40 protein-coding genes and 21 tRNA genes (1 of these 61 running past the window's edge) are annotated in these 57,671 nt (G+C 72.0%); 21 read left to right on the top strand and 40 right to left on the bottom strand.

Features of this window, described 5'->3' with window-relative positions; all coding sequences use genetic code 11:
* On the top strand, window positions 1-786 hold the 3' portion of the coding sequence (locus tag QOZ89_RS11795) for a hotdog family protein (protein WP_312623756.1). Its footprint begins 252 nt before the window's first position; the window shows 786 of its 1,038 coding nt (coding positions 253-1,038); the start codon falls outside the window, past its left edge; the stop codon is at window positions 784-786.
* Window positions 787-1,245: 459 nt separating this feature from the next.
* Here QOZ89_RS11795 and QOZ89_RS11790 read toward each other — a convergent pair whose 3' ends face one another.
* Complete coding sequence (locus tag QOZ89_RS11790) at window positions 1,246-2,214, bottom strand: NAD-dependent epimerase/dehydratase family protein (RefSeq protein WP_312623755.1); 969 nt, start codon at window positions 2,212-2,214, stop codon at window positions 1,246-1,248.
* Window positions 2,215-2,992: 778 nt separating this feature from the next.
* Here QOZ89_RS11790 and QOZ89_RS11785 point away from each other — a divergent pair.
* The gene (locus QOZ89_RS11785; protein WP_083418077.1) at window positions 2,993-3,499 is read left to right on the top strand and encodes a nuclear transport factor 2 family protein; all 507 of its coding nucleotides are present in this window, start codon (window positions 2,993-2,995) and stop codon (window positions 3,497-3,499) included.
* 180 nt (window positions 3,500-3,679) lie between these two features.
* Here the strand turns inward: QOZ89_RS11785 and QOZ89_RS11780 are convergent, their stop codons facing one another.
* The 4 genes from QOZ89_RS11780 to QOZ89_RS11765 all read right to left on the bottom strand — a co-directional run bounded on the left by QOZ89_RS11780 (window position 3,680) and on the right by QOZ89_RS11765 (window position 9,066).
* The gene (locus QOZ89_RS11780) at window positions 3,680-4,390 is read right to left on the bottom strand and encodes an ABC transporter ATP-binding protein (protein ID WP_071046629.1); all 711 of its coding nucleotides are present in this window, start codon (window positions 4,388-4,390) and stop codon (window positions 3,680-3,682) included.
* On the bottom strand, window positions 4,377-6,623 hold the full coding sequence (locus QOZ89_RS11775) for a branched-chain amino acid ABC transporter ATP-binding protein/permease (RefSeq protein ID WP_312623754.1): 2,247 nt from the start codon (window positions 6,621-6,623) through the stop codon (window positions 4,377-4,379). The genes QOZ89_RS11780 and QOZ89_RS11775 overlap by 14 nt, the downstream gene beginning before the upstream one ends.
* Window positions 6,616-7,491 (bottom strand): branched-chain amino acid ABC transporter permease, encoded by an 876-nt coding sequence (locus tag QOZ89_RS11770; RefSeq protein ID WP_071046627.1) that lies wholly within the window; start codon window positions 7,489-7,491, stop codon window positions 6,616-6,618. The genes QOZ89_RS11775 and QOZ89_RS11770 overlap by 8 nt, the downstream gene beginning before the upstream one ends.
* 228 nt (window positions 7,492-7,719) lie before the next feature.
* Window positions 7,720-9,066, bottom strand: a complete 1,347-nt coding sequence (locus QOZ89_RS11765; protein ID WP_157910421.1) for an ABC transporter substrate-binding protein — start codon at window positions 9,064-9,066, stop codon at window positions 7,720-7,722.
* Window positions 9,067-9,575: 509 nt separating this feature from the next.
* Between QOZ89_RS11765 and kstD the strand changes: the two genes are divergently transcribed.
* Window positions 9,576-11,390: a 3-oxosteroid 1-dehydrogenase gene (gene kstD / locus QOZ89_RS11760; RefSeq protein ID WP_312623753.1), complete on the top strand. Its 1,815-nt coding sequence runs from the start codon at window positions 9,576-9,578 to the stop codon at window positions 11,388-11,390.
* Window positions 11,391-11,562: 172 nt separating this feature from the next.
* The gene (locus QOZ89_RS11755; protein WP_312623751.1) at window positions 11,563-13,581 is read left to right on the top strand and encodes a phosphocholine-specific phospholipase C; all 2,019 of its coding nucleotides are present in this window, start codon (window positions 11,563-11,565) and stop codon (window positions 13,579-13,581) included.
* Between the two features lie 186 nt (window positions 13,582-13,767).
* Here QOZ89_RS11755 and QOZ89_RS11750 read toward each other — a convergent pair whose 3' ends face one another.
* Both QOZ89_RS11750 and QOZ89_RS11745 read right to left on the bottom strand, forming a co-directional pair.
* Window positions 13,768-14,469 (bottom strand): response regulator transcription factor, encoded by a 702-nt coding sequence (locus tag QOZ89_RS11750; protein ID WP_071046624.1) that lies wholly within the window; start codon window positions 14,467-14,469, stop codon window positions 13,768-13,770.
* Window positions 14,466-15,731, bottom strand: a complete 1,266-nt coding sequence (locus QOZ89_RS11745; protein ID WP_071046623.1) for a sensor histidine kinase — start codon at window positions 15,729-15,731, stop codon at window positions 14,466-14,468. Before QOZ89_RS11745 ends, QOZ89_RS11750 begins: the two co-directional genes overlap by 4 nt.
* A 420-nt stretch (window positions 15,732-16,151) precedes the next feature.
* On the opposite strand from QOZ89_RS11745, the gene QOZ89_RS11740 reads away from it, so the two are divergent.
* Genes QOZ89_RS11740 through QOZ89_RS11725 form a run of 4 tightly spaced genes read left to right on the top strand, consistent with a single transcriptional unit; the run spans window position 16,152 to window position 19,168 of the window.
* A complete protein-coding gene (locus QOZ89_RS11740; protein WP_312623750.1) occupies window positions 16,152-16,631 on the top strand; it encodes a DUF6220 domain-containing protein in 480 nt (159 codons plus the stop codon).
* Window positions 16,628-18,619, top strand: coding sequence for a multicopper oxidase family protein (locus QOZ89_RS11735; protein ID WP_071046621.1), 1,992 nt, complete (start codon window positions 16,628-16,630; stop codon window positions 18,617-18,619). The genes QOZ89_RS11740 and QOZ89_RS11735 overlap by 4 nt, the downstream gene beginning before the upstream one ends.
* The gene (locus QOZ89_RS11730; protein ID WP_071046620.1) at window positions 18,609-18,902 is read left to right on the top strand and encodes a hypothetical protein; all 294 of its coding nucleotides are present in this window, start codon (window positions 18,609-18,611) and stop codon (window positions 18,900-18,902) included. Before QOZ89_RS11735 ends, QOZ89_RS11730 begins: the two co-directional genes overlap by 11 nt.
* Before the next feature lie 53 nt (window positions 18,903-18,955).
* A complete protein-coding gene (locus QOZ89_RS11725; protein ID WP_071046619.1) occupies window positions 18,956-19,168 on the top strand; it encodes a phospholipase domain-containing protein in 213 nt (70 codons plus the stop codon).
* Between the two features lie 451 nt (window positions 19,169-19,619).
* Here the strand turns inward: QOZ89_RS11725 and QOZ89_RS11720 are convergent.
* The 22 genes from QOZ89_RS11720 to QOZ89_RS11615 all read right to left on the bottom strand — a co-directional run bounded on the left by QOZ89_RS11720 (window position 19,620) and on the right by QOZ89_RS11615 (window position 23,541).
* A tRNA-Ser gene (locus tag QOZ89_RS11720) sits at window positions 19,620-19,705 on the bottom strand.
* 13 nt (window positions 19,706-19,718) lie between these two features.
* A tRNA-Leu gene (locus QOZ89_RS11715) sits at window positions 19,719-19,795 on the bottom strand.
* 60 nt (window positions 19,796-19,855) lie between these two features.
* A tRNA-Tyr gene (locus tag QOZ89_RS11710) sits at window positions 19,856-19,935 on the bottom strand.
* A 68-nt stretch (window positions 19,936-20,003) separates the two neighbouring features.
* Window positions 20,004-20,076: transfer RNA gene (locus tag QOZ89_RS11705), tRNA-Arg, on the bottom strand.
* Between the two features lie 33 nt (window positions 20,077-20,109).
* Window positions 20,110-20,182, bottom strand: a tRNA-Val gene (locus tag QOZ89_RS11700).
* Between the two features lie 4 nt (window positions 20,183-20,186).
* Window positions 20,187-20,259: transfer RNA gene (locus QOZ89_RS11695), tRNA-Asp, on the bottom strand.
* A gap of 12 nt (window positions 20,260-20,271) precedes the next feature.
* Window positions 20,272-20,343 (bottom strand) — tRNA-Ala (locus QOZ89_RS11690).
* A 6-nt stretch (window positions 20,344-20,349) separates the two neighbouring features.
* Window positions 20,350-20,427: transfer RNA gene (locus QOZ89_RS11685), tRNA-His, on the bottom strand.
* Window positions 20,428-20,438: 11 nt separating this feature from the next.
* A tRNA-Ala gene (locus QOZ89_RS11680) sits at window positions 20,439-20,511 on the bottom strand.
* A gap of 144 nt (window positions 20,512-20,655) precedes the next feature.
* Window positions 20,656-20,734: transfer RNA gene (locus QOZ89_RS11675), tRNA-Met, on the bottom strand.
* A gap of 1 nt (window position 20,735) precedes the next feature.
* Window positions 20,736-20,808 (bottom strand) — tRNA-Lys (locus QOZ89_RS11670).
* A 182-nt stretch (window positions 20,809-20,990) separates the two neighbouring features.
* Window positions 20,991-21,065: transfer RNA gene (locus QOZ89_RS11665), tRNA-Glu, on the bottom strand.
* A gap of 239 nt (window positions 21,066-21,304) precedes the next feature.
* Window positions 21,305-21,378, bottom strand: a tRNA-Ile gene (locus tag QOZ89_RS11660).
* A gap of 22 nt (window positions 21,379-21,400) precedes the next feature.
* Window positions 21,401-21,471 (bottom strand) — tRNA-Gln (locus tag QOZ89_RS11655).
* A 14-nt stretch (window positions 21,472-21,485) separates the two neighbouring features.
* Window positions 21,486-21,557 (bottom strand) — tRNA-Phe (locus tag QOZ89_RS11650).
* 1 nt (window position 21,558) lies between these two features.
* A tRNA-Gly gene (locus QOZ89_RS11645) sits at window positions 21,559-21,634 on the bottom strand.
* An 11-nt stretch (window positions 21,635-21,645) separates the two neighbouring features.
* Window positions 21,646-21,717, bottom strand: a tRNA-Thr gene (locus QOZ89_RS11640).
* A gap of 68 nt (window positions 21,718-21,785) precedes the next feature.
* Window positions 21,786-21,858, bottom strand: a tRNA-Thr gene (locus QOZ89_RS11635).
* 314 nt (window positions 21,859-22,172) lie between these two features.
* Window positions 22,173-22,248: transfer RNA gene (locus QOZ89_RS11630), tRNA-Arg, on the bottom strand.
* Window positions 22,249-22,302: 54 nt separating this feature from the next.
* Window positions 22,303-22,374, bottom strand: a tRNA-Pro gene (locus QOZ89_RS11625).
* Between the two features lie 120 nt (window positions 22,375-22,494).
* Window positions 22,495-22,566: transfer RNA gene (locus QOZ89_RS11620), tRNA-Trp, on the bottom strand.
* A 414-nt stretch (window positions 22,567-22,980) separates the two neighbouring features.
* A complete protein-coding gene (locus QOZ89_RS11615) occupies window positions 22,981-23,541 on the bottom strand; it encodes a MarR family winged helix-turn-helix transcriptional regulator (RefSeq protein WP_083418075.1) in 561 nt (186 codons plus the stop codon).
* A 648-nt stretch (window positions 23,542-24,189) separates the two neighbouring features.
* Here QOZ89_RS11615 and QOZ89_RS11610 point away from each other — a divergent pair.
* Both QOZ89_RS11610 and QOZ89_RS11605 read left to right on the top strand, forming a co-directional pair.
* A complete protein-coding gene (locus QOZ89_RS11610; protein ID WP_157910420.1) occupies window positions 24,190-24,351 on the top strand; it encodes a hypothetical protein in 162 nt (53 codons plus the stop codon).
* Window positions 24,348-25,238: an undecaprenyl-diphosphate phosphatase gene (locus QOZ89_RS11605; protein WP_312623748.1), complete on the top strand. Its 891-nt coding sequence runs from the start codon at window positions 24,348-24,350 to the stop codon at window positions 25,236-25,238. The genes QOZ89_RS11610 and QOZ89_RS11605 overlap by 4 nt, the downstream gene beginning before the upstream one ends.
* 204 nt (window positions 25,239-25,442) lie before the next feature.
* On the opposite strand, the gene QOZ89_RS11600 is transcribed toward QOZ89_RS11605, so the two are convergent.
* From QOZ89_RS11600 to QOZ89_RS11580, 5 genes are all read right to left on the bottom strand, one after another.
* Window positions 25,443-26,630 (bottom strand): 4-hydroxybenzoate 3-monooxygenase, encoded by a 1,188-nt coding sequence (locus QOZ89_RS11600; RefSeq protein WP_071046618.1) that lies wholly within the window; start codon window positions 26,628-26,630, stop codon window positions 25,443-25,445.
* 175 nt (window positions 26,631-26,805) lie between these two features.
* The gene (locus QOZ89_RS11595) at window positions 26,806-29,001 is read right to left on the bottom strand and encodes a WD40 repeat domain-containing serine/threonine protein kinase (protein ID WP_071046617.1); all 2,196 of its coding nucleotides are present in this window, start codon (window positions 28,999-29,001) and stop codon (window positions 26,806-26,808) included.
* A gap of 192 nt (window positions 29,002-29,193) precedes the next feature.
* On the bottom strand, window positions 29,194-30,345 hold the full coding sequence (locus QOZ89_RS11590) for a serine/threonine-protein kinase (protein ID WP_083418074.1): 1,152 nt from the start codon (window positions 30,343-30,345) through the stop codon (window positions 29,194-29,196).
* A gap of 178 nt (window positions 30,346-30,523) precedes the next feature.
* Window positions 30,524-31,579, bottom strand: coding sequence for a helix-turn-helix transcriptional regulator (locus tag QOZ89_RS11585; RefSeq protein ID WP_312623812.1), 1,056 nt, complete (start codon window positions 31,577-31,579; stop codon window positions 30,524-30,526).
* Window positions 31,580-31,880: 301 nt separating this feature from the next.
* Window positions 31,881-32,558, bottom strand: a complete 678-nt coding sequence (locus QOZ89_RS11580; RefSeq protein WP_071046615.1) for a TetR/AcrR family transcriptional regulator — start codon at window positions 32,556-32,558, stop codon at window positions 31,881-31,883.
* Between the two features lie 491 nt (window positions 32,559-33,049).
* Here QOZ89_RS11580 and QOZ89_RS11575 point away from each other — a divergent pair, with 491 nt between their 5' ends.
* Window positions 33,050-37,972, top strand: a complete 4,923-nt coding sequence (locus QOZ89_RS11575; protein ID WP_312623747.1) for a diguanylate cyclase — start codon at window positions 33,050-33,052, stop codon at window positions 37,970-37,972.
* A 346-nt stretch (window positions 37,973-38,318) separates the two neighbouring features.
* Here the strand turns inward: QOZ89_RS11575 and QOZ89_RS11570 are convergent, their stop codons facing one another.
* Window positions 38,319-39,131, bottom strand: a complete 813-nt coding sequence (locus QOZ89_RS11570) for a TauD/TfdA family dioxygenase (protein WP_071046613.1) — start codon at window positions 39,129-39,131, stop codon at window positions 38,319-38,321.
* A 289-nt stretch (window positions 39,132-39,420) separates the two neighbouring features.
* On the opposite strand from QOZ89_RS11570, the gene QOZ89_RS11565 reads away from it, so the two are divergent.
* Window positions 39,421-39,666, top strand: coding sequence for a hypothetical protein (locus QOZ89_RS11565; RefSeq protein ID WP_071046612.1), 246 nt, complete (start codon window positions 39,421-39,423; stop codon window positions 39,664-39,666).
* 80 nt (window positions 39,667-39,746) lie between these two features.
* Here QOZ89_RS11565 and QOZ89_RS11560 read toward each other — a convergent pair whose 3' ends face one another.
* The 5 genes from QOZ89_RS11560 to QOZ89_RS11540 form a co-directional block, all read right to left on the bottom strand.
* On the bottom strand, window positions 39,747-40,523 hold the full coding sequence (locus QOZ89_RS11560; RefSeq protein ID WP_071048948.1) for a pirin family protein: 777 nt from the start codon (window positions 40,521-40,523) through the stop codon (window positions 39,747-39,749).
* A gap of 542 nt (window positions 40,524-41,065) precedes the next feature.
* Window positions 41,066-42,163, bottom strand: a complete 1,098-nt coding sequence (locus QOZ89_RS11555; RefSeq protein WP_071048947.1) for a hypothetical protein — start codon at window positions 42,161-42,163, stop codon at window positions 41,066-41,068.
* Window positions 42,160-42,957, bottom strand: coding sequence for a DUF6084 family protein (locus tag QOZ89_RS11550; protein ID WP_083418653.1), 798 nt, complete (start codon window positions 42,955-42,957; stop codon window positions 42,160-42,162). The genes QOZ89_RS11555 and QOZ89_RS11550 overlap by 4 nt, the downstream gene beginning before the upstream one ends.
* 103 nt (window positions 42,958-43,060) lie before the next feature.
* The gene (locus QOZ89_RS11545; protein ID WP_071048946.1) at window positions 43,061-43,744 is read right to left on the bottom strand and encodes a GNAT family N-acetyltransferase; all 684 of its coding nucleotides are present in this window, start codon (window positions 43,742-43,744) and stop codon (window positions 43,061-43,063) included.
* A gap of 87 nt (window positions 43,745-43,831) precedes the next feature.
* Window positions 43,832-44,950, bottom strand: coding sequence for a Sir2 family NAD-dependent protein deacetylase (locus tag QOZ89_RS11540; RefSeq protein ID WP_083418652.1), 1,119 nt, complete (start codon window positions 44,948-44,950; stop codon window positions 43,832-43,834).
* Between the two features lie 508 nt (window positions 44,951-45,458).
* Here QOZ89_RS11540 and QOZ89_RS11535 point away from each other — a divergent pair.
* The 9 genes from QOZ89_RS11535 (at window position 45,459) to QOZ89_RS11495 (ending at window position 57,627) form a co-directional block, all read left to right on the top strand.
* Entirely contained in the window at window positions 45,459-48,239 is a 2,781-nt protein-coding gene (locus QOZ89_RS11535; RefSeq protein ID WP_241841733.1) for an HAD-IC family P-type ATPase, read from the top strand.
* Window positions 48,240-48,402: 163 nt separating this feature from the next.
* Window positions 48,403-48,756, top strand: coding sequence for a hypothetical protein (locus tag QOZ89_RS11530; protein ID WP_071048945.1), 354 nt, complete (start codon window positions 48,403-48,405; stop codon window positions 48,754-48,756).
* 113 nt (window positions 48,757-48,869) lie between these two features.
* Window positions 48,870-49,391, top strand: a complete 522-nt coding sequence (locus tag QOZ89_RS11525) for a hypothetical protein (protein ID WP_071048944.1) — start codon at window positions 48,870-48,872, stop codon at window positions 49,389-49,391.
* 242 nt (window positions 49,392-49,633) lie between these two features.
* On the top strand, window positions 49,634-50,551 hold the full coding sequence (locus QOZ89_RS11520; protein ID WP_312623744.1) for a fumarylacetoacetate hydrolase family protein: 918 nt from the start codon (window positions 49,634-49,636) through the stop codon (window positions 50,549-50,551).
* A gap of 574 nt (window positions 50,552-51,125) precedes the next feature.
* Window positions 51,126-51,389: a hypothetical protein gene (locus tag QOZ89_RS11515; RefSeq protein ID WP_071048942.1), complete on the top strand. Its 264-nt coding sequence runs from the start codon at window positions 51,126-51,128 to the stop codon at window positions 51,387-51,389.
* Between the two features lie 503 nt (window positions 51,390-51,892).
* Entirely contained in the window at window positions 51,893-53,014 is a 1,122-nt protein-coding gene (locus tag QOZ89_RS11510) for a thiamine pyrophosphate-dependent enzyme (RefSeq protein ID WP_312623743.1), read from the top strand.
* Window positions 53,011-54,060 (top strand): alpha-ketoacid dehydrogenase subunit beta, encoded by a 1,050-nt coding sequence (locus tag QOZ89_RS11505; RefSeq protein ID WP_312623742.1) that lies wholly within the window; start codon window positions 53,011-53,013, stop codon window positions 54,058-54,060. Before QOZ89_RS11510 ends, QOZ89_RS11505 begins: the two co-directional genes overlap by 4 nt.
* A 213-nt stretch (window positions 54,061-54,273) precedes the next feature.
* The gene (locus tag QOZ89_RS11500) at window positions 54,274-55,752 is read left to right on the top strand and encodes a dihydrolipoamide acetyltransferase family protein (RefSeq protein ID WP_071048941.1); all 1,479 of its coding nucleotides are present in this window, start codon (window positions 54,274-54,276) and stop codon (window positions 55,750-55,752) included.
* 147 nt (window positions 55,753-55,899) lie between these two features.
* On the top strand, window positions 55,900-57,627 hold the full coding sequence (locus tag QOZ89_RS11495; RefSeq protein ID WP_312623741.1) for an IS1634 family transposase: 1,728 nt from the start codon (window positions 55,900-55,902) through the stop codon (window positions 57,625-57,627).
* The last annotated feature ends 44 nt before the right edge of the window (window positions 57,628-57,671 follow it).

Here is a 57,671-nt window from a genome sequence, read left to right as displayed (position 1 = left end):
CAGTCCACGGTGGTCACCCACCACGTCAAGGCCAACCTGTTCTACCGGGGGCTGGTGTTCCGGCGCACGCCCCGGATCGGCGACACCCTGCGCACCGCCACCGAGGTCGTGGCGCTGCGGCAGAACAAGTCGCGTCCCGGCCGTCGTCCGACGGGTCTCGCGGTCCTGCGGATCACGACCGTCGACCAGCACGGCCGCGGCGTGCTCGACTTCTGGCGCTGCGCGATGCTGCCGCTGCGCGACCCGGACCGGGTCACCGGCCATTGCGACGATACCGACACCGTCGGTGCCCAGCCGACCTCGGCCGAGCTCGCCGCGGTCGTCAACGGCTGGGACCTCGGGCCCTTCGCCGGGCAGGTCGCCGGCCCGCGGTTCGCGGACCTCGCCGTCGGGCAGGGCTGGCGCATCGGCGGCGGCGACGTCGTCTCCAGCGCCCCGGAGCTGGCCCGGCTCACCCTCAACGTCGCCCAGGTGCACCACGACAGCGCCGCCGCCGGCGGTCGCCGCCTCGTCTACGGCGGCCACACCATCGGCATCGCGTTCGCCCAGGTGACCCGTGCCCTGCCGTCCCTGGTCACAGTCGCCGGCTGGGAGGGCTGCGACCACACCGGGCCGGTCCACGAGGGCGACACGCTGCGCGGCGAGGTCACCGTCGAGGCCGTCACCCCGCTCGCGGCCGGCGGCGGGCTGGCCCGGCTGCGATGCCTCGTCCGTGCCGACGCCGACACCCCGGGTGTCCCCGCCCGCGACGTCCTCGACTGGCGTTTCTTCGCGGTCTTCCCCTGATACCGGCTGATACCAGTCGCCGGAGAAGCGGCGTGGCCGCCGTTCCCTGCACCTTGTTCGGCGGACCAGGGCTGGACGATTCCGTGGGCCTGAGGTGGTGGTCATGGCGGAAGGCGGATAACCTGCCGGAAGAAGATGTCCGCTCGTGCTTCAGGCTGGTCTGGAGGAACGGTGGGAAAATCCGTTCGACGGGCGATCCGCGGAGCTTGTGAATATCTTGCCGCCGTTGTGTCGACCGTGCTTTATCACGGCCGACCCGGGTCGTATTCCGGAATGCATGCGCGATACGGGCGGGACAGGCAGGTGCTGCCGTCGGCGCGAGTTCCCGCTGGCGGCCCGGTGGATTTGGTGATGCCGCGTCCTGAAACGGACGAGCTGACCCACACCTGAGCAAGGCGACCTCGAGAAATGCGGGAACGGGGGAGCGCGGGAGCGGGGGGTGCCTCCGCGGTGGTGAACTCAGAGGCCGGTCTCGACGATGGTCCGGCGAATGCCCTCCGCCAGCGGGGTGGGAAGCCAGCCGAGCTCCTTCTGCGCCTTGGACGAGTCGGGCGTGGCGTTCCACAGCAGGTACTGGAGCTGGCAGTGGGCGATCGGCGGCGGCCTGCGGGTGATCCTGGCGACAGCCTCACCCGCCGCGGCCATCACCGTCATGACCGGTGCGGGGATGGTGGCGACCGGTGCTCGGCCCCGGCCGGCGACCTCGACCACGGTCCGCGTGAGGCGCGCGACGGTCGCGTGCTCATCGCAGAAGATATACCGTTCACCGGGCCGTCCGTATTCGGCGGCAAGAAGGTGCCCTTGCGCCAGTCCTTCGGTGAACACCACTCCGAACCCACCAGGGGGGACGGCGGGGAGCAACCCGCGGAGTACCGGGCGGAACATCTGGGTCTCCAAGGAGGCGTACCCGGTCGGGCCCAGCCCGTAGACCGTCGCAGAATTGGCGAAGACGACCTCCATGTGGCCGGATGCCGCGAGCACCGCCTTTTCGGCCCGCTGCTTCGAACGCTGATAGGGCGTTCCCTTGTCCTTGACCGCGAGGTTCGTCTCGTCGAAGAGGCCATCCCGCGGCGCGTCGAACACGTTGATCGTGCTGGTGTGCACCATGCGGGCCACCTTGGCCGCGGCGGCCGCCTGGGCGAGGTTCGCCGATCCCTGGACGTTGACCCGGTCGAACAGCGCGGGATCCGCCAGCCACTGTTCGGGCACGCCCATGGCGTTGTACACGAGCTCGCGGTCGGCGCAGGCCTCCGCCAGCGCGGGCGGGTCCAGGACGTCCCCGGAAACCAGCTCGATCCCGGGAGGAAACGCCGTGCTGGCCCGGGCGACATCCCGGACGAGCGCGCGCACCTCGTGACCGGCCGCCAACGCGGCCCTTGCCACGGCGCCGCCGACCTTGCCCGTGGCTCCGGTTACCAATACTCGCACCCCGACGACTCTATAGCGGGATCAGTCGAACGCGCTCAGCAGAGGCGACGCCCCGCTCGTTCCTGCCACGGTTTCGGATTCCGACCGGTCTCTGTCGCGACGTCTGCCGCACCATAGGAGCGGAATAGCGCATGTTTGTGGTCTCCGGCCAGTGTGTGACACCGTGCCCGTGTCCGTGCCGATGCCCGCGGCCGTGGTCGGATGATGGGTGACTTGGCGGGCAGGAATTCGGCGCCCGCCGACGGGATGCCGCCTGATATGGGGCTGCCCGCGTGCGGCCGAACGCCTCTGTATACCTGCCCGACAGCCACCGGCGACCGAACGACACGCTTCTTCGAGCAATGCACCGGCCGGTCTGGCGAGCGCCTACGGCAACGGCTACCGTGGCTGCCGAGCAGCTCCAGCGAGATCGGTTCGCGATAAGAGCGCGGGACGCCGTCGGGTAACGGTGTCCCGTTCTCACTACCGGTCGTCACGCCGTGGTTCCGGTCGCCTGACGGAGATCGGGACCTCTTCCGGTAGTCGCTTCGACCGGTCGCCCTGGCGCGCTCGGCGCCGGCCACCCCGACGAGCGGGCCGGCGAGGGTCTTTGCGGCCGGTACCTGATCACAGCCGGCCCGGGCGGGCAGCCGTGGCAAATGCGGCCCGGCTGTATGACTGTTCACAGTCGACCCGCGCGACCGCCGTGCCGGCCCGTGCCCCGGGCGAGCCGACCGTCGACGAGGCCGTGCCGTATGGTCCCGACCATCAATCGTTACCGATTACAGCGGGAGAAACCATGGACATCCATACACTCGGCGAGATCGAGCAGATCAAGCAGCTCAAGGCCCGTTACCTGAGACTCGCGGACGAGAAGAAATGGGACGAGTGGGCCGACGTCTTCACCGATGACTTCTGTGGATGGCTCGGCGACGTCCCCGAGGAGGAGTTCAACAGCCGCGACGAATTCATCGCCTTCATCCGCCGGGCGATCGGGGCCGCGGTCACTGTTCACCACGGCCATATGCCGGAGATCGAGGTCGTAGGTCCCGGCAAGGCCCGCGGGATCTGGGCGATGTACGACTACGTGAAGTTCGTCAGCCCGGAGGGGGATCTCGAGCTGGACGGCTACGGGCACTACCACGAGGAGTACCGGAAGTGCGATGACGGTCAGTGGCGGATCTCCTCGCTGCGTCTCACCCGCGTCCTGGGGATGGTCGAGCAGTTGCAGAGGAAGCTGCCGGGACCGGTCATCCCGGCCACCCGGGACGCGGCCAGCAGGCAGGAGGGACTCGTCCGCTCCTGAGGACGGAACCCGGCAGGCCCGGCAGGCCCGGCAGGTCCTCGCCGGTCGGAGCGGAGGTCCGATCCGCATACCCAGTCAGCGATCTTCGGGCGCCTGGCGACCGGGAAGCCGTACTGATCGCGGACTGGGTATGCACAAAGCGGAAAGGAGGGGCCTGAGGCGTCGGCCCGGTGGGTTCGCTCAGGTGAGGTAGGCGGCGACGAGCTTGGGGGTGCCGCGCAGGCCGGCGGCGGTGCCGGCGAGCGCGAGCCGGCCGGAACGCAGGACGTAGGCCCGGTCGCACAGCTCGAAGGCCCGGGCGGAGTCCTGCTCGACGAGCAGCAGCGGCACGCGCTCCCGGATCCGGGCGAGCGCCGCGTAGACCGCGTCGACGACCGTGGGGGCCAGGCCCAGCGACGGCTCGTCGAGCAGCAGCACCCGGGGCATGCCCATCAGCGCCCGGCCGATCGCGACCATCTGCGCCTCGCCGCCGGACAGCGCCCAGCCGGGCCGGTCGCGCAGCGCGGCGAGCATCGGGAACAGGTCGTAGACCTCGTCGAGCAGCGCCCGCCCGGCCCGCCGCCCGCCGCCGCGGCGGCCCCTGGCGCTGCCCGCGACCAGCAGGTTCTCGTGCACGGTCAGCGTCGAGAACACCCGCCGCCCCTCGGGGACGTGCAGCAGGCCGAGGCGGGCGACCTGGTCGGCGCCGCGGCGGCCGAGCGGCCGGCCGTCGAGGCGGACCGTCCCGCTGGTCGCCGCCACCAGCCGGGAGATCGCGGCCAGCGTCGAGGTCTTGCCGGCGCCGTTCGCGCCCAGCAGTGCCACGGCCTCACCGGGACGGACCTCGAGATCAAGGCCGACGACGGCGGCGACCGGGCCGTGGTGGACGGTGAGCCCCTCAACTCGCAGCATGGGCGCTCCCTGTTCCCGGTGTGGCCGGGCCGGCCCGCCGGACGGGCGCCGCGCGGCCGAGATATGCCTCGACGACCCGGTCGTCCGCCCAGACGGTGGCGGGGTCGCCGTCGGCGACGACCTCGCCGAGCCGCAGGACGACGAGGCGGTCGCAGACCTCGCCGAGCAGGGCGAGCTTGTGCTCGACGACGACCAGCGCGACCCCGGCGGCGCGCAGCTCCCGCAGCAGGCCGGCCAGCCACGCCGTCTCCGCCTCGTTCAGCCCGGCGGCCGGCTCGTCCAGCAGCACCACCCGGGGCTCGGCCACGAGCACCCGGGCGAGCTCCAGTCGCCGTCGCCAGCCGTAGGCGAGCTGGTCGGCCGGCGTGTCCGCGAGTGCCGCGAGGCCCACCCGGGCCAGGGCCGCCCTGGCCTGTCCGGCGCGGGCCCGCTCGGCCCGCAGCATCGCGAGGCGGCGGGTGAGCGCGCTCCCGAGGCCGCACAGGCGCCGGTCCGCGACCGCGAGCATAACGTTCTCCACGCAGGTCAGGCCGTCGACGACCTGCGGGGTCTGGAAGGTGCGCCCGACCCCGGCCGCGCGGACCCGGTCCGGGCTTCGCCAGGCGACCGGCTCGCCGCCGACCGACAGTCCGCCGGCCGCCGGGACGAGCCCGGTCAGGGCGTTGAGCAGGGTCGACTTGCCGGAGCCGTTCGGCCCGACGAGCCCGACGATCTCCCCCGGCCGCACCTCGAGCCCGGCCCCGGCGACGGCCCGCACCCCGCCGAACCGGACATCGACGTCCCGGGCCGCCAGCGCGGCCGCGACCGGTGCCTGATCCCGGGCGGCGGCGGTGGGAGCCGGGACCGGTGGCGGCCCGGACGGCTGGGCAGGTCCCGTCAGGTCCGCCGGGTCGGCTGGGTCCGTCGAGTTCGCCGGGCCCGCCGGGCCCACCGGGCCCACCGAGTCCGCCGGGCCCACCGAGTCCGCCGGGTCCATCGAGTCCGCCGGGTCTGGCGGGTCCGCCGGGCCGTCCGTCGCCACGTCGAGAGCGCGGGTCGTGGCGCCGCCGCGGCCGCGGCGGCGGGCATGGGCGCGCGCCGCCTGGGTGAGCCGGCCGGCCACCCCGATGAGACCGTCGGGCACGGCGATGATGATGACGACGAGCAGCGCGCCGTAGACGAGGTCCTGGTAACGGCCGACGAAGCGGAGCCGCTCCGGGACCTGGACGACGAACAGGGCACCGACCAGCGGCCCCCACATCGACCCCATCCCGCCGAACAGCAGCGCCAGGAAGAGGTTGATCGCCAGCTGCAGCGAGAACGTCTCCGGGAAGATCGCCGCCGACCGGTGCGCGAGCAGCGCGCCGGCCGCTCCGGCGAACGCGGAGCCGGCGGTGAACAGCAGCACCCGTCGCCGCGCGACCGACACCCCGGACATCGTCGCGACGACCGGGTTGTCCCGTACCGCGATCGCCTCGCGCCGCAGCGGCGAGCGTTCCACCAGCGCGACGATGACGAGCGCGATCGCGAGCGCCGCGACCAGCAGCGGCAGGAGCTGCCCGTCGGTCGCGAACGTGTGGCCGAAGACCTTCGGCCGGGCGATGTTGAGCCGCTCACCGCCCTGGCCGCCGACCGCCGACCACTGACGGAAGACGACGGTGACCAGGTAGCCGATGGCGAGCGTCGCGATCGCGTAGGCGAACTTCTCCGTGCGGCTGATCAGCAGCGCCAGCGCGGCGGCGACCAGAGCGGACACGACGACGGCGGCGCCGAGGCCCGCGAGGAACCCGGCGTGGATCGCCACGGCCACCGACGTGTACCCGCCGATCGCCATGAACGCGGCCTGCGAGAACGCGAACTGGCCGGACAGGCCGAAGACCAGGTAGAAGCCGAGCGTCGAGACGGCCAGCACGCACCAGGCGCCGAGCAGGCCGTAGCCGTACTGCCCACGGGTCAGCGCCCCGGCGAGGGTGGTCGCGGCGATGACCGCGGCGACGATGGCCAGCTGGTGCTGTCGGTACGGCACCGGCAGCCCGCCGCCGGCCCCGGCGGAGCCGGCACCCCCAGAGGCGATGGCCTCGGCCGTGGTACCGGCGACCCCGGTGAAGCCGGCACCCCCGGACGCGGCACCCCCGGACGCGGCACCCCCGGACGCGGCGGCCTCGGCCGTGGTGGCGGCGTCCGGGGCGGCGGCCCCGGATACGGCGGCGGTGGCCGGGCTCGCGGCCGCGGACGCGGTGGTCGGCTCAGACACGGCGGCCCACCTGCTCTCCGAACAGGCCGCGAGGCCGGATCGCCAGCACCGCGAGCATCAGGACGAAGGGGTAGGCCTCCCGGTAGTCGGGGGCGACGTAACGGCCGACGACGTACTGGGCGAACCCGATCGCGACCGCGCCGAGCAGCACCGCCCCGATCCGGCCGAGCCCGACGAGCACGGCCGCGGCGAACGCGAACAGCATCGGGCCGAAGCCGAGATCGACGGTCAGCGCCTGCGTCGGGGCGACGAGCACCCCGGCAAGGCCCGCGAGCGCGGCCGACAGGCCGAAGGCGAGCATCGAGGTGCGCGTGACCCGCACGCCGACGAGCGAGGCCGCCGCCCGGTCGGCGGCCAGCGCCCGCACCGAACGGCCGAACGGCGTGTGGCCGACGAGCAGCAGGATCGCCGTGACGACCACGACCGTCGTCGCGATGACCAGCAGGTTCTGGTACGGGACGCGGGCACCGGCGAGCTGCCAGACGTCGCCGTGGAACGGGTCTGGGGCGAACTTGGGACTGGTGTCCTGCCAGATCGCGATCGTCGCGCGGATGACCAGCGCGGCGCCGAGGGTCGCGATGACCACCGTGTGCTCCGAGCGGTGCCGGATCGGCGCGTAGGCGAACCGTTCCAGGACGATGCCGATCACGAACATGGCCACGACGGCGATCAGCCAACTGGACAGCAGCGTCAGCTCCAGGTCGTGGTACGCCCAGTAGGAGATGTAGGCGCCCAGGGTGACCAGGTCACCCTGGGCGAAGTTGACGACCCCGGTTGCCCGGTAGATCAACAGGAAGCCGAGCGCGATCAGCGCGATGACGGACCCCTGCGTCAGCGCACTCGCGACAGCCGTGACGAACCCGCTCACCGTCGCCGCCTCTCCCTTTCTCCCTCGGCGTTCTTCTCCGCCTCGTCCTGCTTCGGTCACGTTCGCCCCGGGGCGGCTCACTACCCGCCGATGGCCGGCCGGCCGCGATCGCGCCTGGTCGGGGGTGGGGCGCCGGCCGGCGGCGTCGCCCCGCTGGCGGGCCGGGCGCGCCGCCGGCCGGCGAGGACACAAACAGGGCAGTGCCCGCCCGTGCCCGCGGGCGCCGGATCAGTCCGCGTAGACCTTCTGGGTCTTGAAGACGCCGTTCTGGTAACGGCCCATCACGACCTGGCTGATCAGGAAGCCGTCCTTGTTGGCGTAGCTCGCGCTACAGATGCCGGCGAAGCCGGACAGCGACTTCAGGCCGTCACGGATCGCCGCCGGGTCGGCGGAGCCGGCCTTCTCGATCACCTCGCGCAGGATGAGCACCGAATCGTAGAGCTCGGCGGACCCGTACGACGGCGTGTAGCCGTACTTCGCCTTGAAACGGTCGAACCAGGCGCCCACCTGCGGCCGGCTCGGGTCGTCCTGCGGATTGCAGTCGACGGCGCCGTAGACGTTGTCCAGCAGCGCCGGGTCGCCCACACCCGTCGCGAACGACGAGAAGCCGACGCTGCCAGGACCGATGTGCGGGACGTCGCGCAGGCCCTGCTGGGCGAACGTCTTCACGGTCAGCGCCAGCGTGTTCGGTGTGCCCCAGTCGATGACGGCCTGCGCACCGGCCTGCGCCATCGAGGACACCTCGCCGGTGAGGTCGGTGGCGTTGTAGGCGAAGCTCTTGTCCGACACCAGCGGGGTGCCGGCGAGGCCCGCCTTCACCCCGGTCTCGCCCTGCTGGCCGAACGCGGTGTCGACCCGCAGCAGGCCGAGCTTCTTCGCGCCCAGCACCGAGGTCGCGAACTCGGTGGCCCGCTGGGCGGAGGTGTCGTTGCGGGGCCGGGTGCCGAACATCCACGGGCTGCCGCTCGGCCCGTCGGTGGCCAGGCGCCCGTCGGTGGAGTTCTGCAGGATCGGGACGCCGGCCTGGTTGATCCGGGCGAGCAGCGCCAGCGCCGTCGTCGACGACACCGGGCCGAGCAGCGCGGTCGGCTTCTGCTCCAGCGCCAGGTTGAACGAGTTGTCGACGTCCTGCCCGGTGGGGGAGGTGTCGACCGCGGCGAACTCGACCGGGTGCCCGCCGATCCCGCCAACCGCGTTGATGTCCTCGACGGCCAGCCGGGCGCCGTCGTTGAAGTCGTTGATCGCGTTCGGGTCCTTGGAGTTCGTCTTGTCGCCGATCAGCGCGACCAGCTTCACCGGTGCCGGGAGCGTGAACTTCTTCGACGGCGCGATCGCCGCCGCGGTGCTCGCGGGGGAGGCGGACGACGCCGGGGCCAAGTCATCGCCCGCGGTGTCGCGCGAGCAGCCGACGGCGACGAGCAGCGTGGCCGCGGTCGCCAGCGAGACCGCCGCCAGGCGGCGTGCCCGTGGCGTGGGCCGTAAGGACGGCTCGGATCTGGTCGTGGACGGGCGTAACAGCCGCCCAGCCCAGCCCGCGGGCTGGGTTCGGCCGGTCGAGCGGCGGAGTTCTGACATGTCGCCTCCGAGCATCGGCGGTGAACCGAATATCCGGTTAGGCGGCGAATCTAGCGCCAATCTGATGCATCGTCAGGTTTTTCGCTCGGTGGCGGGTCCTGACCTGCGGTGACGTCGTCACGATGGCGCAGTTCGACGGGTCTCGGCCGACCACCGGTCCTCGCGGTGGCCCGTCGCCCGCCGTCGCCCGCGCCGACAGCGCGTCGGCACCGCCTGCCCCGATGTCGGTCGACGGGCGCCGAGCTGGTCATCGGGGTGGTCCTGTCGGTGGGGAAACGGCGATCGCGGTGAGCGACACTTCGAACGCTATCCGGCGTTGACAACGTAAACAAGCAAGCGCATGCTTGGTTTCCGCGATCGGAAGTCAGGGTCCTTCCACTCTCCGCATGGCGGTTCCGCTCGCTCCCCACGTCCTGTGCGCAGCTGTCATTTCTGCTTGCTCACCCGCGCGAAGCCGTGCCCACACCAGGTACCGGCGCAGACTTCGCCGACGCCGAAGGGACCTGTCGATGGACGCCGTTTCGGATCCCGACTTACCGTCGCCCCAGAACGCTCGCCGCCCCGCCCAGCACGCCGGCCTCAGCCGCCGCACGGCGCTGCGCGGCGCGGCCCTGGCCGGCGGCCTGCTAAGCACCGGCCTGTTCAGTGGCCTCGCGACTCCCGCGTTCGCCGCCACCGAGTACGACGTCGTGGTCGTCGGCTGCGGCGCCGCCGGGATGACGGCGGCGCTGCGGGCCGCGAAGCGCGGCCTCAGTACTGTCGTCATCGAGAAGGCGCCGACCTTCGGTGGTTCGGCGGCCCGGTCGGGCGCCGGGATCTGGATCCCGAACAACCAGGTGATTCTGGCGGCCGGGGTGCCCGACACTCCGGCGAAGGCGGCGGCCTATCTGGCGGCGGTGGTCGGCGGCGACGTACCCGCCGCCCGGCAGAGCGCCTTCCTCGGTAACGGCCCGGCGATGATCTCGTTCGTCCTCAACAACAGCCCGCTGCGTTTCCGCTGGATGGAAGGGTATTCCGACTACTACCCGGAGCTGTCCGGCGGGATGCCGAACGGCCGGTCCCTTGAACCGGCCATGTTCGACGGCAAGGTGCTGGGCGCGGAGCTCGCCCGGCTCAGTCCGTCGTACATTCCGGTGCCGGCCGGCCTGGTTATCTACAGTGCCGACTACAAGTGGCTCAACATCGCGGCCGTGAACGCGCGTGGAGCCGCGGTCGCGGCCGAGGCCGCCGCCAGGGGAGTCGCCGCGTTACTGGCCGGCCAGGTGCCGCTCACCATGGGCCAGGCGCTGGCCGGCGGGCTGCGGGCGGGTCTGGCGGCGGCGAACGTCCCGGTGCTGCTGAACACCCCGCTCGTGGACCTGGCCGTGGAAGGCGGGCGGGTGGTCGGTGCGGTCGCCACGCTGAGCGGGACCAACACCACGATCCGTGCACACCGTGGCGTGGTCGTCGCGGCCGGCGGCTTCGAGCACAACGCCAGCATGCGCGGCGAGTTCCAGGCGCAGCCGATAGGCACGAGCTGGACGGTCGGCGCCCGGGAGAACACCGGTGACGGCATCGAGGCAGGGGAGGAGATCGGCGCCGCGCTGGCGCTGATGGACGACTCCTGGTGGGGGCCGGCGATCCCCCTGCCCGACCAGGCCTACTTCTGCCTGGCCGAGCGGACGCTGCCAGGTTCGATCATCGTCAACCAGGCCGGGCAGCGGTTCGTCAACGAGGCGGCGCCGTACGGCGACGTCGTCCACGTGATGTACGAACGCAACGCGGCCTCGCCGTGTATCCCGGCCTGGATGATCGTCGACCAGAACTACCGGAACCGCTACCTGTTCAGAGACGTGGCGCCGCTGCTGCCGTTCCCGGACTCCTGGTACAACAGCGGCGCGGTGTTCAAGGCCTCGACGATCCAGGGCCTCGCCGCCAAGATCGGCGTCCCTGGTTCCGCGCTGGCGAGCACGGTCAGCCGGTTCAACGGCTTCGCGCTGCGGGGACGGGACACCGACTTCGGCCGCGGCAACAGCGCCTACGATCACTACTACACCGATCCCGGCGTGGTCCCGAACTCCTGCCTGGCCGCGCTGTGGCTGCCGCCGTTCTACGCATTCAAGATCGTGCCAGGTGACCTCGGCACCAAGGGCGGCATTGTGACCGACGCGTCGGCCCGGGTGCTCCGGACGAACGGGTCGGTCATACCGGGCCTCTATGCCGCGGGCAACTCCAGCGCCGCCGTGATGGGCCACAGCTACACCGGCTCGGGGGCGACGATCGGCCCGGCGATGACCTTCGGCTACGTCGCCGCCAACCATATCGCCGACAATCCGCCCGCCTGACCAGGCGGACACCTGGTCGTTGGTGCCAGGACCAGCGCGGACCGGGGCTGTCAGCGCACCCCGGTCCACGGCGGATGCACCTCAGCTCTTCGTTTGTTCGTCATCTCTCGGATGCCGGTTGTGGAGGGGGGCGCGCCAGTCTGGGGCCCCCAAACCTCGACAAGGAGCATCCGTGGTCGACATCGATCGCCGCAGGTTCCTGAGCCTGGCCGGCGGAGCGGCCGCTCTGGTCACGCTCGACCAGAGCATCGCGCGCGCCGCCGCGATCCCCGCGAACCGCCGGACCGGAACCATCAAGGACGTCGAGCACATCGTCGTCCTGATGCAGGAGAACCGGTCCTTCGATCACTACTTCGGCGCGCTGCGCGGCGTCCGCGGCTTCGGCGAGCCGCACCCCGCGGTCCTCCCGAGCGGCAAGCCGGTCTGGAACCAGCCGGGCGGCACGGGCGAGCTGCTCCCGTTCCATCCGGACGCCGCCGACCTCGGCGCGGCCTTCCTCACCGGTCTCCCGCACGCCTGGAGTGACGGTCACCAGGCGCTCAACAACGGCGTGTACGACCAGTGGGTGCCCGCCAAGGGCACGGCCACCATGGCCTACCTGCAGCGCCAGGACGCGGCCTTCCACTACGCGCTCGCGGACGCCTTCACCGTCTGCGACGCCTACTACTGCTCGTTCGTCGGCAACACCGACCCGAACCGCTACTACATGTGGACCGGCTGGACCGGCAACGATGGCAAGGGCGGCGGCCCGGTCCTCTACAACGACGAGCTCGGCTACGACTGGAAGACCTACCCGGAGCGCCTCGAGGCCGCCCACGTCAGCTGGAAGGTCTACCAGGACGAGGGGACCGGCCTCGACGCCGCGGGTTCCTGGGGCTGGACCAGCGACCCCTACATCGGCAACTACGGCGACACCTCGCTGCTCTACTTCAACACCTACCGCAACGCACAGCCCGGCAGCCCGCTCTACGAGAAGGCGCGCCGCGGCACCAAGGCCTCGGCGGGCCAGGGCTACTTCGAGTTGCTGCGCGCCGACGTCAAGGCCAACCGGCTCCCCAGCATCAGCTATGTCACCGCGCCCGAGGCCTTCAGCGAGCACTCGAACTGGCCGTCCAACTACGGCGCCTGGTACATCGCCAAGGTCCTCGACGCGCTCACCAGCAACCCCGACGTGTGGAGCAAGACGATCCTGCTCATCACGTACGACGAGAACGACGGCTTCTTCGACCACCTCGTCCCGCCGCACGTGAACAGCGAGCTGATCCCGGGCGCGAGCACCGTGCCGACGACGAACGAGGTCTACCGCGGCCCGCTCGGCAACGGCCACTTCGGCCTCGGGCCACGGGTCCCGATGTACGCCGTCTCACCCTGGAGCACCGGCGGCTGGGTGGCCTCGGAGACATTCGACCACACGTCGATCATCCGGCTCATGGAGCGGCGGTTCGGCGTCAAGGAGCCAAACATCACGCCGTGGCGCCGCGCGATCTGCGGCGACCTCACCTCGGCCTTCGACTTCTCGAAGGAGAAGGCGAACCCGCCGAAGCTCCCCGACACCAGCTCGTGGGCCCCGCGTGACCACGACCGGCACCCCACCTACTACCCGGCCGTGCCTGCGACCGGCGCGATGCCGCGGCAGGAGCGCGGCCAGCGGCCGGCCCGGCCGACGCCGTACGAACTCTCCGCCGAGGAGACGTCGAAGGCGGGCGCCGCCACGATCGCCGTCGAGTTCGACAACGACGGCGCGCTCGGCGCCCACTTCCAGGCCCGCCTGCTCGCCCCCGCCGGGGCGCCGTACAGCTACACCGTCGGCGCGGGCGACAAGCTCACGGCGAAGTGGCTGGTCAGCGGGAACTACGACATCCACGTCCACGGCCCCAACGGCTTCTTCCGGCGTTACGCCGGCAAGGCCGGCGCGGACAAGGCCTCCGTCTCGGTGCGCCGCTCGGGCAAGTCGTCTTCCCTGCAGGTGTCGATCGACGCGCCGAAGGGCGTCACCGTCGACGTGCGCAGTGCGTACGACAAGCAGGGCACGCACGGAACCGGCTCGAAGAAGGTCACGATCGACACCAGGGGCAGCGGTGGCTGGTATGACATCACCGTGTCCGTTCCCGGCACGCCGTGGGTGCGTGTCTTCGCCGGGCACCTCGAGGACGGCAAGCCGTCGGTGAGCGACCCGCAGCTGGGCGGCTGACGCGACGTCGCGGGGGGGGGGGGCCCCCCCCCCGCCCCCCCCCCCCCCCCCCCCCCCGACGGGGGAGGCCCGCAGCCGAACCCGACCGGCGCTCACCGAGATGCGCGCAAGCCTGGACGGTTTCCCACGGAGGCATGAACGGCCGGAGCGGCAGGACGGAGTCCCGCGAGGATCACCCACGCGCTGCTAACCGTGTTGCTGGGGGCTCACCAATCCCGTCTGGTAGGCGATGACAACCAGTTGCGCACGGTCGCGGGCGCCCAGCTTTCCCATCGCGTGACTGACGTGGGTGCGGGCGGTGGCAGGGCTGAGGAAGAGCACGGTACCGATCTCGTCGTTGTTCAGGCCCTGACCCACCAGAGCCAGTACTTCACGCTCACGTGGCGTCAGCACCGCCAGTCGGTCCTCGCTGGCCTTGTAGGCGGTCCGTGCCACGGTGAACTGGGCAATGAGGCGGCGGGTGATCCGCGGCGCCAGCAACGCCTCTCCAGCGGCGACGACACGGATGGCATGCAGGAGCTCGGCCGGCCCGGCGTCCTTGAGCAGGAAGCCGGACGCGCCGGCTTGTAGTGCCTCGAAGACGTACTCATCGGTTTCGTAGGTGGTCAGGATCAGCACGCGGACCCGCTGCAGCCCGACGGTCCGGGCGATCTGGCTGGTGGCCTGGATCCCGTCCACCTTGGGCATCCGGATGTCCATGAGTACGACGTCCGGTCGTGTGGCACGGGCCCGTTCCACGGCTTCGGCCCCGGTGGTGGCCTCTCCCACCACCTCGATATCGTCCTCGACGTCGAGCAGAACCTTGAACCCGGAGCGCACCAGCCACTCATCATCGGCGAGCAGCACCTTGATCGGAGCACTGCCGGGTGACGCGTTTGCTGTGCTCATAGATGCGCCGTTCCAGTAGGTGCTAGGGGCAGCCGTGCCTTGACCTCGAATCCGCCGTCAGGCAGGGCCGCGGCGGCCAGGTCGCCGCCGAGGAGCTGACAGCGTTCGCGCATTCCGAGGATGCCGCGGCCGGGCTCGGCCGGGTTGGCGGTGCCGTTGCTGGCCGCGGTTGTCGCGTGCAGGCCCGCGTGCAGGCCTATGCGGCCGTCAGCTGCATCGTGACGACCAGCCCCATTGGTCACGCGGACCTCCAAGGTATCGATCCCGTAGTCCAGCGCCACCGTCACCCGGGTCGGGCCGACGTGGCGGATCACGTTGGTGATCGACTCCTGCAGGATGCGGTAGGCGGCGCCGCTCACCGCGCTCGACGGTGGCGACGGTGGCGACGTCGCCTCGAGGCTGATATCGAGTCCGGCATCGCGCGCCTTCGCGGTGAGTTCGTCGATCTGCCCGAGACCGGGGTGCGGCGCCCGTCCCTCGTTGGAATCCCGCAGCACCCCGAGGATGGCCCGCATCTCCCACAACGCCCGGGAGCTCGTCTGCTCGATGGCTTCCAGCGTCTCGCGTGCCCGTTCCGGCCGCTTGTCGAGCACGTGCGCGGTGACACCGGCCTGGACGTTGATGATTGCGATGGCGTGAGCGACGGTGTCGTGGACTTCTCGGGCGATCCGGAGTCTCTCGGCGTCGACTCGGGCACGCGCTTCTTCCTCCCGGGTCCGTTCGGCCAATTCAGCTCGCTCCAATGCTTCGGCCGCGATGACCCGTCGGGATCGGACCGACTCGCCCAGGGCAGCGCTCATAATGCTCGCCCCGATCCTGAAGAACACCCATCCCATCGCGGCACGAGGTTCGATATCGGCTGCGGCAATCAGCCAACAGGCGGCCAACGCCGTGATCCCCACGCTGGCCGTCAACAGAGACCGGCGCCCGTCGCCGAGGGCGGTGAGCGTGTAGATGGCGACGAAGAGCCCGATCCAACCCGGACCGTCGGGAAAGTCGAGGGTGTAGTACGCCAGGCTGGCGAGCGCGACCGTGACGAACACCGCTACCGGCCAGCGGCGGCGCACGGCCACGACGGTGCCGCTGACGATCAACAGAACATAACCCAGGTGTCCGAGGTCGGTAAGTGGGCGCAGCACCGATTCAGGTTCCGTCGCTACCCGGCGGAGGGTTCCCTGGACCTGCATCACAGTGATGAAGAGCGCGAGGATCAGGTCCTGTGCCAGCGCGGGCAGACGGAACGACACGGCGCGGTCATGCATATCGCAATCATAGATACCCAGGCGACGACGGACGCGACTCCCCGTCAGACCCGCGGGCATCTACGACGAGGAGCGCGGTCAGGGCGAGATATCTACGTCGGAGCGCGTAGACGTCGCCATCCGTTGACGGAGGACTCCCCAACATCGTCGGTGCGACGATCGCTTCCGTGCAACCACCGACGGAGGCATCCACGATCGACGTGTCGTCGCTCAACGATCGCCGCGTCACGCGTTCCGCGTCACGGCCGGACCACTGTGCAGGCTGGCGAGCGTCGCATTTCGCCGACGGGGCTTCGTGCTACTCGCCTGGGTGCTGGCCCTCGGCATCGCCATCGGGCTCTCGTCGGCGTTCGGCGGCGACTTCGCCACCACCGTCTCGTTGCCGAGGCCGGATGCGTACCAACCTGAAGGGGCTCTCCCATGCGTAAAGTTTTCGCCGGACTGGCGGCGTTGTTGCTGCTCGCCGTCGTAGCGCAGTTCTTCCTGGCCGCCAGCGGCGCGTTCGACACCGCACCCAACGATGAGTCATTCCAACCCCACCGTGCCCTGGGGTACGGGATCGTTCTCTTCGCCGCGGTGTTGACGGTGTTCGCCGCGCTGGTCCGGATGCCCGGCCGGCTCATCGGCCTGTCCGGTCTGGTCGCGGGACTTGGGATCTTGCAGCCCGTGATCGCGGCCATCGCCAAGGCGTTCGGGGACACGGGAGACACCACGGCCGCTGGTCAGCTCGTGTTCGGCCTGCACGCGGTCAACGGGCTGGTCATCATCGCCGTGGTCGGCACCATCCTCCGGCAGGCGCGAGGGCTGTCGACGCCCGCGGCGCCCACCACCCGGGCCGGTGCGGGCGACGACGCTCCGGCTGCCGGGCCAGCGGCAGGCTCGACTCGCACAGCGTCATGACCACGGTCCAGTGGATCCTTCTGGACCATGTCGTAGCACTGCTGGGTGTCACCACTTGGTTCGGGACCGGTGTCACGGTGGCGCTTAGGCGCTATCGGCTCGCGTTCGGCCTCCTCATCGGGGCTGTCCTGGCGACGCTTGCCCGACTGGCCACCGTGGCGACGCTGTCCGGTCGGGGCTGGTGGTTCGTGCAGGAGAAGGTACTGCTGGGGCTTCCCATGCTCGGAGCCGCGGGACTGGCCGCCGTGCTCATCGCCGGGCCCCGGTTGCTCGCGGCGAGACGGACGCCGGGCGAGGGCCTGCCGGCAAGCAGCCTTGTCTCGCTGCTCACCGTCGGATACGCCGCGCTGGCCGGCCTGGTGGTGACCTTCCTCGCCGGATACCCCCTGACCTGGAGCGCCGCGCTGATCGCCGTCTCGCCCGTCTGCGCCGGCGCTCTACTGACCGCGCAAGTGGTCGCGACACCGGCCGTGGAGCGCACCGATGCCGATTCCTCGGACAGCACGCGAGCACCGGCAGCGCGACGTCGCTCGGGACTCTCCCGCCGTGGGTTCATTGGCGTGGCCAGTGGAGTGGCCGTGGTAGGAGCAGGGACGGCCGGTGTCGGCCTGCTGTTCAGGGCTCCCGAGGCCGCGGTCACCGGAGGTGGGCCGGGACGTGCCTCCGGGTCCCGGGCAACGGTCTCGGTGGCGGACCTGCGAGGCCCCGACGTACCGGCCCCGGGCGGCACCAGACGGCGACACACACTCACCGCCAAGACCGCCACGGTAGGCCTCGCGTCTGGACGCGACATCGACGCGTGGACCTACAGCGGCCAGGTGCCCGGTCCGGCAATCACCGCGACAGAAGGTGACCTGATCGAGGTAACGCTTCGCAACACCGACATCGAGGACGGCGTCACCCTGCATTGGCACGGCTACGACGTGCCATGTGGTGAGGACGGCGCGCCGGGCGCCACACAGCACGCGGTGACACCGGGCGACGACTTCATCTACCGGTTCCGTGCCGACCAGGTGGGGACCTACTGGTACCACACACACCAGGCATCGCACCCCAGCGTGCGCAAGGGGCTGTACGGGTCCCTCGTCGTGAGACCGCGAGAGGGACGGCAGGGGGAGGAACGGGAGCTGGACCTGACCCTGCCCGTGCACACCTTCGACGACACCGTGGTGATCGGGGACCAGGACAGGCGCACCGACCACACGGCCCGCCCCGGTGCGCCAGTGCGGCTGCGACTGATCAACACCGACTCGGATCCCCACTGGTTCGCGCTGGCCGGCACAACGTTTCGGGTGGCGGCCGCCGACGGCCGCGATCTCAATCAACCAGACGAGGTGCGTGAGGTCGGGCTACGCCTACCCGCGGGCGGACGGTACGACGTGGTCTTCGACATGCCGGACACACCGGTGGCGCTCGTACTCGACCACGACCACGACGTCGGCGTACTGCTGCGCCCGGCTGACCACGCAGGGGACGACCCCGCCGTGCCGGACACCTCCGGCTGGCCGGAGCTCGACCTGCTGCACTACGGCGCCCCCGCGGCCGTGCCGTTCGACGCCGACAAAGCCGACCGGCACTTCACGATCGTCCTGGACCGAGGTGTGGCCATGATCGACGGCCACCCGACCTATGCCCACACCGTCAACGGCCGCGGACATCCGTCGATCCCCGACCAGCTCGTCCGCGAGGGAGACCTCGTCCGGTTCACCGTGGTCAACCGGAGCCTCGAGACTCACCCCTGGCACCTGCACGGCCACACCGTGCTGATCCTCTCCAGGGACGGGACCCCCTCCTCCGGCAGCCCGGTGTGGGCGGACACCTTTGACGTCAGGCCGGGTGAGGTCTGGGAGGTGGCGTTCCAGGCCACCAACCCCGGGATCTGGATGAACCACTGCCACAACCTGCCCCATGCGAACCAGGGCATGATGCTGCGGCTCGTCTACGACGGCGTCAGCACACCCTTCGAAGACGCGAGCCATGCCCACTGACCCGCAGGTCGTTGCTCTCCGGTCCGAGGAGCCCTCGTCGGGTCTCGTCGACCGAGTGCAATATCGCAGCCGTAGCGTCGTCGATGCCGAACTGCGACGGCTGGCCCGCAAAGTCCCCACGTTGGATCGCGCAGACCTCGACGTCATCGATGCCGCCCTGGAGGAGCTGGCCGATTCCCTTGTCATAGCCCGGCTTCGCAGCGCGAACCCAGACACGGAGACGTTGCTGACGGAACTCTTCGGCTTTAACCCATTGCGCGTTCGGCTTGTCTCCTCCCCGTAACGAGGTGACCTGGACATCGTCTGCGGCTGCTGGTACCCACGGAGGGAGTCGACGTGCCGAAGGGTGTCACCGTCGACGTGCGCAACGCGTACGACAGCCACGCCGCGCGCGGCGCCGGCTCGAAGAACGTCACCGTCGACACCAAGGGCACCGGTGGCTGGTACGACATCACGGTGTCCGCGCCCGGCACGACCTGGGTGCGCGGCTTCGCCGGGCACCTCGAGGACGGCAAGCCATCGGTGAGTGACCCGCAGCTGGGCGGCTGAGAGATCTGGGCAGCTGAGAGAACGATCGCGGGGTCCTCGCGCGCACCATGCGAGGACCCCGCGACACGTCGTGACGGGGGAGGACCGAGACCGGAGCCGAGCCGACCGATCCGGCGTTTGGGCGCGATCGGGCCAAGCGTGCCGTCCAGGCGGACACCGGCGGGCACGGCTCCGGGGTCTCCGTTGTCCGTCAAGGCCGGGTCCGTTCGTACCGCGACCAGCCCGGCATCGGCGACCGGAGACCGGACCAGCCGCCGCCCGAAAACGCTCACCGACCGGCTCCGAGAGCTCGAAGGCAACGGCCTGGTGACACGCACCATCCACAGCGGACACGAGGCCGGCGGTCCGGCGCGTCAGGTGACGGCGTCGGGTGACGATGGAAACCGCGAGCGCCGGAGCGCCGGAGCGTCGGCGGCGTCGTCGGTTCCGTCGAGCCAGGGGACGGATGCGGCGGAGGGTGGAGGATTCGAACCTCCGCGGGCAGAACCCGACCTGCGCTTAGCGGGCGCGTCCCTTACCGGACTCGGGCAACCCTCCATTGTTCGGTGACTGGTACCCACGGAGGGAATCGAACCCCCAACATTCCGGCTCTGAACCGGACGCCTCTTCCAGTTGGGCTACGTGGGCATGGATCCGGCGCGCGCCGCCGATGGTGGTGACGGCGGCGGTATGTGTCCGAGTGTTCGGTGCTGGCGGAGAGATTTGAACTCCCACAGCCGAAGCGGCGGCTTTACAGGCCGTTGGGCTCACCAGTGCCCAGCGCCAGCGAGATGCCACAGAGACATCTGCGTCCCGCGTGGCCACCGGGGGAATGCCCCGGTTGTCGTCCGTGCAGTCCGCGCAGTAGGAATCGAACCTACAACCTCAGCCGTCGGAGGGCTGCGTTCTCTCCTTTGAACTATGCGCGGTCGGTCGCGCCTGGCCGTCCTGGCCGGCGCGCGTGCCCAGGGAGGGGTTCGAACCCCCGACCTTCTGCTTGTAAGGCAGCCGCTCTCCCTGCTGAGCTACCCGGGCGTCGCGCTGGTGAGGGGACTCGAACCCCCGATGTCCTCCCTGACAAGGAGGTGCCCTGGCCGCTAGGCGACACCAGCATCGTGGAACCGTGGAACTGGGGAGACTCGAACTCCCGACCTACGGTCTGCCAGACCGCCGCTCTCCCGCTGAGCTACAGCCCCGAGAAATGGTGTGACCGGAGGGACTCGAACCCTCTCGTGGCCAGGATCACAACCTGGTGCCTCGACCGCTTCGGCATCGGTCACCATGCGCCGAGTGGAGCCTCGGGGATTCGAACCCCGCACCTTCTCCGTGCGAAGGAGACGCTCTGCCTAATGAGCTAAGACCCCTTGATATCCGAACAGTTGGCGTGGCGGGAGCCCCGAGTGCCGTCGGACGGCCTCCGGAGACGCGACGGACGAACACCGTCGTGCCTCCTTTGATCGGACCTCCTCTCAGCGGGGAGATGTGCCGCCGACTGAACCGCATGCCACTGGTAGCGGGGGTGGGATTCGAACCCACGATTCCGGGATTATGAGCCCCGTGAGGACGGCCGAACTCCTCTACCCCGCCGTGCCCGTGGAAGGCCTCGAACCTCCGCCATGCCGCTTAAGAGGCGGCCGCTCTGCCGACTGAGCTACACGGGCGGCACAGCCTTTCTTGATGCCGCGTGCCCGGTCCGTGGCCGCCATCAGGCGGGCTACCCGGCCGGGTAGCGCGGAAGACGGAGGACTCGAACCCCAACGGCTTGCGCCGCCCATCCGTTTTCGGGACGGTGGCCACCCCAACGGTGACTTCATCTTCCAGAAGGGCCGCGGGCGCGGCCCAGTGCTCCGTGCGGGACTTGAACCCGCAGTCTCCGGATTGAGAGTCCGGCGAGTTGACCTTCTTACTCCAACGGAGCATGGTGCCGCTCGGACGAGTCGAACCTGCCCTTTCGCATCGAGGCCTCCGGAGGCGCGAAGAAAGGACATTGTCGCGTCTCGTCCGGCCGATGGCCGCGATCGCGGCGCGGTGCTTCTGCCCGCTGGGCTGGAGCGGCATGGTGGCCCGTGGGCTGGTACCTAGCCCTTAACCCTGCCTGCCGGTAGCGAGCGGATGCAGGGGCGCCGCGGGCCGCGACGCGTCGGAAAGTAGTTCCAGTGGTCGCCCGAGGACTTGAACCTCGCGCCTTCCGCGTATCAGGCGGATGCTCTGACCTGATGAGCTAGACGACCGTGCGGAGCGGATGTGAAAAGGCTGAGGTGAGAGGACTCGAACCTATATTTCCGGGTCCAGAGCCCGGCGGCCTGCCATTGGCCGACACCTCATCGTGTGTACCGCGTGGGCCCGGAAGGTATCGAGCCTTCCTCTCCCGCTCTTCAGGCGGGCGCTGATCCCTCTCAGCTACAGACCCCTGGAGTGGACGGCCGGGTTCGAACCGGCGACCTTCACCATGGCAAGGTGATGTGCTGCCAACTGCACCACGCCCACACGAAAAACCGAGCCCAAGGGCGGATTCGAACCGCCGGCCTTCCCCGTACCAGGGGGACGCACTACCGCTGTGCCACAAGGGCGCGCCATGCCACCGCGAGGTCCGTGGGAGACGCGAAAAAGAGTACTTTTGCGTCTCGTCCGGGCCGGGAGCCGCCGGGCGGATTCGAACCGCCGACCTGCCGCTTACGAGGCGGCCGCTCTGCCAGCTGAGCTACGGAGGCACTGTGGGGGTCCCGGATATCGGCCTCCGGCCCTGACCGGCCGATTGCCCTGGGTCCCCGACAAATCAGGGGAGCCGGTCCTGTTACCAGGCCCTGCCCCTCGAGCGGTCACGGAGAATCGAACTCCGGTCTCGGGGTTCCTGCCGGATCGGCGACAGGGTCCCTGCTCGATCGGCGGACGGGGTCCCTGCCGGATCGGCGAAGCCGATCTGGGAGGTCGTGATCGGGGAGGTAAGCGATCTGGGAGGTCGACTTGGAAGGCACTTGCTCTGCCACTGAGCTACGACCGCGTGCCACGGGGCAGGTGGCCCCGCTGGTACCCCTCACAGGAGTCGAACCTGTGGCCTCCCGGGTCGCGACCGGGCGCTCTCTCCTCTGAGCTAGAGGGGTGTGTCGCCGGGCGCCCGGATAACCGCGATAGCAGCCTCGGGCGTGACGGCGTCGTCGGGACGGCCGGATTCGAACCGACGTGGGCCTGATCCCAAATCAGGTGGGCAACCTCTACCCCACGTCCCGTTCCGGTGGCCCGAGGCGAGGCGCCTCGGGCCACCGGTGTGCCAGGGATGGCGCCCTGGCATGTCGTGTCCGCTGTGGAGTTTTCAATCGTGCGAGCGCTTCCCGAAAAGGGCGCGCGAGCAGGGACGGAGGGACTCGAACCCCCAACGAACGGTTTTGGAGACCGCCGCTCTACCTTTGAGCTACATCCCTAGGGAATGGCCAAGAATGGCTGTCTGGCTGGAAAAGAGAAGACCGCCTCGCGGGCGGCTGCCCGGGGCGGTCGGAGTCCAGTGACCTGTCAGGTCAGGACGTCCGCCCCGGGCTTTCGCCGCCGCGCCACATGGGCGTGGCCACATATGAGCGATGACCTCGGAGAATATCGGCCTGGGAGAGCTGGGACGTGGATGTCGGTCGCATGCCGCAGGCCTCCTCTGCTCGTCGCTCGCCGCGGTGATGTTGAGTGTCGCGCTGTCTGGTGCTCTGGTGCTCCGTTCGAGCGCCTGGAACAAGGATGCCTTGGAGCCGGCGTGACCTCAAGGGGTTTTCCGAGGAGGCTCGATGGACGGGAGTGCGGGTACACGCCGGGCCCGGTTGTGTCCGGCTGCCCCTCGCTATGGGCAGGGGTCAGCGGGCGCCTGTGAGTGGCGCCGGGTTTTCGAGGCTGGTCACGAGGCGCGCGAGCGCCGGGAGGGCGGCGCGGATGCGGCCCTGGTCGACGTCGGTGAGGCGCGCGAGCACCTCGACGACGGCGGTGTGCAGGTCGCGCTCGACGCCCTCGACCTCGGCGCGGGCCGTCTCGGACAGATAGAGGCGGGCGACGCGGCGGTCGTGCGGGTCCCCGCGCCGCTCCACCAGGCCGGCGCCGACCAGGTCCGTGATCAGGGTGCTCAGGTTGTGCGGGCGCATCGACAGCGCCTCGGCGGCCTGCCGCACCGACATGCCCGGCTGGCTGGCGAGCAGACGCAGCAGCTGGATGTGGCGCGGCCGCAGCTTCTCGAACACCGCCGGGGCCGCGGTCGGCTTCTCGGCGCCGACGACCCGCCACAGCTGCCGCGCGGCCTCGACGACCTCGCCGGCGAGTTCCTCGGTGCGTCCGTCCCGGGCCGCCGTGACCGACAGGACGGTCTCGCGGGCGACCCGGTACCGACCGTTCGACGTGGCCCCGCGCGCGGTCGAGGCGGTCATGTCGGCCGCCCGTGGTCGGGCCGGCTCGGGGCTACGGGGCGCGGGGACCCGGACGAGTGGCGCCAGCGGGACAGACGGCGCCGCGTGTGGCCGCGCCGGTTCGCTGTCGGCCGCGTGGGAGCCGGGCCTGCGGGCGGTGGCGTCGGGGCCGGGACGAGGTGCGGGCGTGGGAGGGTGGGACGGCTGGGGGTGGCGACGGGCGGGAAGGTGGACCGCTCGCCCCGGAGGGGTTCCTTGAGGAGTCCGCACATCACGAAGCCTGTTCTACCGGAGTTTCCTCGCCGTTCAGTCCAAGTTTCCTGAACGTACCGAGAGTCATAGGTCCCTCCGATGAGGCACCCGACACCAGCCGTCACTGCCCGTCGGCGGCGGCGAGGCCCGGTACCGCGCCCGAAGGCCCGGTTCCGACGGTAGCCGCCAGCGCCGCCAGGCGCGATGCCGGGGCGGCCGGCCCCTCCGGGGGCGACCTCGACGGCGCGCGCGGACGGGCGCACCTGGGTGATTTGTCGAGGCTCAGACTAGCTCTGCCAGAGCAACAGGTCCGGAAGTAGACCCATCTCCGGCATAGCGGACCGGCCGGGGTGCCCGCCGTGGGCGGGCGTGGGCTGGCTGCCGGCCGGTCGGTGACGTCGGCTACTGTGAGGCGTCGTGACCAGGTACGGAACTCCTCCGGGCGGCCTGCCCGAGGGCCGCGGCGCCCTTGCCACAGACGCCGTCCATGTCGGCATCCTCGGCGACGGCCCCACCCCGCCCGCCCGCGAGGCCGGCCGGCCGGGCGCGGCGCGCCACTCCCGCGTGGCGGCCGCGTGAACTGGTTCCAGGGTGGCGTCCTCGGCGTGGTCCAGGGGCTCACCGAGTTCCTGCCCGTCTCGTCCAGCGCGCACCTGCGCATCCTGCCGGCGCTGGTGGGCTGGCCGGACCCGGGCGCGGCGTTCACGGCCGTGAGCCAGATCGGCACCGAGACCGCGGTCCTGCTCTACTTCCGCAAGGACATCGCGAAGATCGTCTCCAGCTGGGCGCGGTCCCTGAGGAACCCGAAGTACCGCGGCACCCAGGAAACCCGGATGGGTTGGCTGATCATCATCGGGTCGATCCCGATCTCCGTCCTCGGCGTGACGCTGAAGGACTCGATCGAAGGCCCCTTCCGGGACCTGCGGCTGATCGCGACGACGCTCATCGTGCTCGGCCTCGTCCTCGGCGCCGCCGACTGGTACGCGGCGCAGGCGGGCAGACAGGGCCGGCACGCCTTCCCCCGCCGGCGCAAGACCGTCGACGACCTGACCACCCGGGACGGCCTGATCTACGGGCTGGCCCAGTCGCTCGCGTTGATACCCGGCGTGTCCCGCTCGGGCGCGACGGTCAGCGGCGGCCTGTTCCTCGGCTACACCCGGGAGGCGGCCGCCCGCTACTCCTTCCTGCTCGCGATCCCGGCGGTGCTCGCCTCCGGGCTGTTCGAGCTGAAGTCGGTCGCGGACGGCTCCGACGGCGACGTGGCCTGGGGGCCGACGATCCTTGCCACCGTGATCGCCTTCGTCGTCGGCTACTCGGCGATCGCCTGGTTCCTGCGTTACATCTCGACGAAGAGCTTCGCCCCGTTCGTCGTCTACCGCATCGCCCTCGGCGTGCTCCTGATCGCCCTGATCGCCTCCGGCCATCTCGACGCCCACGCCGGCGCCGACACGGCGACATCGGGCTGACCCACCCCTCCGGCCCGCACCCCTCCGGCCCGCTCGCGTCCACGCGAGTGGGCCCGAGGCACGCTCGGCCGCCGGTGGGGAGCGCTGTCGTCTGAAGGACCGCGGAACCCCCTCGCCAGCCCCGGTCACGACTTCATGCCGCGGCTGTGGAAGGCGCACCCGGACCGGTCAGGCGGGACCCGGTCAGGACAGGCTTGGTCGGGCTCAGACGACGCTGAGCCCGACGTAGTTCTCCGCGACGGTCGCAGCCGCGGCGGCGGAGCTGACGATGTAGCGCAGCTGGGACAGGGCGAGTTGATGGTCGAACGGGTCGGCCGCCGGGTCGACGTGCAGCATCGTCGTCATCAGATGGGAGAAGTGCTCGGCGCGCCATACCCGCCGCAGCGCCGTGTCCGAGTAGCCGTCGATGCCGGTCTCGTCGCCGTCGCGTAGCCAGCGGGCGAGCGCGGAGGCGAGCAGCGTGACGTCGGCGACGGCCAGGTTCAGCCCCTTCGCGCCGGTGGGCGGGACGATGTGCGCGGCGTCGCCGGCGAGGAAGAGCCGGCCGTGGCGCATCGGGGCGGCGACGAAGCTACGCATCGGCGTGATGCCCTTCTCTGTCACCGGGCCGTGGGTGAGCTCCCAGCCGCCGCCGTCCTCGAAGCGGGCCGCCAGCTCGTCCCAGATCCTGTCGTCCGGCCAGTCGGCGAGGCCAGCGTCCGGCGGGACCTGCAGGTAGAGGCGGCTGACGGTGGCCGAGCGCATGCTGTGCAGCGCGAAGCCGCGCTCGTGCCGGGCGTAGATCAGCTCGTCGCAGCTGGGGGCGACGTCGGCGAGGATGCCGAGCCAGGCGAACGGGTACTCCCGCTCGAACCGGTGCGTCCCGGCCTCGGGCAGGGCTTCGAGCGTCGCCCGGCCCAGGCCGTGGAAGCCGTCGCAGGCGGCGATGACGTCACAGGCCAGCGTGTGCTCGCGGCCCTCGTGTCGGTACCGGATCGTCGGCGTGCCCGTGGTGAGGCCGTCGAGCACAAGCGCCTCGGCCTCGAAGAGGACCTGGCCGGCGTCGGCGAGCCGGCGGGCGACCAGGTCCTTCACGATCTCGGTCTGGGCGTAGATCATGACGGCGCGGCCGCCCGCGAGCGACGGGAAGTCGATCCGGTGGCGCTCCCCGGCGAAGCGCAGCTCGATGCCGTGGTGAACCAGGCCCACCCGGTCCATCCGGTCACCGACGCCGGCGGCCCGCAGCACGTCGACGGTGCCCTGCTCGAGCATGCCCGCCCGCTGGCGGTGCTCGACGTGGCCGCGGGGCCGGGACTCCAGCACCACCGACTCGATGCCGCGCAGGTGCAGCAGGTGCGAGAGCAGCAGCCCGGCCGGCCCGGCGCCGACGATGCCGACCTGGGTGCGCGTCACCCGGCCGCTCCCCGGCGGCCTTCGCCCGCGTCTCCTCCCTCGTCGCCCTCGGCGTCGAGCGCGCCGCGGGCGATGGCGAACGGTGGCGGGGTGTGGGCGGCGAGGAAGACGGTGATCGCCGCGCCGGCCGCGGCGTCGAGGACCAGCGCCGACGAGCCAGACCTCGGCCCGTGACTCAGTGCAGGTTCCAGAGGCGGACAGCGCTGCTGTCGCCGGCTGTGACGAGGGCGGCGAGGACGTGGCCGTCGGGGGAGAACGCCACGCCGGCGCTGCCGGTGGCACCTCCGGTCAGCGGCCAGCCGAGCGCCGCGGCTTTGGAGGGGTCGGTCACATCCCAGAAATGGACACCGCCGTCGGCGCCGTCGGCGCTGACCAGCGTGCTGCCGTCGGGGGAGAACACGATGTCGAATCCCCCGTTGCTCGGGACATCGAAGATCGGCTGGCCCAGGGGCGTGGGACCAGTCGGGTCGGTGAGGTCCCAGAAACGAATGGCGGCGCCAACGGCCGCCAGCGTCCCGCCATCGGGGGAGAACGCCACCAGCCAGGCACCGCCGGAGTCGAAGGCCCCACCGACGGGGGCGGCGCTCGAAGAGTCGGTGATGTCCCAGAGGCGGATCGTGCCGTCGCCGGCGCCCACGGCGAGGCGGTGGCCGTCCGCGGAGAAGGCCAGGGCGACGATCCCTTCCGCGCGGCCGATCGGCTTGCCCACCGCTTCGGGGTTGGCGGGGGAGGTGACATCCCAGAGCTGGACGGCGCCGTCCTCGTTGCTGACGGCGAGGGTGTGGCCGTCGGCGGTGACCGCGGTGGAGCCGTTCTCGGAGGGTAGCGGTTTGCCGACTGCCGTGGGGCTCGTGGGGTCGGTGACGTCCCAGAAACGGACACTCTGGCCGGCGGTGGCCAGTGTGTGGCCGTCCAGGAAGTAGGGCACCGCCCAGGACTCGTGGATGCCGAACGGCTTGCCGAGGAGCGCCGGGGCGTCGGGCTGGTTGACGTCCCAGAGGCTGACGGCGCCGTTGCCGATGGTCGCGAGGGTGCGGCCGTCAGGGGAGAACGCCATGGTGAACGCCCTGCCGGTGAGCGGCTCGCCGAAGGGGCTGGGTGGGACACGGGCCAGGGTCTCGGCCGTGGTGACGCGGGGCGGCGACGTCGGGGTCGAGGGGCTGACCGGCGCGGAGGTCGACGCCGTCGCGGCGTCCGCGGCGTCGTTCCGGTCGGCGGTCGCGAGGATGATCGCGGGTACGGCGGCGCCGATCAGGACGGCCGCGGCGATGGCGACAACCAGCCGGCGGCGCGAAGCCCGCCGCCGCGCGCTGCCCGGCGCGCCTGCCGCGGCCGGCGGCCGCGGCGACCAGCCGGCCGCGGCGGTACCGGAGGCGGGCGGCGCTACCCGGCCGGCGGCGGCCGGTCCGCGCCGGATCGGTGGGAGCGGGGTGGTGACCATGCTGACCACGTCGGTGGCATCGTCGGACCCGGGCGGGGGAGGCGCGCCGCGCGCGGTTCTGGGGGCCGTGTGGACGCGGTGCAGGAGCAGGAGCAGCTCATCGGCGGTGGGGCGTTCGGCGGGGCTTTTCGCCATCGCGCGGGCGACGGTGGACCGCAGGGCGCCGGCGATGCTGGCGAAGTTGGGGGTCTCCGTGACGACGCGGTGCAGCACGGCCGGGGTCGGGCCCTCGCCGAAGGGAGGCCGTCCGGTGGCGGCGAAGAGGATGACCGCGCCCCAGGCGTAGATGTCGGCGGCGGCGGTCACGGGCCGGCCGAGCGCCTGTTCGGGGGCCATGAAACCGGGGGTGCCGATGCTGCCGTGGGTCAGCATGGTGGTGGCGTCGAGCGCGCGGGCGATCCCGAAGTCGATGACCCGGGCACCCGACGACGAGAGCAGGATGTTGCCGGGTTTGAGGTCGCGGTGGACGACACCGGCGGCGTGGATCGCCGTCAGCGCGGAGGCGACCGCGACGGCGAGCCGCTCGAGCGCCGTGGCCGGCATGGGGCCGCGCTCACGGACCGCCTCGCCCAACGTGGGCCCGTCGATGTACTCGGTGACCAGGTAGGGGCGTGAGCCCTCGGTGCTCACGTCGAGGACCTCTGCGGTGCAGAACTGGGCGACTTTGCGCGCGGCCTGCGCCTCCCGCAGGAACCGTTCCCGGAACTGCGGGATCCGGGCCAGGTCGGGCCGGATCACCTTCAGCGCGACCTGCGGCCCCTCAGGGCCGGGTCTGGTGCCGCCGCCGGGCCCAGGCCCGGTGGAACCCCGGCGGCGGGCGAGATAGACGCTGCCCATGCCACCGTCACCGAGCCGCCCCAGCAGCCGGTAGGGCCCTACCGTGGCCGGGTCGGTCTCGTCGAGCGGCGCCACCCCCGGCACCACGGCCACCGCATCCTCCGGCCCGAACGACTGGCCGTGTCCGTTTTCCCCGACAGGCCTTTGGAGATCTTCTCCGCGGACCTTATATCCCGTTTCGTCGGCACCGGTGGGTGAGTAGTCATTCTGACAGAAGTGCGCCCGTCGCGGTGGGCCGCCGGCACCGGTGGTGGTGCCGGCGGGGCCGGCCCGGCGGAGACAGGCTCAGGCCCTGGGCGGCCACAGGCCGCGCAGCAGCCGGGTCCAGGGCCGAGCGCCAGGCTCGGGCGGTGGGGGCGTGCGCGGCACGCGAGCCGGCGGGCCGGGCGGCGGCGGGTAGCCGTTGGGCGGCGCCGGGTACCTGTTGGCCGGTGCCGGTGCCGGTGCCGGTGGCACTGTCGGTGTCGGTGTCGGGAAGGGCGTCGGGGGAAGCGGGAGGAGCGCGGAGCCGGCGGGCAGGCGCAGCGTGGCCTCGCCGGTCGGGTCGGGCGCGGTGGCGTCGGTCAGCCAGAGGAGGAGCTCGCGGGCGGTGGGGCGGTCGGCCGGGTTCTTCGCCATCGCGCGGGCGACGACCTGGCGCAACGCGGGGGGCAGGCCAGCCAGGTCGGGCGCCTCGCACACGACCCGGCGCAGCAGCTCGGTGATGCCCGGCTCCCCGAACGGGAGGCGGCCGGAGGCGGCGTAGACGACGTTGCCGCCCCAGGCGTGCACGTCTGTGGCGGTGGTGGACGGCTGGTCGAGGGCCTGCTCGGGCGACATGAACACCGGCGTGCCCAGCTTGCCGACGGTGATGGCGGTGGCGTCCGTCAGGGGGCGGCAGACCCCGAAGTCGATGACCCGTGCCCCGGACGAGGAGAGCATGATGTTGCCGGGCTTGAGGTCGCGGTGGATGACACCGGCGGCGTGGATCGCCGTCAGCGCGGAGGCGACCGCGACGGCGAACCGCTCCAGCTCCGCCGGCGGCAGCGGCCCCCACCCGGTCACCGCGGTGGCGAGCGTCGGGCCGTCGATGAATTCCGTCACCAGGTAGGGCCGCGGGCCCGAGACGTCGACGTCGAGCACCTCGGCGGTGCAGAACCGGGCGACCTTGCGCGCGGCGTGCGCCTCTCGCCGGAACCGTTCCCGGAACGCCGGCACCCGCGCCAGGTCCTCGTCGATGACCTTCACGGCGACCAGTGGCGCGGCGTCCCAGCCGGCGCCGCCGCCCCGGCTGTGGGTGTGGGCCGTGCCGCTCGCGCCCGGTTCGGCGCGGCCGGCACGACGAGCGAGGTAGACCGTGCCCATGCCGCCCTTGCCGAGCACGCCGAGCACCCGGTACGGCCCGACCAGGTCCGGATCGTCCGGGCCTGGCGGCGCCACGTCCGGCAGGCCCACCACGCACACTCCTACCCGAGGGCGCGGCGCCGTCTCATCCCGCCGCGACCCGCGTCGCGAATCTCCCGTAGGGCAGGCTATCCCGCGGACCATCCCGAGGCCGGTCCAGCCCGCCCGCCGCTCGCCACGGTCCCGCCCGCCGAGCCCCGACGGTTCCCGTCCGCCCAGGTCCTCGCGCCGGTCAACGCGGCGGCGGCGCGGAGGTGAAGAGGCGGCCGACGGCGCGGACGCGCTCGGCGAGCTCCGGCGGGCCGAGCACCTCGAACGGCGCGCCGACTCGGGCGAGCAGCAACATCGCCCAGGCGGGGTCGTCGGCGCTCATCCGCAGCCGGCATGGGCCCGCGTCACCCCGCTGCTCGCCGGCGTCCTCTCCGCCGCTCCCTTGCTCGGAGGGGTCGTCCCGCTCGGCGCCGTCCCGCCCGGAGGTGCCTGCCCGCCTCGCGGCCTCCCCCCGCTCCGCGGGGTCCCAGGGCTCGACGGTGGCCCAGCGACCGACCACCTGGGCCACCTCGCCCGCGGGCGCCCAGACCAGCACGTCGGCCTGCTGGCGCGCCGGGACCGAGCGGACCGCGGCGCGGACGAACGCGCCGGCGTCGCCGCCGGGCAGCGGGCGCGGGCGGAACCGGGCGCCGGTGGTCAGCGGCTGGGCGATCCGGTCGAGCCGGAACGTCCGCCAGTCGGACCGGTCGACGTCGAAGCCGACGAGGTACCAGCGCCCGGAAAGCGAGACCAGCCGGTGCGGCTCGACGTGGCGGTGGGTCGCGGCGCCCTCGCGGTCGGTGTAGCCGAAGCGCAGCCGCTCCTCCGCCCGCGCCGCCAGCGCGATGGCGGTCAGCATCCCGGCGTCGACGGGCGGCCCGCCGACCGGCACCGGCACGGTGTACGCGCCGAGCGCGTCGGCCCGGTGCCGCAGCCGGCGCGGGATCACCTGCGCGACCTTGGCCAGCGCCCGCACGGCCGGCTCCTCGATCCCCGCGACCGGCCCGGCGACGGCGGCCCGCAGCCCGACGACGATCGCGACCGCCTCGTCGTCGTCGAGCAGCAGCGGCGGCACCGCGGCGCCGGCCCTCAGCTGGTAGCCTCCGGCGACGCCCCGGCTGGCGAGCACGGGGTAGCCCAGCTCCCGCAGCCGGTCGACGTCGCGGCGCAGCGTCCGGGCGCTCACCCCGAGCCGGTCGGCCAGCTCCATCCCCGCCCAGTACCGGTGAGTCTGCAGCAGCGAGAGCAGCCGCAGCATCCGCGCGCTCGGAGAGGCCCGCTCACTGTTGCTCCCGCCGCGGGCTCTCGTCGCGGCTTCGGCCTCGGCCTCGTCGAAGGCGTCGCCGAGGACCTCGTCGGGCAGCTCGCTCGCCATGCCCACCAGGATGCCCCCAATAGCGGCCAGATCCTGGCCGCAGGACGCGCCGCTCCCGCCCGGAAGGCGCCGCCCCTGCCCGCGGGGCGGCACCAGGCCGCAAGGCGGTACCGGGTGGCAAGGCGGTACCGGGTGGCAAGCGGCGCCGGGTGGATGGCGGGCTGGCCGTGAGCGGTCCGAGGGGTCAGCGGCCGTGCGGGCGGTCGCAGGCCATGACCTGGGTGATCTGGCCCGGGGCGAGCGCGGGCTGTGGCAGCGGGCTCGGCGCGGCGCGGTCGGTGCGCAGGCCGTCGACCACGAGGGCGAGGAAACGGCGCCACGACTCGGGCGCGACGTCGCGGGTGAAGTCGGCGACGGCGGTCAGCATGAGCTGGATCAGGGCGACGTCGGTGCCGGCGACGTCGGGGCGCAGCGCGCCGGCGTCCTGCGCCCGTTCCACCAGCGCCATGAACAGCGGGCCGATGCGGTCGCGGTCGGCCGCGATGCGGGCCCGCCCGTGCGCGGTGCTGAAGACCAGCTCCTTCAACCCCCGGTCGGCCACCTGGCGCGCGGTCGCCTGGTCGAGGAAGGCGACCAGGCCCAGCCAGGGGTCCTCGGCGCGTAGGCACTCCTCGGCGAGCTCGGCCAGCTTGCCGATCCGGTCCTCGAACAGGGCATCGATGAGCAGTTCCTTGGTCGGGAACCGGCGGTAGAACGTGCCGATACCGACGCCGGCGCGCCGGGCGATCTCGTCGGTGGTGACGTCGAGGCCCTGCTCGGCGAACGCCGCGGCCGCGCCCTCGAGGATCCGTCGCCGGTTGCGCTCGGCGTCGCGCCGCAGCGGCCGTTTGGCGGCCACCGCCCGCGTCGCCTGCTCCGTCACGCACTGATCATAGACGTCGGCCCGTCGCGGGGCCTCCCGTCCGGAAGTCCCGAGACGGTCTCGAGACGTCATGGCGAGTCATGGCCACATAGGACGCAGATCACGCGTCACCTGGGCGATCGAACCGCAGAGATGCCCTCCGCTTCTGGACAGGCTGACCGGGCAGCCCGCGCCGGCGCGACGCGTCCGTGCGTGCCCGACGAGCCGACCCGCCATCCGGCGGAGTGTCGTCGTCGGGCGAGACGGTGTTGCCCGGTCCTCTGGACCGGGTTTCGACGGTGGCGCCGGGCCTGAACCGACTTTCTGGGGAGCGAACCGCCATGCCAACCGCCGTTGACGACCCGTCGGGCATCCAACGGACAAGCGCATCTCCCAAACCGGGCAGCCTGGACAGGCGTGGCGGTGAGCTTGGCCCGGCGGTCGGTTGTTGCCACCGCGATGGGGGCAGAGAGGAAGAGTGATCTGCGCGTGGCTTCGCGTGGGGGAAGTGGATGGAGTTCCAGAATGTGACACCTGGCCGTGATCCGCCGGTGGCGGCGATGCGGACGGAGCTGCTCTGTGAGTCGGCGCAAACTCGGGTAACTCGGCTGATTTTCTCGGATGGGAGTCTGATCCGGAAGGAAGCGCTGGGGCCTGGCGGGCAGGCGCGGCTGCGTCATGAGGTGGAGATTCTCGAGCGGCTGTCCGGGGTCGAGGGAATCGTGCAGCTGGCGGTCGGAACACCGCAGTGCCCTGGGGCGATCCTGCTGGCCGACGTCGGCGGTATGGCTCTGTCAGAGCGGAGGGCTCCGCTGGATTCGGGCGAGTTGGTCGAACTGGCAGAGCTGCTCGCGCGCGCGGTGGCGGGGATTCATCGCCGGGGTGTGGTGCATCGGGATATCAACCCGGCGAACATTGTGGTGAGCGGGAATCGTGGCGTGCTGTGTCTGATCGACTTCGCGGTGGCGACGACCTTCGCGGTGGTCCAGCCGGGGTTCCTGCATCACAGGGAGATTGTCGGGACGGTGCCGTACCTGGCGCCGGAGCAGACGGGCAGGACCGGTCGCCCGGTCGATGCGCGGGCCGATCTGTACGCGGTCGGCGCGACCTTGTATGAGCTGGCCACTGGTGCGCCGCCGTTCGGTACGGGGGATCCGCTGCGGGTCGTTCATGGTCATCTTGCGCGGGTGCCCGCGCCGCCGTCTGCGGTGAACCCGTCGGTACCGGCCGGCCTGTCGGCGATCATCATGCATCTGCTGGAGAAGGAGCCGGATGATCGTTACCAGAGTGCCGACGGGCTGGTGCGCGATCTTGCCGTGCTGCGCCGGGGCGGCACGCTGGTGCGTCCCGGGGAGCATGATTTTCCGCTGCGCCCGCTGACGCCGTCCCGGCTGGCCGGGCGGGACGAGGAGATCGGCGAGCTGGGTGCGGTCTTCACCGAGGCGATGGCGGGCGGTTGCCGCGGGCTGCTCGTCAGCGGCGGGCCAGGGGTGGGCAAAACGTCCCTGGTCAATGAGTTGCGGCCGATCGTGGCCGGGTGCGACGGCTGGTTCGTGGCGGGCAAGTTCGACCAGTATCGCCAGGACCCGGAGTACGACGGGGTCCGGCAGGCGTTCCGGGCGCTGGGGCGGCTGTTGCTGGCCGAGCCGGAGGACGAGCTGGCCGAGGTGCGCGACCGGCTGCTGCGGGCGTTGGGACCCAACGCGGGACTGGCCGCCGCCGCCGTGCCGGAGATGGCGGCGCTGCTGAACGTTCCTCCAGAGCCAGGGGATCCAATGACCGCGCTGGCGCGGGCGGAGCATGTGGGGGTCGAGACGCTGCGTGCGGCCGCTTCCAGGAAGCGGCCGGTCGTGCTCTTCGTCGACGATCTGCAGTGGGCGGGGCGGGCCCCGCTCGGCTTCTTCGATCTCATCTTCTGCAGTGAGGAGCAGGTGGAGGGGTTGCTGCTGGTCGGTGCCTACCGTGAGGGCGACGTGGACGCCGCCCATCCGCTGGCGCCGATGCTCGCTCGCTGGCGTCGCGAGCTGGCCGGTCCTCGCCTGTTGCGGGTGAACAACCTGACGCCCGAAGGTCAGGCGGCGATGGTGGGCGACCTGCTGCGCCTCGCCCCTGAGGCCGCGGCCGGGTTGGCGGGGTTGATCGCGCCGGCCACCGGAGGCAATCCGTACGACACTCTGGAGCTGCTGAGCTCGTTGCGTCACGACGGGGTCCTGGTCCGCGGTGAGGACGATTGGCGGTGGGATCCGCGGGCCCTGCGTCGCGGGCTGGCGCATGTGGACGTGAGTGGGCTGCTGGCGACCCGGGCGGCGGCGCTGCCGCCGGCTACCAGGGAGCTACTGGCGGTGCTGGCGTGCCTGGCCGGCGATGTCGAGCTGGACCTTCTGGCGGCGGCGGCCGGGCTCGCGGCGGGCGAGGTCGAGCGAAGGCTCGCTCCCGCGTTCGCTGCCGGCCTGCTGGTGCTGGAGACCGAGGGTCGGCCCGGTGTGCGGTTTCACCACGACCGGACGGAGGAGTCCATCCTGGGCGATATAGCGCCGCGGGCGCGGCGCGCCATGCGGTTGCGCCTGGCTCGGCGCCTCGCCGAGCGGCCCGAGGCCTTCGCGGTCGCGGCCGGGCAGTACCTGCACGTGACCGACGCCGTGCGCACCGACGACGAGCGGCGGCTGGTGGTCAGGCTGTTCCGGCAGGCCGCCGACGAGGCGAGAGTGCTGATCAACCACGCGATGGCCGAGCGGTTTCTGGCCGCGGCATTGACGCTCATCGACCCGACCGACACTGACCAGTTGATCGCGGTCCACATCGACCGGCACGCCGCCCTGTACAGCCTCGGCCGGCTGCGGGAGACCGATGAGGAGTATCAGGCCATCGGCCGGCTGTGTACAGATCCGGCTGGGCGCACGGCCGCCACCGTGGTGCAGGTCAGCAGCCTCACCAATCAGGGCCGCCCCAGCGAGGCCGTGCGGCTCGGCCTCGACCAGTTGCGGCACCTCGGTCTCGCCGCCCCGGTCCGGGAACACCTCGGTGCGGAGATCGACCGCGGAATGGACGCGATATACCGGTGGCTTGATCAGACCAGCGAAGCTGACGATCTGCGCCGGCCGAGAATCGCTGACGATCTGCGGTTCGGCGCCATGGCGCTGGTCCATCGGCTTGTGCCTGCCGCATTCCTTTGCGACCAGGAGATGATGGCCTGGCTGGCTGGGACAGCGTTGGGGATCTGGGCGCGATCCGGCCCGGATCACGTCCTTGTCGGCCCGGCCAGCGTTGGCGCCTGTGCGTTCATGGCCCGCAGGGACGACTTTCGCACCGCACACCGCGTGATACGCCGGATTCTCGCGGTCTGTCAGGCACGCGGCGATGAACGCGATATGTGGCAGGCACAATTCGTATATGTCGTCAGCATAGGCCACTGGTTCAACCCCCTCGAGGAAAACCTATCCACGGCACGTCGTACGTTGGAAGGTCTGATCCAGAGCGGCGATCTACAGAACGCCTGCTGGACCCACTACGCACTGGTATCCGGTCTATTGGAATGCGCACCGTCGCTCGATGCCTTTGTCGCTGAGGTCGACGAAGCGCTGGCATTCGCCAGACACACTGGTAGCAGGCAGGTCGAGGAGATATTCCAGACGTACCGGCAACTCGCGACGGCGCTCCGAGCGGGGGGCCTCGCATCGGCGGCCGACGAGGCGGCCCAGCTGAGCACGCTGGCCGCCGCCCCGGTCGACGCCGCCGCTCATCTGCACATCGCCAAGGCACTCGCCGCGGCGATTCTCGATCATCCGGCTGAGCTGGCCGCGCACACGGCGGCCGTGATGCCGTTACTGCCCTCCATCCAGACGGAGTATGCGATGGCGCTGGCACGCCTGCTGCGGGCACTGGCATTGGCGGGACAGGCCCGCGAGACGAAAGCGGGCCAGCGCGGCGCCCTGTTGGCCGAGATGGACGGGTCGGTCGCGTGGCTGGCGGAGCGCGCGGCTGACGCGCCGGTCAACCTCCTGCACCTGGTGCGCCTGCTTGACGCGGAGCGAGCCTGGGCCGCGGGCAATCTACCTGAGGCGGCGTACGCGTTCGACGTGGCGCAGCGCGAGGCCGACGCGCGGGCGCGCCCGTGGCACCGGGCCCTGATCCTGGAACGATCCGCCCGGTTCTACCTGGCCCACGGCCTTGAGCGGGCCGGCTATTCGCTGCTTGCCGAAGCCCGCCGCACGTATCTGGACTGGGGTGCGACCGCGAAGGTCAGCCAGCTCGACTGGGCCCATCCGACGCTACGGGCCGGGCCGGACGGGCCGGAGTCAGCCGTCCAACCACCGACGCAGCCCGCGGCCCGCCGCCTCGCTGTCACGACCGGCACCCTTGACCTGCTCGGTATCGTCGCGGCCTCCCAGGCGCTGAGCTCCGAGACCGACATCGATGGCCTGCAGGCGAGGGTCGTGGGGGTCCTGTCGGCGATGACTGGCGCCACCGGCATCCACCTGCTGCTGCGTGACCAGCGGGAGAACGGCTGGCAGGTGTTCACCGGCGAGGGAGGTGGCTCTGTCTCGCTCGACGAGGCCGGCCGGCGGCGCCTGCTACCACCCTCGGCCGTCCTTTACTGCGAGCGCACCGGCGAACCCCTTGTCGTCGCCGACGCCAGCCGCGACGACCGGTTCGCCCGCGACCCCTACTTCCTTGTCCTGGACCGCTGCGCACTGCTGGCGATACCCATCATGATCCGGGGCGGGCTGCGGGCGATGCTGCTGCTGGAGAATCGGATGATCCGCGGCGCGTTCACCACCGCACGTCTCGAAGGAATCATGCTCATCGCCGGACAGCTGGCGGTCTCGCTCGACAACGCGCTGGTCTACGCGTCGCTGGAACGCAAGGTCGCCGAGCGCACCGAGCAGCTCGCCGCCGCCAACCAGCGGTTGGAACAGCTTTCCATCACCGACCCGCTGACCGGCCTGGCCAACCGGCGCCGCCTCGACGAGGTCCTCGACGCCGAATGGCACCGGACGGGGCACCAGGGGGCGACCCTCGCGCTGGCCATGGCCGACATTGACCATTTCAAGCTTTACAACGACCACTTCGGACACGTCGCCGGCGACCGCTGTCTGCGACAGGTCGCCGCGTGCCTGGCGGCGAACACCCGCGATACCGACCTGGCCGCCCGCTACGGTGGCGAGGAATTTGCCATCGTGATGCCCAGCACCGACGTCGACACCGCCGCCCGTATCGCCGACCGGCTCCGCTCCGCCGTCGCGGATCTGGCCGAACCAAACCCGTTGGCCGCCGAGCAGATCGTCACCGTGAGCATCGGCGTCGCTGTGGTCGCCCCGACCCCCGCAGACGACCTGGCGTCGCTGGTCGGGCTCGCCGACACAGTGCTGTACCAGGCCAAAGGCGGCGGACGCAACCGGGTGGACGTGGCACCTCCACGCTACGTATCGCAATAGGGACGCGTTGTGCGCAGCGCGGGACGACGCCTCCCCAGGAGCTGGGTGCCTTGGCTCGTCGGCAGTACCTTGCCGCACCTTCGGCTCTGTGCACATTTCCGTGGTTACCTTGCGTTAGTGGTGGGCGAACCGGTGCACACCACGACGGACCCCTCCCTGTGAGGCTCGGGTGAGATGCCCTCGCGGGTGCGAGTTGGCTGGCCTCCGGCTTTCACCGGGATGATCGTTTGTTGGGTTGCCGCAAACAGGAAAGTGCTCCTGAGTGGGGAGGATTGGGCTTGTCGAGGGCCTGATCGATCCCGTGCCAAGGAGCACCTTCGCGGTGAAGCCTGCGGTCGCGTGCCCCTCAGGCGGCGATGAGGACCATGCGGGTGTCGCTCCACAGCTCGCCCTCGGGGACGCCGCCGGCCTGGTCGGTCCAGGCCCAGGCGCGCCAGAGGAGGCGGTCCGGGGTCGTGTAGGCGTCCCGTCCGTGGGCGATCCGGGTGTTGTCGATGGCGAGCGCTTCGCCGGCGCCGACGGCGAAGCGGGGCGCGAGGCCGCCGATGGCGTCGAGTAGCCCGCCCCAGAGCGTGAGCATCCGGGAGGTGTAGGCGGGGTCCGGGTCGTCGTCCGCCGGCCGGACGTCGATCGACCGGCGGACGGCGCGGCGGCCCGACGGGAGTGGCAGCGCCAGCGGTCCGAGCGTCGGGTGGCCGCCCGGCTCGCTCTGGTCGACCACGTGGGTGCGAGCGAACGTCGCGAGTTCGGCGCCCCGCGGGCTGCGCTCGAGCTGGGTGAGCAGCGCTTCCTGGTCGACCAGGAAGGACAGGCCGTCGCCGTCGCTGGGTGTCGCGCACAGCAGGAAGAAGACATCTGGCGCGTGGGCGCCGTAGGCGAAGCCGTCTGTATGCAGGGGAAGCATCCGGCGTGCGAGGTCCGCGTGCCGGCGTGGGTCCTTGCCGCCCGCGTCGGTCACCTCGATCGGGATGCCGGCGGCGACGAACCGGTCGCCGAGGACGGCCGCCGCGAGGCCCGCGGCGGTCTCGCGGTCGGTTCCGAGGTCGGTGAGGATGGCGGCGCCGTCGCGGTCGAGGAGGTCGCGGGCGTGCGCGGGGTCGGCGGTCCGTGTGGGCGACACCGCGCAGGCACGGGCGAACTCGGTCAGGTCGAGGCTCATGGTGTTCGGGCTCCGAGGTGAGGAGGGCCGGATCGCGGCCCCGCTGGCCAGGGTCGTTCCCGGTGTCAGGTGAACTCGCCCCGGTCCCGCCACTCGCCATACACGGGCGTTTTCCACGTCATGGCGACCACGGCTGGGACGTTAGCCCGGGGGTGTTGCCGTTGCGTTTCCGCTGGTCGTAGGCCAGGGTTTCCGGGCGAGTGGCGGCGCGATCGGCCTGCTGCTCGGCGGCCTGGTCGCGATCGTCTACGGGTTCTCCGAGGCCGAGCGACGCAGCTGGTCGGACGGAGTGACGCTCGGGCTGCTGTTCGGCGGGCTCGCGCTGCTCGTCGCGTTCGTGCTCATCCAGCGCCGGTCCGCGCAGCCGCTGCAGCCGCTGCGGGTCGTGCTCGACCGCTCACGAGATGGCTCCTTCCTGGCCGGCGGGCTGATCTCGATCGGCATCTTCGGCGTCTTCCTGTTCCTGACCTTCTACATGCAGCAGATCCAGGAAGGCGCCGAGGACGAGCCCGCGCCGGTGGCGGTCCACTTCTAGGCCCACCGGTTCTGGCCCTGGCTAGGTGGATTCACGGCCACGCGACGTGCCAGCCGCATCGCGTGGCCGGGGCTGACGGCTCATGCCTGGACGGTGGCGTGCATCTCCCAGACGAGGATCTCGCTGGGCTCGGTGGCGGTGACCGCGTGGCCGCCGGTGGCGGTGAAGCGGGCCGCGTCGCCGGTGGCCAGCGCGCCCTCGCCCTCCAGCGTCACCGCGCCGCGGGGCACGAACAGGTGCAGGAACGGCGCGTCGGGCAGGGTCACCGACCGGCCGGGCTCCAGGCGTGCGGCGTGCAGCGCGGCGTACCGGTTGCTGATCCGGATGGCGGCGGCGTCCTTGTCCCGCTCCATGCCGGAGGCCACCGGCACCAGCCCGCCGGCTAGCAGCTCACCGTCGATCTCCAGCTGCTCGTAGCCCGGCTCGATCCCCGCGGTGTCCGGGACCACCCACATCTGGACGAAGTGCACCGGGTTGGTGTGCTCGCCCCCGCCGGTCAGGCGCCAGGAGTCGTTCTTCTCCGAATGCAGGATCCCGGCGCCGGCGCTCATCCGCTGGGCCAGGCCCGGGTAGATGACGCCCGAGTGTCCCGTCGAGTCCTGGTGGACGAGGGCGCCGTCCATCACCCAGGTGACGATCTCCATGTCCCGGTGGGGATGGGTCTCGAAGCCGGTGCCCGGGTCGACGACATCGTCGTTGTTCACCAGCAGCAGGCCGTGGTGGGTGTTGTCCGGCGCGTAGTTGTGGCCGAAGGAGAAGGAGTGCTTCGAGTCGAGCCACGACATCTTGGTCGCGTACCGGTCCTGTGCGCGCCGGATGTCGACACTCGCCTCGCGGGTCGCGGTCACAGCGGCCATGGTGGCCTGTCCTCTCTCGGCCCGGTCTCCCGGCCTGTTCCCCGGTCCGGCCGGCCCAGATAGTTGCTTGTGCAACTATAAAGCGTCGGCCCCGGCCGGTCATTCCCGTGGGCCCCTGGCCTGCGACGGCGACCTGGTGCCGCCCCCGGCGGTGTTCGCCGCCCTCGGCATGGAAGATCGCCAGGACGGTATCCGGGTCAGGACACCGAGACCTCGCCCGTTCGGATCCAAGTACAGAACCGCTGATCAAGATCACGGCCGGCGATGCCGCTGGGCCAGCCTCGGCCGAAGCGGCACTAGACTTTCCTGGCGTCCGGATCTCCTCGCGCCAGCCCGGGCAACGGCCACCGGGCTGGCGGCCGGGCAACGGCACCGGCCGGGCGGGCGAGCCGGCTTGACGGACCGGACCGACAGGGGCGGCGCGTGCGGGAGCGGTTGCGGAAGATCGCGGCGGAGACGATCAAGATCGTCGACGCTAACGGGAAACATGGTGACCGTTGATCAGGGCGGTGCGCCGGCCCGGCCGCGAGGACTGTCCGGCATCACACCGGCGGCGGCGGGCCGTGCGGGTGCGCGGCCAGCGGCCCGCTGAGCCTGGTGGTGCCGAAGGCGGGCGCGATGGGATCGGGGCGCGGGTGATCGGGGAGGACGACCGGCGCCGCCAGGACCGTGTCGTCGTGGCCGGGGCCGTCGCCGACCAGGACCGGCCAGGCGCGTTCGTTGTGGCAGCACGCCGCGTAGGTCACGGCCCACCAGGGCGGGTCGGTCAACGAGAGGAACCGCCAGCCCGGCGCGCAGAACACCAGGTGCGCGGCGATCAGCGACTGGCGCAGCGCCTCGTCCCGCGCGGCGGCGCGGTCGGTCACGCCGGGCGCCGCGAGGCCGTCCGCCGCCGTGCCCGGTGACCACCGCGAGGTGTTCCGGAGCTCGGCGGACAGGCGGGCCGCCCGGAACGGGCCTGGCAGCCACCGGGCGGACAGGCGCAGCTCGGCGTCGAGCCGGTGCCAGGCGCGGACCACCCGTCTCGGCGCGCCGGGCGCCTCGCGGGCTGAGAGCGGCGCGGACGCGGCAGCCGGGGCGCCGGCGCGCCACGGCCCACCGGGCGCCGGCGCCTCTGATGGGGCCGTGACGGGCTGGACCTCCCGGCCCGCCGGCGCCACCACCGGGATCGTCCACAGCGCCGGGTCGGGGTCCGGGTCCCCGGACCCGACCAGCAGGTCGGCCAGCGGGATGAGCGCGTCCTCCTCGCACGCCACCGCCTCCTGCGAGGCGCATGGCCCGCCGTGCGGGGCGCGGACGGTGCCCACCGGGGAGAGGGCACCGTGTCGGCCCACCCACTCCGACCGGTCGACCAGCCGCAGGAACCGTACCCGTACCCGCAGGACACCCAGGTCGGCCTGATGGCCCGGATCCGTGACCAGGCCGGCACCGCCACCGGGCTCGTGCTCCAGCAGGCACTCCGCGTGGCAGGAGGAGTGCTCACCGGCGCCGGCGGCGAATGCGGGCGGGACCAGGGCGCCGAAGGGGCCGCACGCCTGGTGCGCCGTCACACCCGAGAGGTACGGGTAGAGCTGGTGGCCCCGGTAGAGCACGGCGTCGGCCACCGCGCGGGCCGTCTCGACGCCGGTCCGCGCGTTCATGACCCCACCCTCCGTCGGTCCGTCGCCACGTCTGGGTCCTGGGCGGCCGACGTCGCCGCCGCGCCGTCGGCCGCGCGGCCCGGTCGGTCGCTCGCGCGGGCGGTGCCGGCCGTCGGGCCCGGTGAATCGGCGATCACCTGTTCGGCGGGGCTCGGCCCCGTCGTGGCACCGGCGGCGGCGAGCAGGGCGAGGATCGCGTCGTCCCAGGTGGGGAGGGCGTTCGTCATCTTGTAGCGGGCGACGGCGTCGACGGTGCCACGACGCAGCCGCATCCAGGCCTCGCCGGGGAAGTAGGCGTCCATCAGCTGCCGCCAGACCGCCACCGGCAGCCGGTAGTGCGCCTCGAGGTGCCAGGGCACGGGCTCGACCCTCGGCCCCGCCAGCGTCGAGCGGAACACGGTGCCGCTGAACAGCAGCGACAGCGGGATCACCCCGTCCCGCAGCGTGTGGAAGTACTTCCCGGCGGCGACCTCCAGGTCATAGCTCACCGGTATGTGCAGCTCGGCCCCGACACTGCCGACGAACGAGCCGACCATGGCCGACACCGTTGCGACCGGGAACGAGCGCATCGAGTGCGACCATCGCGGCAGCCCACCGAAGACGGCCCACAGCTGCTCCCGCTCGTCGTCGCGGTAGCCACGCCCCGACGGCTCGACCCGGACCTGGCAGCGCAGCGCGATCGCCTGGATCGAGGCCCCGGTCGTCTCGGCGATCCGCAGCCTGGCCACCAGGGTCGGGCTCGCCCCACAGGGCATCGGCGCGATGTCCAAACAGTTGAACGCGAACTCGGCCACTCCCGTCACCCCTACCGGGTGATGCCCGGCCTGGCCGCCGATAACGTGCCGGTCGCGACTGGCACCCGGCGGCCGCCCCGCGCGGGCTCAACCGGTGGCGGGCTCAGCCGGTGGGCTCTCCCGGAGTGGTGACCTCCTGGGCGGCGGTGAGTGGTTTGCGCAGGACGGTGAAGGCGAGGTCGTCGCGGCGGGGGAGGCCGAAGCGCTCGTCGCCGTATGGGAACGGCTTCGTGTCGCCGGTCGGCTGGTAGCCGCGGCGGACGTACCAGGCGATCAGCTCGGCGCGCTGGGAGATCACGTACATCTCCATCCGGTCGGCGCCCCAGACCTCGCGGGCGCGCCGCTCCGCCTCGGCGAGCACCGCCGAGCCGAGCCCCCCGGCCTGCCTGGTCGGGCGTACCGCGAACATGCCGAAGTAGCCGGTCGCGCCATGCCGTTCCAGCTGGCAGCAGGCGATGATCCGCCGGCCGGACACCGCCCCGGCGCGAGTGCCGCCTTCGCCACCCTCGCCGTCCGCGACGCCATGGACGCCCTCGGTGTCATCCGGGACCCTGCCTGCTGCCTCCTCCGCCACCAGGATCATCCCGTCGGTGCCGGCCACGATCTCGATGATCGCCTGGGCGTCCGTGCGCTGGCCGCCGAGCAGGTCCGCCTCGGTCGTCCACCCCGCCCGGCTCGGCTCCCCCCGGTAGGCCGACGTGATAAGCGCCAGCAGCTCCGGCACGTCAGCTAGCGTCGCCGCCCGGAACCGCACGTCAGCCCACCCCGCCGCTCCGTTCGTCCGCACATCCTCATCCTCGCAGTGTCCGCCGGCTCTCCGACGGGGCCCAGGGCCGGCCGGGGGCGGCCGGTCGCGGCCCGCGGGCGACGGCCCTCAGGAGGAGGCGGCAAGCTCGGCGGCCAGGGGCGGGAGGATGTCACTGAGGGGGGCGTCGACGAGGAGAGCGGCGCGGGTGTCGGCGCGGGTGGGGCCCTGGTTGACGATGGCGACCGGAATGCCCAGCTGGCCGGCGCGCAGCACGAAACGATAGCCAGACATCACGGTCAGCGATGATCCGAGTACCAGCAGGAGCCGGGAGCGCTCGACAACATCCATCGCGGCCGTCACCCGGTCGCGCGGGACCGTCGCGCCGAAGAAGACGACATCGGGCTCCAGTCTGCCGGCGCCGCACCGCCGGCAGCCGACCATGACAAACCTGGCGATCTCGGCCTCGGCGAGCGCGGCGTCGCCGTCCGGGTTGACCCGCCCGGCCGGCGTGAGCGCCGCACCGGGCGTGCCGGCGCCCTCCGCGCCCTCCGCGGACGGGCCGCTCCGGCTGTCCTGCCCGTCGGCCGGGCCGGGCTCCTCGGCGCCGGACACGCCGGCGTCGACGGCCTTGGGGCGGAAGTCGGGGTTGGCGGCGGCGAGACGCGCCTCGAGCTCGGCGCGCGGGCTGACGTCACCGCAGTCGGAGCAGAGCACCCGGGCGAGGCTGCCGTGCAGCTCGATGACCGAGCGTGCGCCGCCGGCCTGGTGCAGACCGTCGACGTTCTGGGTGACGAGGCCTGCGAGCAGGCCAGCCTCTTCGAGCACCGCGACCGCGGTGTGCCCGGAGTTGGGGCGCGCCTCGACGATGTGCCGCCAGCCGGCGTGGCCGCGGGCCCAGTACCGCCGCCGGGCCGCCGGGTCACCGGTGAACTGCTGGTAGGTCATCGGGGTGTGGTTGCGCCGCAGCGCGCCGCTCGGGCCGCGATAGTCCGGGATCCCGGACTCGGTCGACATGCCGGCGCCCGTCAGCACGGCGAGGCCGCGGCCACCTCCGTCGCTGGCACCGCGGGCGTCACCTGCACCGCGGGCGGCTGAGATGGCGTCCCGGAGCGCCGCCACTCCGGCCGCCGCGTCCCTGACCACCGGCAGGCCCGGCGGCCGCGGGCCGAGAACCGCGGTGCGCGCGAACGGTTTGACTCGGTAGGCCAGTGGGGCCGCGCTCACGGCCAGCCCTTCGGTTGCCATGGTCCTATGGTGCAGGCACGACGCACAGCCGCACCCGGCCGGCGGCTTGTGGCGCTGACATCAGGCCGCCGGCGGCCGGGTCCGCCTGGTCTCATGCCGATCTGGTCTCGTGCGCGGCGGTGCCGATGCAGGGCGAGGCCCCGGCGCCCGCCGGCCACGTGACGGCCGAGCCCTGGGCGCCCGGCTGGGCGCCATGGCCGAGGATCATGCGCACGTCCAGCGGCAGGCCGCGTCGTGGATCCCCGTGCGTGGAACCGCCCGCGTGAGACCTACCTCATAGCAGGGCGCCGGTACCGCCCGCGCCCCGTGCGGCGCGCCTGCCCCTCGTCTTCCATTGCGCGCCCGGCGGGCGTGCCGTGGGCGCCCGCCGCGCGGAGACGCCGGCGGGCCAGGGTTGCGTCACCGGCTGGTCGAACTCCTCGCATACGGTTGGCGATGTACGCGCAGAGTGCCGGTCGCTCCGCCGCGCCGCGGCCATGCGTCCGACTGAGCGAGGGGGAAGCGAAGCATGGAGCAGCGGGTCGGCGCCGACCCGGCTACGCCCGGCCCGGCCGATGCCGATGCCGACGCCGACGCCCCCGCGCGCACCCCGGCCGGTACCGCCGCGGACGGCGGCGGCGCATCCGCCACGGCCGCCGGCAACGGCAGGACGGTGGTTCCCCCCGTGACCGACGGCCCCGATGGCCCTGACGGCGCGGGGGACGTCTCGGTCGCGCCGGCCGCATTGGCCGCGCCGGCCCCGCTCGGCGCGGAGGGCGAGCCCGACGGCGTCGGGGCCGACGACGGATCGACGAGCGGCGTCCTCGTGTTCTCCTCGGGCGGGCTGACCGCCGCGGAGGTCGCGAGCCGGGTCGCCGCCGGCCAGGTCAACGACGTGCCGACCAGGACGAGCCGAACCGTCCGCGAGATCCTCGCCGCGAACGTGTTCACCCGGATCAATCTGATCATCGGCGTGCTGTTCGCGCTGATCTGCGTCGTCGGGCCGATCCAGGACGGCCTGTTCGCCGGGGTGATCCTCGCGAACTCGGTGATCGGCATCATCCAGGAGCTGCGCGCCAAACGGACCCTCGACCGGCTCGCCGTCATCGGCGAGGCCCGCCCCGTGGTCCGCCGCGACGGCCAGGCCCGAGAGCTTCCTCCCGGCGAGATCGTCCTCGGCGACGTGATCGAGGTCGGGCCTGGCGACAAGGTCGTCGTCGACGGCACGGTGGCCGAGGCCGACGGCCTGGAGGTCGACGAGTCGCTGCTCACCGGCGAGGCCGACCCGGTCCACAAGCGCCCCGGCGACCCGGTGATGTCCGGAAGCTTCGTGGTCGCCGGCTCCGGCGCGTTCGTCGCGGCGAAGGTCGGTGCCGAGGCCTACGCCGCGCAGCTCGCCGCCGAGGCCAGCCGGTTCACGCTGGTGAACTCCGAGCTGCGCAACGGCATCGACAGGATCCTGCGGATCGTCACCTACCTGATCATCCCGGCCGGGATCGCGCTGGTCATCAGCCAGCTCACGATCGACGACAACGACCTGGCCGAGGCGATCCGGCGGATGGTGGCGGGCCTGGTCAGTATGGTGCCGGAAGGGCTGGTGCTGCTGACGTCGCTGGCGTTCGCGGCCGGTGTCGTGCGGCTCGGGACGCGCAACTGCCTGGTGCAGGAGCTGCCCGCGATCGAGGGGCTCGCCCGGGTCAGCGTCGTCTGCCTGGACAAGACCGGCACCCTGACCGAGCCGGCGATGGACGTCCTCGAGGTCCGCCGCCTGGGGGCGTTCGCCGCGGGCACATCCGGGGACGGCGATGGCGAGGCCGGCGCGGGCCGGCGGGTGCCCGCGGTGCTTGGCGCGCTCGGCGCGGCCGACCGGCGGCCGAACGCGAGCCTGCAGGCCATCATCGACGCCTACCCGGCACCCGAAGGCTGGCGGCCGGTGGACGCCGCGCCGTTCTCGTCGGCCCGCAAGTGGTCCGGGGCGAGCTTCGTCGAGCCGGACGGCACGGAGTCGACCTGGCTGCTCGGCGCGCCCGACGTGCTGCTCGGGCCCGGCCACCCGGCGCTGGCGGACGCCGACGCGTTCGGCGAGCGCGGCCTGCGGGTACTGCTGCTCGCCCGCTCCGACCGTTCGCTCGTGGACGCGCTCGCGGGCGGCGCCGGCGGTCTCGCCGGCGCGGTGGAGCCAGCGGCGCTGGTCGTCATCGCCCAGCGGCTGCGCGCCGACGCGCCGGACACGCTGCGTTACTTCGCGGAGCAGAACGTCGCCACCAAGGTCATCTCCGGGGACAACGCGCTGTCGGTCGGCGCGGTGGCCCGCGAGCTCGGCCTGCCCGGCGCGGAGGACCCCGTCGACGCCCGCACTCTGCCTGAGGACCGGGCAGAGCTCGGCTCCGAGCTCGAGACGCACACCATCTTCGGCCGGGTCACCCCGCACCAGAAACGCGAGATGGTCGGCGCGTTGCAGGCCCGAGGCCACACGGTCGCGATGACCGGCGACGGCGTCAACGACGTCCTCGCCCTCAAGGACGCGGACATCGGCGTCGCGATGGGCTCCGGCAGCCCCGCGACCCGCGCCGTAGCCCAGATCGTTCTGCTCGACAACAGCTTCGCGGCGCTTCCGTCCGTCGTCGCCGAAGGCCGCCGCGTCATCGGCAACATCGAGCGGGTCGCGAACATCTTCCTGGACAAGACGGTCTACTCGGTGCTGCTCGCGATCGTCGTCGTCGCGGCCCAGGTTCCGTACCCGTTCCTGCCTCGGCACCTGACGCTGATCAGCTCGCTGACGATCGGCATCCCTTCGTTCTTCCTGGCGCTTGCGCCGAACCACGAGCGGGCCCGGCCGGGCTTCGTCTCCCGGGTGCTGCGCTTCGCCATCCCCGTCGGCGTGCTGTCGGGCCTGGCGACGGTCGCGACGTACTTCCTGGCGCGCGAGGTCTTCTATGACCACGACCTGCGGGCCGAGACCTCCCTGTCGACGTTCACGCTGTTCCTGGTCTCGATCTGGGCGCTCGCCATGATCGCCCGGCCCTACACCTGGTGGCGGGTCCTGCTGGTCGCCGCCATGGGCGTGCTGTTCGGCGTGGTGCTGGTCGTCCCCTATCTGCAGGACTTCTTCCAGCTCTCCCTGGTCGGGACCACCGGCCCGCTCATTGCCCTCGGCATCTCCGCGGCGACGGCCGTCCTCATGGAGATCGTCTGGTTCTTCTTCCGCCCCCCGCACGGCTCGGGCCCGACAGCCGAAGCCGGTGCCGAGGCCGTCCCGTCCGTCGGATCCCGGCAAATCCCGGCAAACCCCGTCTCCGTCGACCACTGAGCCGCCCGGCTCCCGCCGGCCCGCCGGTCCCGTCCGCCGCGCTGGCCGCCGGGCGGGTACCGCTGGCGAGCCTCCGCGACCTGCGCGGCCGAGGGCGTGCGCCGGGTCGCGGGGGGTCGGATAGGATCGCGTTCTACGGCATGTAGTAGAGGTGGGCGGGCGGATGGTCAGGGTCATTGCGGTGGCGGTGGCGGTCACGGCGCTGCTGCTCGCGGCCTGGGTGTTCTTCCTCGCCTGGCAGAGCCGCCAGATCGGGCGTGCGGTGATCGCCGGGGCCGGGGCCGTCGAGGCGCTGATCCTCGCGCAGGTGATCGGCGCGATCGTGCTGGTCGCCCGGGGCGAACGCGCGGACGAGCCGCTGACGTTCGTGCTCTACTTGATCGCGTCCGTCGTGGCGCTGCCCCTCGGGGCATGGTGGGCCGTGGGGGAGCGCTCCCGGTCCGGGACGGCGGTGCTCGGGGTCGCGGCGCTGGTGGTCGCGGTCATGCTGCAGCGCCTGCAGCAGACCTGGTCCTGACGGGGACCGACGGGCGCCCGGACCAGGCCCTGGGGCGCGGGAGGCTTCGCCGGTGCCGGGCGTCCTTCGGCCGGAGACCCGGGTGGGTCAGACAGGTATGGCGGGAGGACAGGATGACCACCGAGACGGCGGCGGAGGCGGCCACGGCGGGCGGTACGCCCCCGGAGGGCACCCCGGGGACGCGGCGGACGGCGAGCGGGCCGGGCCGGCTGCTGGTCGCCGTGTACGCGGTGTTCGCGGTCGCGGCGACGTCACGGGCGCTCGTGCAGATCATCACGAAGTTCCACGAGGCACCGGTCGCCTACCTGCTGTCCGCGCTCGCGGGCGTCGTGTACATCCTGGCGACGATCGGGCTCACCCGTTCCTCGGCCGCTGGCCGGCGGCTGGCGACCGCCGCCTGCGCCGCCGAGCTCGTCGGGGTGCTGACCGTCGGCACACTGAGCGTCGTCGACCGCGACCTGTTCCCAGACGAGGCGGTCTGGTCGGTCTACGGCCAGGGTTACTTCTTTCTGCCGGTCGTGCTGCCTGCGCTCGGCCTGTGGTGGCTACGGCGGTCACGTGGCGGACGCTTCGCGCCCGCCACCGTGCACCGCCTGGTCGGGCGCGGGGCGCCCTCCCCACGTGGTCCCGAGTAGAGGCATATGGCGGTGGCTGACCTGGTGCGGGGCCGAGGACGTGGCGGGTTTGGCGCAGCGCTGATGCGCCGTCACCAGCGGCGGCCGGGTTGCGTGGACGGCTCACCAGCACGGTCCACCGAAGATCGATGCTTGACAGCCAAGCGCATGGGATTCCGTCGGCCGGGGTTCGTACGGGTGCACGGGCGGCTGTGGCACCGTCACGTCGTGCCACGCGCGCAGGTGATGTCGAAGGGGTCGCGATGCGGTTCGTGGGGTTCCGGGAGGGGGGCAGGGCGGTCGTCGGCGTCCTGACCCAACCTGGCGGCGGCGCGCCAGGGGCGGCGACGCCCGCGGCGGCCGTGCCGGCGGTGATCGGGCTCGCGCCGGTCGAGGAGTTCTACGCCGATCTGTCCCGCTGGCGTGACCGGGCCGCCGAGGCGCTGGCGCTGCCGGGGACCGCGGCACGGCCCGTCCCCGAGCTGACGCTGGTCCCGCCGATCCCACCGGCGGCGCGGGTGCTGTGCGTCGGGCTGAACTACCGGGCGCACGCGGCCGAGACCGGCCTCCCGCTGCCGAAGTACCCCGCCATCTTCGGCCGGTGGACGGTGTCGCTCACCGTCGACGGGACGCCGGCGCCGGTGCCGGCGGGGGAGCGCGGGCTGGACTGGGAGGGGGAGCTGGGCGTCGTCGTCGGCGCGACGCTCGCCGACGCCGACGAGGCGACGGCGCTCGCTGGCGTGCTCGGCTACGCCGCGTTCAACGACCTGTCCGCCCGCCGGGCCCAGGGGCGCTCGCCGCAGTGGACCCTGGGCAAGAACTCCGACCACAGCGGGCCCCTCGGCCCGGTCGTCACCGCCGACGAGGTCGGCGACCCGGCCGACGGGCTACGCGTCGTCACGCGGGTGCGCAGCCGCGCGGACGACGGCTCCCCGGTCGAGGAGGTCGTCCAGGACGGCGACACCAGCGACATGATCTTCAGCGTCGGCCAGGTGCTGTCCTTCATCAGCCAGACGATGACCCTGCATCCCGGCGACCTGCTGGTCACCGGCACCCCCGCCGGCGTCGGCTACATCCGCAGGCCGGCCCGCTACCTGGTGCCCGGCGACTGGGTGGAGGTCGAGATCGAGCGGGTCGGCCGGGTCGCCACCCCGATCGTCGACGCCACCGGTCGCGGCTGACCGCCGTGCCGGCGTATCCCGGCTGACCGGTTCGGCTGGTTTCCGCGGGCGGCCGGTCACCGCGATCCCATTCGCCCGCCGCCCGGCCGCCCCCGGTTTCCACGAGCGTGGCGCGTGACTGTGACCGCGGCCGGGGTACTTGATGACCCGAAGTCCGGGCGGCAACGACCTGTCTGATGGCGCCGGCCGGCATGGCGGACGGCCATGAGGGCCGGGCACTTGTTCCCGAGAAAGCTGTCAAGCACCAGCGCCAGCCGATTCCATGACGGCTTCCCGGCTGCCTCCACCGTTTTTTGTCGGCTCATTTTCTTCGGCGGATGAGGTGGGATGGTGGATATCTTCCCCAGCTCTCGCGCCGCTCGCCCCGGTGTGGGCGGAACCGGCCGCAAATCCGGCTAAAAGGCGTACGTGGCGAAACGACGGGACGCTCCCTGATCCTTTTTTCGGCTCGACGAAATCTAGCTACGCTGCGTCACGCAGTCATTCCGACGTCGCATTCCGCGGCTGGCCGAAGATCGCGCGAGAGACATCCCGCGTGGCTGGAGGCCGCCAGGTGATTTGGGGGAACGGTCAGATGAAGAAGTCGATTGGTCGACGCGCGGCCACCATTGCCGTGACCGGGGCTGTCGCTGTGGTTCTTGGTTTCGGTCCGGGAGTCGCTGCCGCGCAGGCCTGCGACTGGGGCTGGGGCGACAAGAAGGACGGCGGCTGGGACAGGGGCAAGGACGGTTGGGGCAATGACCGCAAGGACGGTTGGGGCAAGGACCGCAAGGACGGTTGGGGCAAGGACCGCAAGGACGGTTGGGGCAATGACCGCAAGGACGGCTGGGGCTGGTAGTCGCCCGCTGTCCGGCCAACCGGCCGGCTCCTGCCGTGGCCGTGCGGATCAGCTGATGCTCCGGCGGTCCTGATGGGCTGGGGCGGCGCTCCCTGTCGGGGCGCCGCCCCTCTTTCGCGTGTCGCTTCCTTCCCATCCCGCGCGGCGATCCCCGGTGCCTCCCCACACGCCCGTCGACACCCGCTCGGACCCGTCCTCCCCGACCCGGCTACCGCGAGCGGTCGGTGGCCGGCGGCCAGTGGCGGGAACGGCTGCCCGGCGACGGACGGTGAGCGCGGGCGGCGGGCCGGGGCGCCACACAGCGGGCCGGCCGCGGACCACACGGGCGCCGCAAGCCTCCCACCGGCTGCCGCCCCCTGGCAATAACGTACCGTATTCAGACGGACTCCTACTGTAGTTATCGGGCGTACAACTATATCGGTATTCGATTACTGAAAGTGGCCGAAATATGGTGAGACTGTAATTGCTGTGGTCACGGTCAGCTCGGAAAGGGAGTGCGCTACGTGAGTTCGGGTGATTCGTCCGACGACTACGGCGTACGGCTGCTGAATCCCGACGGGTCAGCATGTGAGCATGTGGATTTCCTCGCGCTGCTCGGCGTCGAGGGGCTGAAAGGCTGCTACGGGGCGATGCTGCGGGCGCGGCACCTCGACGAGGCGGCGACCGCGCTGCAGCGCCAGGGCGAGCTCGTGCTGTGGATCCCGCTGCGCGGCCAGGAGGCGGCCCAGATCGGCTCCGTGCGCGCGGCCTCGCCCGCGGACTTCATCTTCCCGAGCTACCGGGAGCACGCCGTCGCCTGGGACCGGGGCCTGCCCGCGGTCGAGGTGCTGCGGCTGCTGCGCGGGATCACCCACGGCGGCTGGGACCCGGCCGCCCACAACCTGGCCAACTACGCCCTCGTGCTCGCCTCGCAGACGCTGCACGCCGTCGGCTACGCCCTCGGCCTCCAGCTCGACGCCCAGCTTGGCCCCCGGCTCGACGCCCAGGCCGGCGTGCCGGGCGGGCAGGAGCCGGCGGCGGTGCTCGTGTACCTCGGCGACGGCGCGATGAGCCAGGGCGACGCCAACGAGGCGTTCGTCTGGGCCGCGAGCTTCAACGCCCCGGTGGTCTTCTTCTGCCAGAACAACCAGTGGGCGATCTCCACCCCGGCGGCGCGCCAGTCGCGGGTGCCGCTGGCTGCCCGGGCCGCCGGGTTCGGGTTCCCGGGCGTGCGGGTCGACGGCAACGACGTCGTCGCCGTGCATTCGGTCACGTCGTCGGCGCTTGCGCGGGCCCGCGTGGGCGAGGGTCCCACACTGATCGAGGCCTACACCTACCGGATGGGACCGCACACCACCTCCGACGACCCGACTCGCTACCAGCCGGCCGGCGAGGTCGACCACTGGCGGGCGCTCGACCCGATCGACCGGGTCGAACGGGCGCTGGCCCCCGTCTGCGACGCCGCCTGGTTCGGCGAACAGCGGGCCGAGGCCGAGGCGGCGGCCGCCCGGCTGCGGACCGAGACGCTCGCGCTGCCGGACCCGCCGCCGGACGCGTTCTTCGACGAGGTGCTGGTGACCGAGACGGAGGAGGCCCGCGCCCAGCGCACCAGCTTCCGCGAGTACCGGGAGTCGTTCCAGGTATGACCACCACGCGTATTCCGCGACCAGGCACGCTCCTGGTTCCCGAGGCCAGGTCCGCCGCCGAGCCGGCGCCGGTGTCCGTCCCACTGGCCAGGGCGCTCGGCGCCGGGCTGCGGGACGCGATGGCGGCCGACCCGAAGGTGGTTCTGCTGGGGGAGGACGTCGGGCGGCTCGGTGGCGTCTTCCGGGTGACCGAAGGGCTGCAGGAGGAGTTCGGCGAGGCGCGGGTGATCGACAGCCCGCTCTCGGAGAGCGGCATCGTCGGCGCCGCGATCGGGCTCGCGATGCGCGGCTACCGGCCCGTCTGCGAGATCCAGTTCGACGGCTTCGTCTACCCCGCGTTCGACCAGATCGTCACCCAGCTCTCCCGGCTGCACCAGCGCTCCGCCGGCCACCTGCGGATGGCGGTGACGATCAGGATCCCCTACGGCGGCGGGATCCACGCCGTCGAGCACCACAGCGAGTCCCCGGAGGCGTACTTCGCGCACACCCCGGGGCTGCGGCTGCTGACCCCGTCGACGTCCGCCGACGCCTACCTGCTGCTGCGCCAGGCGATCGCCTGTGACGACCCGGTGATCTTCTTCGAGCCGAAGCGGCGCTACTGGGAGCGCGGCCCGCTGACCGTCCCCGAGGACCCGCCGCCGTTGATGGAACGCGCCCGGGTGGCCCGGCCCGGCACCGACATCACGCTTATCGCCTACGGGCCGACGGTGCGCACCTGCCTGGACGCGGCGAGCGCCGCCGCGGCCGACGGCCGCTCGGTCGAGGTCGTCGACCTGCGCTCGCTCGCCCCGCTGGACTGGGCGACGCTGACCGGCTCGGTGCGCCGCACCGGCCGGGCGGTCGTCGTGCACGAGGCGGTGGTGACGGCGGGGCTCGGAGCCGAGATCGCGGCGCGGCTGACCGAGGAGTGCTTCTACCACCTGGAAGCACCGGTCGGCCGGGTTGGCGGGTACCACGCCCCCTACCCGCCGGCGCGCCTCGAGCACGAGTACCTGCCCGACCTCGACCGGGTGCTTGACGCGGTGGACCGGGCCTTCAGGTACTGACCGCGCGGAGGGCGCCCCGGGGCCACGTCCGAGACAGCCCTGCCCGCCCGCCGAACGCCGACAAGGCGACCCAGATACTGACCGCCAGCCGAGGCCGACCCACAGGGCTCGGGCCACACCACAGACAGATGCCAGGCGGGCGTGGGGCGTCTGTCGCCGGGCGCCTCCAGGCGCCCGGCGCACGCGACCGCCCGACCGGTGGAAAGAGGCCAGATGTACGACCAGTTCCACCTGCCAGACCTCGGCGAGGGCCTCGCCGAGGCGGAGATCGTGCACTGGCTGGTGCGGCCCGGGCAGACCGTGGAGCTCAACCAGCCGCTCGTCGAGGTGGAGACGGCCAAGGCCGCGGTGGAGATCCCGTCGCCGTTCGAGGGCATGGTCCACGCCCTGCACTGCGCCGAGGGTGACCTGGTGCCCGTCGGCTCGGCGCTGCTCACTGTGGCCACGGCCGAGGCCCCGGCCCCGGCCGGGACCGGGGCCGGGGCCGACGATGCGCCACCGGCCCCGGTCGTCGGCCACGCGCCGGTCGAGCCCGCCGGGGGCGAGCCGCCGCGCCGCCGCCCGCGCCGACCGCTTCACCAGCCGCCTGCCGCCGCTGCCGCACCCGGGACCGCCGCCGACCAGCTGCTGCCCCGGCCCGTTGCCACTGCCAGCGCCGCGCTGTCGGCCCTCGCGCCGCTGGTGCGGGCCCAGCCCGCGCCGGCGCTGAGCACCGCGCCGGCGGCGAACGGATCGGCGGCCCCGGCGCGGGCGCGGGCGCTGGCCACCCCGCCCGTCCGCAAGCTGGCCCGCGACCTCGGCGTCGACCTCGCCGCGGTCCGGCCGACCGGCCCCGCCGGGACGATCGCCCGCGCCGACGTCACCGCGGCCGCCCGGCTCGGCGCGCCGGAGAGCCGCCCGGACGCCGGGGAGGCGCCGCCCCAGCGAGCGGGCGACGGCGGGGCCGAGCTGTCCTCGGCCCGGCCGGGTGAGCGGATCCCGGTACGCGGTGTCGCCCGGCAGATGGCGCTCGCCATGGAACGCAGCGCCTTCACGGTTCCGCAGGCGACCGTGCACCGCACCGTCGACGTCACCGCGATGCTGGCGCTGGTCGCCCGCTGGCGGGCGGAGAACGAGGCGGCCGCGCGTCCCGGTGCCGCGGCCGCGCCGCGGGTGACGGCGCTGGCGTTCATCGCGCGCGCCGTCGTCGCGGCGCTCGCGGCGCACCCAATGGCGAACGCGCGCTGGCTGACGTCCGCCGACGGGTCCAGTGAGATCGAGGTGTTCGCGGCCGTCAACCTCGGGGTGGCCGTGGCCGCCGACCGCGGGCTGATCGTACCGATCATCCCGGACGCGGGCAGCCTGTCGCTGCCCGCGCTCGCGGGCGCGCTCGCCGAGCTCGTCGCCGAGGCGCGCGCCGGGCGGACCCCGCCGGCCAGGATGCTCGGTGCCACGATCACCGTGTCCAACGTCGGCGTCTTCGGGGTCGACTCCGCCGCCGGGCTGGTCCGCGAGGGCGAGGCGGCACTCGTCGTGCTCGGCGCCATCCGGGAGACCCCGGCCGTGTGGGAAGGCCAGGTCCAGGTCCGCAAGGTGATGACGATCTCGGTGTCGTTCGACCACCGGATCCTGGACGGCGAGGCGGCCGCCCGCTACCTCGGCGAGATCGCCGCCGTGCTCGCCGACCCGCCGCGGCTCCTCCTGCTGGGTTAGTCCGAACTTGCGAGTGCTCGAAGATCGCTACGCGCACAGCCTGGCACTTTGGCCTGTGTTGTCCGAAGTGTAGTCAGTAGGTTGCTTGATCGGGATCTTGCTGGATGGGATCATCGACTCGTGGCGAGGCAAACGGGTGCTATGCACGTGGACCGGATTGTCAGTCGGCAGACGAACGCGGCCGGCGAGCCGCGGGAGTACGTGTCGCATCTGGTGCGGCGTACCTTCCGGGAAGACGGAAAGGTCAAGAACGAGACCATTGCGAACGTCTCGCACCTTCCGCCGGCGGCCATCGACGTGCTCAGGAAAGCGCTCGCGGGCCGGACGCTGGTCGATGTCGAGAAAGATGTCGAGATCGCTCGGTCTCTTCAGCACGGCAATGTCGCCGCGGTCATGACGGTCGCCCGGCAGCTCGGCCTGCCGGCACTGCTGGGGCCGGCTGGGCGACAGCGGGATATCGCCCTAGCGCTGATTGTCGCCCGGATTATCCAGCCCGGTTCGAAGCTCGCCACCAGATCCTGGTGGTCCGACAACACGCTCGGCGCGGACCTGGGGATAGACACGGCGTCGACCGACGAGATCTATGCCGCCATGGACTGGCTGCTACACCGGCAGGACGACATCGAAAGGCAACTCGTGGGCCGGCATCTCGTCGACGGCGGCCAGGTTCTTTTCGACCTGTCGTCGTCCTGGATGGAAGGGCACTGCTGCCCGCTGGCGTCCCATGGCTATTCCCGTGACGGCCGTCGCGGGCTCGAGCAGATCGAGTACGGAGTCCTCACGGACGCCGACGGCCGGCCTGTCGCGATACGCGTCTTCCCCGGTAACACCGGCGACCCGTCCGCGTTCATCGAAGCCGTGCACGCCGTCCAGAAAACGTTCCACCTGAAGAGTGTGATCATGGTCGGCGATCGAGGGATGATCACGTCGGCGCGTATCAGGGCGCTCCGCGAGTCCGACGACCTGGGATGGATCACCGCCCTGCGCGCGCCCCAGATCGCCCAGCTCGCGGCCGTGGACGGCCCGCTGCAGCCGACCCTGTTCGACGAGACCAACCTCGCCGAGATCCGCCACCCGAAATTTCCCGGAGAGCGGCTGATCGCCTGCCGGAACCCTTTCCTGGCAGCCGAGCGTGCCCGCAAGCGTGACGAACTGCTCGATGCCACCGAAAAGGCGCTCGCCCCAGTCGTCGCCGCCGTCACGGAAGGCCGGATCGTCGGCGCCGCGGACATCGGCATGAAGATCGGGAAGATTGTCCACAGGCGGAAGATGGCGAAGCACCTCGAGATCACGATCACGGACGCCGATGTCACCATCGCCCGGCGGGAGGAGAGCATCGCCGCCGAGGCGGCGCTCGACGGCATCTACGTCGTCCGCGCCGAGGAGAAACACGCGAGCGGAATGCGCGGAGACGAGATCGTCACCGCGTACAAGAACCTCTCCCAGGTCGAACGAGTCTTCCGTACGATCAAGACGACCGACCTTCAGGTGCGACCGATCTACCACTACCTGGAAAACCGGGTCCGCGCACATCTCTTGATCTGCTCCCTCGCTGCCTACATCACCTGGCACCTGAGGAAACGGCTCGCCCCCCTCACCTTCACGGACGAGGAGCCGCCAGGCCGCACCGACCCGGTCGCGCCCGCTCTCCGTTCCGAGGCCGCCAACCGGAAATCCACACGCAAGGAACAGCCCGACGGAACGCCTCTTTACAGCTTCCAGGGCCTCCTCGCGCACCTGGCCACCCTGACCCGCGACGAGATCCGCATCAGCGGCGGCGGCAGCCTTCAGCTACTCACGAACGCCACCGAAACCCAGAGAAAGGTCTTCCAGCTAATCGGCGCGCCTATCTCCAAGACCGTTGGTAGTCAGTAAGACGATCAATGGCTGCCGCGAACCCGCAAGTCACGAGCCCGCAG

This window comes from Pseudofrankia coriaricola, assembly GCF_032027725.1.
Lineage (GTDB): Bacteria > Actinomycetota > Actinomycetes > Frankiales > Frankiaceae > Pseudofrankia.
The sequence above is the reverse complement of the archived record's forward strand: the minus strand, read 5'-3'. Positions and strand labels throughout refer to the sequence as shown.

What these genes read in the sequence shown, in the direction of transcription:
- QOZ89_RS11785 (WP_083418077.1), top strand. Translation starts at nt 2,993, where the DNA reads ATGGACATCCATACACTCGGCGAGATCGAGCAGATCAAGCAGCTCAAG.
- QOZ89_RS11780 (WP_071046629.1), bottom strand. Translation starts at nt 4,390, where the DNA reads ATGCTGCGAGTTGAGGGGCTCACCGTCCACCACGGCCCGGTCGCCGCC.
- QOZ89_RS11765 (WP_157910421.1), bottom strand. Translation starts at nt 9,066, where the DNA reads ATGTCAGAACTCCGCCGCTCGACCGGCCGAACCCAGCCCGCGGGCTGG.
- kstD (WP_312623753.1), top strand. Translation starts at nt 9,576, where the DNA reads ATGGACGCCGTTTCGGATCCCGACTTACCGTCGCCCCAGAACGCTCGC.
- QOZ89_RS11750 (WP_071046624.1), bottom strand. Translation starts at nt 14,469, where the DNA reads ATGAGCACAGCAAACGCGTCACCCGGCAGTGCTCCGATCAAGGTGCTG.
- QOZ89_RS11745 (WP_071046623.1), bottom strand. Translation starts at nt 15,731, where the DNA reads ATGCATGACCGCGCCGTGTCGTTCCGTCTGCCCGCGCTGGCACAGGAC.
- QOZ89_RS11740 (WP_312623750.1), top strand. Translation starts at nt 16,152, where the DNA reads ATGCGTAAAGTTTTCGCCGGACTGGCGGCGTTGTTGCTGCTCGCCGTC.
- QOZ89_RS11735 (WP_071046621.1), top strand. Translation starts at nt 16,628, where the DNA reads ATGACCACGGTCCAGTGGATCCTTCTGGACCATGTCGTAGCACTGCTG.
- QOZ89_RS11730 (WP_071046620.1), top strand. Translation starts at nt 18,609, where the DNA reads ATGCCCACTGACCCGCAGGTCGTTGCTCTCCGGTCCGAGGAGCCCTCG.
- QOZ89_RS11615 (WP_083418075.1), bottom strand. Translation starts at nt 23,541, where the DNA reads ATGACCGCCTCGACCGCGCGCGGGGCCACGTCGAACGGTCGGTACCGG.
- QOZ89_RS11585 (WP_312623812.1), bottom strand. Translation starts at nt 31,579, where the DNA reads ATGCTGCGGCTGCTCTCGCTGCTGCAGACTCACCGGTACTGGGCGGGG.
- QOZ89_RS11575 (WP_312623747.1), top strand. Translation starts at nt 33,050, where the DNA reads ATGGAGTTCCAGAATGTGACACCTGGCCGTGATCCGCCGGTGGCGGCG.
- QOZ89_RS11570 (WP_071046613.1), bottom strand. Translation starts at nt 39,131, where the DNA reads ATGAGCCTCGACCTGACCGAGTTCGCCCGTGCCTGCGCGGTGTCGCCC.
- QOZ89_RS11560 (WP_071048948.1), bottom strand. Translation starts at nt 40,523, where the DNA reads ATGGCCGCTGTGACCGCGACCCGCGAGGCGAGTGTCGACATCCGGCGC.
- QOZ89_RS11555 (WP_071048947.1), bottom strand. Translation starts at nt 42,163, where the DNA reads ATGAACGCGCGGACCGGCGTCGAGACGGCCCGCGCGGTGGCCGACGCC.
- QOZ89_RS11540 (WP_083418652.1), bottom strand. Translation starts at nt 44,950, where the DNA reads ATGGCAACCGAAGGGCTGGCCGTGAGCGCGGCCCCACTGGCCTACCGA.
- QOZ89_RS11535 (WP_241841733.1), top strand. Translation starts at nt 45,459, where the DNA reads ATGGAGCAGCGGGTCGGCGCCGACCCGGCTACGCCCGGCCCGGCCGAT.
- QOZ89_RS11530 (WP_071048945.1), top strand. Translation starts at nt 48,403, where the DNA reads ATGGTCAGGGTCATTGCGGTGGCGGTGGCGGTCACGGCGCTGCTGCTC.
- QOZ89_RS11525 (WP_071048944.1), top strand. Translation starts at nt 48,870, where the DNA reads ATGACCACCGAGACGGCGGCGGAGGCGGCCACGGCGGGCGGTACGCCC.
- QOZ89_RS11520 (WP_312623744.1), top strand. Translation starts at nt 49,634, where the DNA reads ATGCGGTTCGTGGGGTTCCGGGAGGGGGGCAGGGCGGTCGTCGGCGTC.
- QOZ89_RS11515 (WP_071048942.1), top strand. Translation starts at nt 51,126, where the DNA reads ATGAAGAAGTCGATTGGTCGACGCGCGGCCACCATTGCCGTGACCGGG.
- QOZ89_RS11505 (WP_312623742.1), top strand. Translation starts at nt 53,011, where the DNA reads ATGACCACCACGCGTATTCCGCGACCAGGCACGCTCCTGGTTCCCGAG.
- QOZ89_RS11500 (WP_071048941.1), top strand. Translation starts at nt 54,274, where the DNA reads ATGTACGACCAGTTCCACCTGCCAGACCTCGGCGAGGGCCTCGCCGAG.